This window comes from Paludibacterium yongneupense DSM 18731 (assembly GCF_000422925.1).
GTDB classification, from domain to species: domain Bacteria; phylum Pseudomonadota; class Gammaproteobacteria; order Burkholderiales; family Chromobacteriaceae; genus Paludibacterium; species Paludibacterium yongneupense.
The window spans coordinates 1-57,671 of the sequence record NZ_AUGZ01000009.1 but is presented as its reverse complement, the minus strand read 5'-3'; the positions used below and the strand labels follow the sequence as shown (position 1 = coordinate 57,671).

44 protein-coding genes (1 of these 44 running past the window's edge) are annotated in these 57,671 nt (G+C 63.3%); 27 read left to right on the top strand and 17 right to left on the bottom strand.

Annotated elements, in window-relative coordinates; genetic code table 11:
- A protein-coding gene (locus G520_RS21715) for an MFS transporter (RefSeq protein ID WP_051229090.1) crosses the window boundary here: on the bottom strand, positions 1-650 show its 5' portion. Its footprint begins 559 nt before the window's first position; only the first 650 of its 1,209 coding nucleotides appear in the window; it begins with the start codon at positions 648-650; its stop codon lies beyond the left edge, outside the window.
- A 170-nt stretch (positions 651-820) separates the two neighbouring features.
- The gene (locus G520_RS0105685) at positions 821-2,017 is read right to left on the bottom strand and encodes a branched-chain amino acid ABC transporter substrate-binding protein (protein WP_028534806.1); all 1,197 of its coding nucleotides are present in this window, start codon (positions 2,015-2,017) and stop codon (positions 821-823) included.
- Positions 2,018-2,536: 519 nt separating this feature from the next.
- On the opposite strand from G520_RS0105685, the gene G520_RS0105680 reads away from it, so the two are divergent.
- Positions 2,537-3,424 carry an SAM hydrolase/SAM-dependent halogenase family protein gene (locus G520_RS0105680; RefSeq protein ID WP_028534805.1) on the top strand — a complete coding sequence of 296 codons (888 nt, stop codon included), beginning with the start codon at positions 2,537-2,539 and terminating at the stop codon, positions 3,422-3,424.
- Between the two features lie 354 nt (positions 3,425-3,778).
- On the opposite strand, the gene putA is transcribed toward G520_RS0105680, so the two are convergent.
- On the bottom strand, positions 3,779-7,369 hold the full coding sequence (gene putA / locus G520_RS0105675) for a bifunctional proline dehydrogenase/L-glutamate gamma-semialdehyde dehydrogenase PutA (protein WP_028534804.1): 3,591 nt from the start codon (positions 7,367-7,369) through the stop codon (positions 3,779-3,781).
- Between the two features lie 502 nt (positions 7,370-7,871).
- Between putA and hutC the strand changes: the two genes are divergently transcribed.
- The 12 genes from hutC to G520_RS0105615 all read left to right on the top strand — a co-directional run bounded on the left by hutC (position 7,872) and on the right by G520_RS0105615 (position 20,323).
- The gene (gene hutC / locus G520_RS0105670; protein WP_028534803.1) at positions 7,872-8,582 is read left to right on the top strand and encodes a histidine utilization transcriptional repressor HutC; all 711 of its coding nucleotides are present in this window, start codon (positions 7,872-7,874) and stop codon (positions 8,580-8,582) included.
- 242 nt (positions 8,583-8,824) lie between these two features.
- Entirely contained in the window at positions 8,825-10,513 is a 1,689-nt protein-coding gene (gene hutU / locus G520_RS0105665; protein ID WP_028534802.1) for a urocanate hydratase, read from the top strand.
- Positions 10,514-10,515: 2 nt separating this feature from the next.
- On the top strand, positions 10,516-11,115 hold the full coding sequence (locus tag G520_RS0105660) for a HutD/Ves family protein (protein WP_028534801.1): 600 nt from the start codon (positions 10,516-10,518) through the stop codon (positions 11,113-11,115).
- Positions 11,112-12,323 (top strand): imidazolonepropionase, encoded by a 1,212-nt coding sequence (gene hutI / locus G520_RS0105655; RefSeq protein ID WP_028534800.1) that lies wholly within the window; start codon positions 11,112-11,114, stop codon positions 12,321-12,323. The genes G520_RS0105660 and hutI overlap by 4 nt, the downstream gene beginning before the upstream one ends.
- Before the next feature lie 11 nt (positions 12,324-12,334).
- On the top strand, positions 12,335-13,729 hold the full coding sequence (locus G520_RS0105650) for a formimidoylglutamate deiminase (RefSeq protein WP_246542666.1): 1,395 nt from the start codon (positions 12,335-12,337) through the stop codon (positions 13,727-13,729).
- 26 nt (positions 13,730-13,755) lie between these two features.
- Entirely contained in the window at positions 13,756-14,550 is a 795-nt protein-coding gene (gene hutG / locus G520_RS0105645) for an N-formylglutamate deformylase (RefSeq protein ID WP_028534798.1), read from the top strand.
- A gap of 181 nt (positions 14,551-14,731) precedes the next feature.
- Complete coding sequence (locus G520_RS0105640; protein WP_028534797.1) at positions 14,732-15,742, top strand: LacI family DNA-binding transcriptional regulator; 1,011 nt, start codon at positions 14,732-14,734, stop codon at positions 15,740-15,742.
- 11 nt (positions 15,743-15,753) lie between these two features.
- Positions 15,754-16,761 (top strand): ABC transporter substrate-binding protein, encoded by a 1,008-nt coding sequence (locus G520_RS0105635; RefSeq protein ID WP_028534796.1) that lies wholly within the window; start codon positions 15,754-15,756, stop codon positions 16,759-16,761.
- A 53-nt stretch (positions 16,762-16,814) separates the two neighbouring features.
- Complete coding sequence (locus tag G520_RS0105630; protein WP_028534795.1) at positions 16,815-17,636, top strand: ABC transporter permease; 822 nt, start codon at positions 16,815-16,817, stop codon at positions 17,634-17,636.
- 7 nt (positions 17,637-17,643) lie between these two features.
- A complete protein-coding gene (locus G520_RS21710) occupies positions 17,644-18,444 on the top strand; it encodes an ABC transporter permease (protein WP_051229089.1) in 801 nt (266 codons plus the stop codon).
- On the top strand, positions 18,441-19,505 hold the full coding sequence (locus G520_RS21705; protein WP_051229088.1) for an ABC transporter ATP-binding protein: 1,065 nt from the start codon (positions 18,441-18,443) through the stop codon (positions 19,503-19,505). The genes G520_RS21710 and G520_RS21705 overlap by 4 nt, the downstream gene beginning before the upstream one ends.
- Positions 19,499-20,323 carry a phosphodiesterase gene (locus G520_RS0105615; protein WP_028534794.1) on the top strand — a complete coding sequence of 275 codons (825 nt, stop codon included), beginning with the start codon at positions 19,499-19,501 and terminating at the stop codon, positions 20,321-20,323. The genes G520_RS21705 and G520_RS0105615 overlap by 7 nt, the downstream gene beginning before the upstream one ends.
- Positions 20,324-20,345: 22 nt before the next feature.
- On the opposite strand, the gene G520_RS21700 is transcribed toward G520_RS0105615, so the two are convergent.
- Entirely contained in the window at positions 20,346-22,004 is a 1,659-nt protein-coding gene (locus tag G520_RS21700) for a S53 family peptidase (RefSeq protein WP_051229087.1), read from the bottom strand.
- A 299-nt stretch (positions 22,005-22,303) separates the two neighbouring features.
- On the bottom strand, positions 22,304-22,459 hold the full coding sequence (locus G520_RS24840) for a hypothetical protein (protein ID WP_156876887.1): 156 nt from the start codon (positions 22,457-22,459) through the stop codon (positions 22,304-22,306).
- Between the two features lie 230 nt (positions 22,460-22,689).
- Between G520_RS24840 and G520_RS0105600 the strand changes: the two genes are divergently transcribed.
- Complete coding sequence (locus tag G520_RS0105600; RefSeq protein ID WP_036665478.1) at positions 22,690-24,801, top strand: putative bifunctional diguanylate cyclase/phosphodiesterase; 2,112 nt, start codon at positions 22,690-22,692, stop codon at positions 24,799-24,801.
- Between the two features lie 19 nt (positions 24,802-24,820).
- Here the strand turns inward: G520_RS0105600 and G520_RS23900 are convergent, their stop codons facing one another.
- The 7 genes from G520_RS23900 to G520_RS0105565 form a co-directional block, all read right to left on the bottom strand.
- Positions 24,821-27,217, bottom strand: a complete 2,397-nt coding sequence (locus tag G520_RS23900) for a collagenase (RefSeq protein WP_028534792.1) — start codon at positions 27,215-27,217, stop codon at positions 24,821-24,823.
- Positions 27,218-27,521: 304 nt separating this feature from the next.
- Positions 27,522-29,867: a collagenase gene (locus tag G520_RS23895; protein ID WP_156876886.1), complete on the bottom strand. Its 2,346-nt coding sequence runs from the start codon at positions 29,865-29,867 to the stop codon at positions 27,522-27,524.
- Between the two features lie 197 nt (positions 29,868-30,064).
- Positions 30,065-30,682, bottom strand: coding sequence for a GTP cyclohydrolase II (gene ribA, locus G520_RS0105585; protein WP_036665476.1), 618 nt, complete (start codon positions 30,680-30,682; stop codon positions 30,065-30,067).
- A 78-nt stretch (positions 30,683-30,760) separates the two neighbouring features.
- Positions 30,761-31,483, bottom strand: a complete 723-nt coding sequence (locus tag G520_RS0105580; protein WP_028534789.1) for a GAF domain-containing protein — start codon at positions 31,481-31,483, stop codon at positions 30,761-30,763.
- 93 nt (positions 31,484-31,576) lie between these two features.
- On the bottom strand, positions 31,577-32,455 hold the full coding sequence (gene hslO / locus G520_RS0105575) for an Hsp33 family molecular chaperone HslO (RefSeq protein ID WP_028534788.1): 879 nt from the start codon (positions 32,453-32,455) through the stop codon (positions 31,577-31,579).
- A gap of 4 nt (positions 32,456-32,459) precedes the next feature.
- On the bottom strand, positions 32,460-33,041 hold the full coding sequence (locus tag G520_RS0105570; protein WP_028534787.1) for an Ntn hydrolase family protein: 582 nt from the start codon (positions 33,039-33,041) through the stop codon (positions 32,460-32,462).
- Between the two features lie 106 nt (positions 33,042-33,147).
- On the bottom strand, positions 33,148-34,632 hold the full coding sequence (locus tag G520_RS0105565) for an MFS transporter (RefSeq protein WP_084637493.1): 1,485 nt from the start codon (positions 34,630-34,632) through the stop codon (positions 33,148-33,150).
- 93 nt (positions 34,633-34,725) lie between these two features.
- Here G520_RS0105565 and G520_RS0105560 point away from each other — a divergent pair, with 93 nt between their 5' ends.
- The 4 genes from G520_RS0105560 (at position 34,726) to G520_RS0105545 (ending at position 39,037) form a co-directional block, all read left to right on the top strand.
- A complete protein-coding gene (locus tag G520_RS0105560; protein ID WP_036665474.1) occupies positions 34,726-35,682 on the top strand; it encodes a LysR family transcriptional regulator in 957 nt (318 codons plus the stop codon).
- Between the two features lie 71 nt (positions 35,683-35,753).
- Complete coding sequence (locus tag G520_RS21685; RefSeq protein WP_036665472.1) at positions 35,754-36,569, top strand: class II glutamine amidotransferase; 816 nt, start codon at positions 35,754-35,756, stop codon at positions 36,567-36,569.
- 45 nt (positions 36,570-36,614) lie between these two features.
- The gene (locus G520_RS0105550; protein ID WP_028534938.1) at positions 36,615-38,429 is read left to right on the top strand and encodes a putative nucleotidyltransferase substrate binding domain-containing protein; all 1,815 of its coding nucleotides are present in this window, start codon (positions 36,615-36,617) and stop codon (positions 38,427-38,429) included.
- Positions 38,429-39,037, top strand: coding sequence for a 3'-5' exonuclease (locus G520_RS0105545; RefSeq protein WP_028534784.1), 609 nt, complete (start codon positions 38,429-38,431; stop codon positions 39,035-39,037). The genes G520_RS0105550 and G520_RS0105545 overlap by 1 nt, the downstream gene beginning before the upstream one ends.
- Before the next feature lie 13 nt (positions 39,038-39,050).
- Here the strand turns inward: G520_RS0105545 and G520_RS0105540 are convergent, their stop codons facing one another.
- On the bottom strand, positions 39,051-39,428 hold the full coding sequence (locus tag G520_RS0105540; protein WP_036665471.1) for a hypothetical protein: 378 nt from the start codon (positions 39,426-39,428) through the stop codon (positions 39,051-39,053).
- Positions 39,429-39,804: 376 nt separating this feature from the next.
- Between G520_RS0105540 and G520_RS0105535 the strand changes: the two genes are divergently transcribed.
- Genes G520_RS0105535 through rbsD form a run of 6 tightly spaced genes read left to right on the top strand, consistent with a single transcriptional unit; the run spans position 39,805 to position 45,701 of the window.
- On the top strand, positions 39,805-40,749 hold the full coding sequence (locus G520_RS0105535; protein ID WP_028534782.1) for a sugar ABC transporter substrate-binding protein: 945 nt from the start codon (positions 39,805-39,807) through the stop codon (positions 40,747-40,749).
- Positions 40,750-40,807: 58 nt separating this feature from the next.
- Positions 40,808-42,328, top strand: coding sequence for a sugar ABC transporter ATP-binding protein (locus tag G520_RS0105530; RefSeq protein WP_028534781.1), 1,521 nt, complete (start codon positions 40,808-40,810; stop codon positions 42,326-42,328).
- A 9-nt stretch (positions 42,329-42,337) separates the two neighbouring features.
- A complete protein-coding gene (locus tag G520_RS0105525; protein WP_028534780.1) occupies positions 42,338-43,306 on the top strand; it encodes an ABC transporter permease in 969 nt (322 codons plus the stop codon).
- 30 nt (positions 43,307-43,336) lie between these two features.
- Complete coding sequence (locus G520_RS0105520) at positions 43,337-44,341, top strand: LacI family DNA-binding transcriptional regulator (protein WP_028534779.1); 1,005 nt, start codon at positions 43,337-43,339, stop codon at positions 44,339-44,341.
- Between the two features lie 16 nt (positions 44,342-44,357).
- Positions 44,358-45,293: a ribokinase gene (gene rbsK / locus G520_RS0105515; protein ID WP_051229084.1), complete on the top strand. Its 936-nt coding sequence runs from the start codon at positions 44,358-44,360 to the stop codon at positions 45,291-45,293.
- Between the two features lie 12 nt (positions 45,294-45,305).
- A complete protein-coding gene (gene rbsD, locus G520_RS0105510) occupies positions 45,306-45,701 on the top strand; it encodes a D-ribose pyranase (RefSeq protein ID WP_028534777.1) in 396 nt (131 codons plus the stop codon).
- Between the two features lie 25 nt (positions 45,702-45,726).
- Here rbsD and G520_RS0105505 read toward each other — a convergent pair whose 3' ends face one another.
- Together G520_RS0105505 and radC are read right to left on the bottom strand one after the other, a co-directional pair.
- Positions 45,727-45,978 carry a hypothetical protein gene (locus G520_RS0105505; protein ID WP_028534776.1) on the bottom strand — a complete coding sequence of 84 codons (252 nt, stop codon included), beginning with the start codon at positions 45,976-45,978 and terminating at the stop codon, positions 45,727-45,729.
- Between the two features lie 94 nt (positions 45,979-46,072).
- A complete protein-coding gene (radC, locus tag G520_RS0105500; protein WP_028534775.1) occupies positions 46,073-46,747 on the bottom strand; it encodes a RadC family protein in 675 nt (224 codons plus the stop codon).
- Between the two features lie 144 nt (positions 46,748-46,891).
- Here radC and coaBC point away from each other — a divergent pair, with 144 nt between their 5' ends.
- Together coaBC and dut are read left to right on the top strand one after the other, a co-directional pair.
- The gene (coaBC, locus tag G520_RS0105495) at positions 46,892-48,106 is read left to right on the top strand and encodes a bifunctional phosphopantothenoylcysteine decarboxylase/phosphopantothenate--cysteine ligase CoaBC (protein ID WP_028534774.1); all 1,215 of its coding nucleotides are present in this window, start codon (positions 46,892-46,894) and stop codon (positions 48,104-48,106) included.
- A 37-nt stretch (positions 48,107-48,143) separates the two neighbouring features.
- The gene (gene dut, locus G520_RS0105490) at positions 48,144-48,596 is read left to right on the top strand and encodes a dUTP diphosphatase (RefSeq protein WP_028534773.1); all 453 of its coding nucleotides are present in this window, start codon (positions 48,144-48,146) and stop codon (positions 48,594-48,596) included.
- 75 nt (positions 48,597-48,671) lie between these two features.
- Here the strand turns inward: dut and G520_RS0105485 are convergent, their stop codons facing one another.
- Positions 48,672-53,483 (bottom strand): NAD-glutamate dehydrogenase, encoded by a 4,812-nt coding sequence (locus G520_RS0105485; protein ID WP_028534772.1) that lies wholly within the window; start codon positions 53,481-53,483, stop codon positions 48,672-48,674.
- 572 nt (positions 53,484-54,055) lie between these two features.
- Here G520_RS0105485 and G520_RS0105480 point away from each other — a divergent pair.
- Positions 54,056-54,967: a GlxA family transcriptional regulator gene (locus tag G520_RS0105480; protein ID WP_248620851.1), complete on the top strand. Its 912-nt coding sequence runs from the start codon at positions 54,056-54,058 to the stop codon at positions 54,965-54,967.
- Between the two features lie 9 nt (positions 54,968-54,976).
- On the opposite strand, the gene G520_RS23890 is transcribed toward G520_RS0105480, so the two are convergent.
- A complete protein-coding gene (locus G520_RS23890; RefSeq protein WP_246542667.1) occupies positions 54,977-57,130 on the bottom strand; it encodes an ATP-binding protein in 2,154 nt (717 codons plus the stop codon).
- Positions 57,131-57,671 lie beyond the last annotated feature (541 nt).

Sequence of the window (57,671 nt, the reverse complement as noted above, 5' to 3'; positions counted from 1 at the left end):
CGCCGGAACGGCATTCTAGCGCCGGCAACGATGGCCACCCCGGGCTGGCGCCAGGCCAGCGCCACGGTCGCCAGCGCGAGCACGGCGACCAGCAGCCCCGTCGCGGCCAGGCCGCCATGCTGCTCCAGCAGGACTCCGAGCGGTGCGCCGATGGCAAGCGCCGAATACGTACTGACACCATTCCATGAGATAACCCGCGCGGTCTGCCCGGCGCCGACGCGGCCTATGCCCCACATGATGGCGCCGGTGGCGACCATGCTCTCGCCGACGCCAAGCAACAGCCGGCCCGCGATCAAGGATGACAGCGCCAGCACCGGCGTCGCGACGCTCAGCGCGGCGGCAAAAGTCGCGACGCCACTGCCTGCGCACGCGAACAGGCCATAGAGCACGGTGCGCTTCGGCCCCAGCACGTCGGTCATTCGCCCGGCATGGGGCCGCGACAGCACCGTGGCCACATACTGCACGCTGATCGCCAGCCCCGCGAGCACGGCGTCATAGCCAAGCTGGACATTGACATAGCCAGGCAGGATCGCGAGCGGAATCCCTATCGTCAGGTAGCAAATAAAAGAAAAGAAGACACAGGAAAAAATCTTCCCGGCCGAGCCCTGCCCGGGCTGGGCGGAACGATGGCGAGTTCGGAGCAAAGTCATGGCCACGCAGTGGCGCGGCGCCGTTGCGGCGACGCACCATAGTCAAAAAGGTGTAAGTAAAGGACGAAAGCAGGGCATCGCACCCTGCCAGCAGCAAGTGTGACAGAAAACCGGGAGTCAAAGTTCATTGCAGACGCGCCGCGGCCGCCGGGCGCGTCTGCGGGAATGGATTACTTGGCGCCGCCTATCGTCTCCAGTACGGTCCACTTGCCCTTGACGACCTTGTAGACGGTGATTCCACCGACCTTGAGATCGCCCCGGTCATCGTAGCCGATATGCGGGGCAGTCACGCCGTCCGTGTAATCGATCCTGGCCAACGTCGGCAGATATTTAGCCGGTTCAGCCGAATCGGCCTGCTTCATCGCGGCAATCATCACTCGCGCGGCATCGTAGCCATAGGGAGAATAGGTCGCAACTTCAGTATTGAAGCGTGCCTTGTAGTGCGCGGCGTACTCCTTGCCCTTGGGCATCTTGTCCAGCGGCAAGCCGGCGAGCGAAGCGATCGTGCCGTCGCCTTCCGCTCCCGCCACATGCAGGAAGTCGGGGGTCTTGGTCATTTCACCCGACACCAGCGGCATCGTCAGGCCGAGACGCTTCATCTGCTTGACCATGGGAGCCGACTGGGCGTCCGCGCCGCCATAGTAGACCGCGTCCGGGTGCACCGCCTTGATCGAAGTGAGAATGGCGGCGAAGTCGGTCGCCTTGTCGTTGGTATACTCGCGTTTGACGATCTCGCCGCCGGCGGCCTTGGCCGATTTTTCGAACTCGTCGGCCAGGCCCTGGCCATAGGCGCTACGGTCGTCGACAATGACGATGCGACGGGCACCCAGCTTCTCCACCACGTAACGTCCCATCACGCCGCCTTGCTGGGTGTCGGAGGTCATGGAGCGAAATACGGTCTTGTAACCCTGTGCGGTAAACGCCGGTGCCGTCGCCATCGCGATTTCGGGAATGCCGGCGTTGGCATAGATCGTGGATGCCGGAATGGAGGTACCGGAGTTGAAATGGCCGATGATGCCGCTGACCTTGTCATCGACGAAACGCTGCGCGAGTTGGGTCGCGGTCTTGGGGTCGGCCTGATCGTCCTGCGCATCGAGCACGAAGGTCACGGGCTTGCCGCCGATTTTGGGATGCTCGGCGTTGGCGTCCTCGATGGCCAGCGTCACGCCGTTTTTATATTCGTCGCCGTAATGAGCCTGCGGACCGGTCAGCGGTGCGGCAAAGCCTATTTTGACCGTTCCGCCGGCTTCGGCGATGCTGCCGGAGGCGACGTTTCCCTCCTTGGCCGCATCCTGCTTGCCACAGGCGGAGATGGAAAGTGTGGCGGCGGCGGCCAGCGCGAGAGTCGTCAACTTGTGTGCAAGCATGGCTGCATTTCCTCTTTTATCGGTTTTATCGGCCAGTCTCAGCCGGCCCTCCCTCCCCGTAAGGGGTCAGCGGGCATTATTCGCATGTCTTGACGACGCTGGCAAGCCCGCCCCATCAAAGCCGAAACGGAGGATCAGATACAACGGTCTCGACAAAAATACGTCACAGCTTCACCTGCCGTTCGCCCTGTCCACTATCCGGCTGGCGCGCAAAACGCTGCTCGCGTGAAGCGCAAGGGCAAAGGACACATCATCGTTGCCGCTCGGACGCGAAGGCGCGCCCAAGAAGAATGAAATCGGGCTTACCGCTTAATCGACGCGTTGCTCGGAACGATCTGCTCGGCCGAATCCGGACGCGTCAGGAAAGGCGCTGTCTGCGGGTGGCAGCCCATGGACGTAAAATCAGACGATATGACGCATACGAACAACATATCCTTATGTAATTTCTGTCTTTGGCTTTCCTCTGCATGCCGATAGACTCGAGAAATTTCATGAAAGGAAGCCGCTATGCGAAGATGGATGAAAATACTTCTGGCCGCTACGTTCTTGTTGTCGACTCTGGCTCAGGCACAAGCACCACTGGTACTGATGACCGACTTTGGCCTCAAAGACGGTGCAGTATCCGCCATGCGCGGCGTTGCCTACTCAGTCGATCCGAAACTCACCGTCTCCGATCTGACCCACGAAATCCCGGACTACGATATCTGGGTGGGTGCCTACAGACTTTACCAGACTGCCGATTATTGGCCCAAAGGAACCGTCTTTGTATCAGTGGTTGACCCCGGCGTTGGAACTGATCGTTTGTCAGTGGTACTGAAAACCCGTTCCGGCCGTTATTTCGTCAATCCCAACAATGGCTTGTTGACCTTGATCGCTGAACGCGACGGGGTGGCAGAACTGCGTCAGATCGACGAGAAACGCAATCGTCTACCCGGATCGTCCGAGTCGTATACCTTCCATGGACGCGATGTCTACGCCTATACCGGCGCCCGTTTGGCTTCCGGCAAGATCCGCTTTGACCAGGTTGGTCCGCTGCTGCCGGCCAGTGCCGTAGTCAGGATTTCCTATCAGAAGCCGGAAAAAGTGGGCAATGTCCTCAAGGGCGCGGTGCCGGTACTGGATGTGCAATACGGCAATGTCTGGACCAACATTCCGAAGTCTCTGTTTGATCAACTGGGAATCAAGACTGGTGAACAAGTCAGCATCCGGATTTTCAAATCCGGCAAGCAAGTAGATGAAACCGTCGCGCCCTATGTCAATACCTTTGGCGACGTGCCAGAAGGCCAGCCGCTGGTATATCTGAATAGTTTGCTGAGTGTATCGCTGGCCATCAATATGGGCAGCTATGCTGCTAAGCACAAAATCGAATCCGGTTCTGACTGGTCGGTTGAAGTCAGCCGCCCCTGAGCTTGTGCGAACGATGCGTCTGTCACTGCACGGCACGTGACAGACGTCAGTGAGCTTTTCACAGGCAGAACCCCAAAAGACTCCGTTAACCCAAATCCAGCCCGACCAGGAGGGGGAAGAAACAAAGCGGAATCTTGCGCACGCCAGGCCATTCTGTTCGCGCCATCCGTCAAGGAAGGTATGAACACGTCCCGGCCTTCCGGTTTGAATCCATCATCCCGGCGCATGGCCGACGACGGTATCCGCCATCGGCCATGCTGCACATCCACTGCCTGCAGCAGCGGTATTCATTGAACGATCTGCTCGGCAAAACTCGGGCTTGTTCAGACCTCCCAGGCAGATTTGTCTAGAAATTCACTCCTCCATGCTCATCAGGCTGGCATTCCCGCCCGCTGCCGTGGTGTTGACGCTGAGCGCACGCTCAACCACCAGCCTCAAGAGTTCGACTCCGTCCGGCCCCGCGACGACAAGCGGCGTCAGCGCACCCTCCCGGGCCGCCAGCCGGCGACGAATGTCATCGGCTTGCGATAGCGGCCCCTCGAACAGCAAGGCGTCGATCGGCATCGACTCCAGCTCGCCCGTCGCCAGTTCGACCCGCCCGGGCAGGGCCGTCGCGAGCCGTCCGGCCAGCGCGCCGGGACTCAGTACCGCCACATTGCCGCAGCACAGGGTCGCCGCGACGAGCTCCAGCATGCGCTCATCATCGCCGGCAACGCAGGCAACACGACCGCGCGGGGCGAAGCGCAAGACATTGAACTCCCCGGTCGGACCGACCAGCTCATGGCGTCGCGACAAGGGGCTGGCTGCGTTGAGCGCAGCCAGCCGCGCGGCGGACCAGAATACCCGCGTCGCGGCGCTGTCTTCGAGTGCTACGGCGGCGTCCGCCGGCCGGGAATCGGTCGGCAGGCTCCAGCGACCGCGAGTCAGACGATAGAGATAGAGCGGCCCGCCGGCCTTGGGACCGGTGCCGGACAATCCTTCTCCTCCGAAAGGCTGCACGCCGACCACGGCGCCCACAATATTGCGATTGACGTAGACATTGCCGGCGCGGATCCGCGCCAGGATGCGTTCTATCGTCTCGTCGACGCGGCTATGCACGCCATGGGTCAGGCCGTAGCCGGTGGCATTGATGGCATCGATCACGCCATCGAGATCGGCCGCATCATAGCGCAAGACATGCAGTACGGGACCGAACACTTCGCGCGGCAGCAGTGCCAGATCGTCGATTTCAAACAGGGTGGGAGCCACATAGCTGCCATGCTCGCCCTCCCCGTCCAGAGTCAGGCGGAAGCAGGAACGCGCGTGCGGCGTCAGCGACTCGATATGCGCAAGCAGCGAGACTCGCGCGGCATCGTCGATAACCGGTCCGACGTCGCAACTCAGACGCGCCGGGTTTCCGACCCGCAGTTCGGCCATCGCGCCTTTGAGCATGGCCAGCACCGGCTCTGCGATTTCGCGCTGCAGGAACAGCACCCGCAACGCGGAACAGCGCTGCCCGGCCGAGTCGAAGGCCGAGCTGACGACATCGGCCACCACTTGCTCGGGCAGCGCAGAACTATCGACGATCATCGCATTCTGGCCGCCGGTTTCGGCGATCAGCGGGATATCGCCTCCGCGCGCCGCCAGCGTGCGCTGAATGAAGCGCGCCACTTCGCCGGAACCGGTGAACACGACTCCGTCGACGCGAGGGTCGGCCACCAGCGCCGCACCGACCACTTCCCCCTCGCCGGGCAGCAACTGCAGTACCGCGCGTCCGATTCCGGACTCGTACCATAACTCCACGGCCCGGGCGGCGATCAGACTGGTCTGCTCGGCCGGTTTTGCCAGCACGACGTTTCCGGCAACCAGTGCCGCCGCGATCTGCCCGCAAAAGATGGCCAGCGGAAAATTCCAGGGACTGATGCAAGTCACGACCCCGAGCGGGGCATGGGTTTGCGCCGTCAAGCCGGCACGGGCCTGCGCCGCGTAGTAGCGGCAGAAATCGACCGCCTCGCGCACTTCGCCCAGCGCATTGGGCAGGGTTTTACCCGCCTCGAGCACGGCGAGTGCCATCAGCTCGCCGCGATGCGTTTCCATCAGCGCGGCCATGCGCTCGAGACAGTCTGCGCGCACGTCGATACCGGTCGCCGCCCAGACGGCGCGGGCATCGCTCGCGGCGGCCAGCGCCGATTCGACATCCGCCGCCGACGCCAGCGTCACCCATCCCACCGTATCGCGCCGGTCGGCGGGGTTGCTCACACTCATCGTCGCGCCCCCCTCGGCGGTGCCGGCACCCAACAAGGGGGCCGCACTCCAGCGGCGGGCCTCGGCCGCCAGCAGCTGCGCTTGCAGCGCCGCGAGCTCGGGTTCGCTATTGAGGTCCAGCCCGCGCGAGTTGCGGCGTGCATCGCCATACAAGGCTTCCGGCAAGGCGATGCGCCGATGCGGCTCCCCTCTCAGCCGGGCCGCTTCCTCCAGCGGATCGGCCACCAGATCGGCAATCGCGACGCTCTCGTCGACAATGCGATTGACGAAGGACGAGTTGGCGCCGTTCTCCAGCAAGCGCCGCACCAGATAGGCAAGCAGGGTCTCATGCGAGCCGACCGGTGCATACACCCGGCAAGCGCGTCCGAGCCCCTTGTCGCCCACCACCTGGTCATACAGGGTCTCGCCCATGCCATGCAAGCACTGGAACTCATACTCGCGCTCACCGGCCAGTTCGCGCACCGCCGCCATGCTGTAGGCGTTATGGGTGGCAAACTGCGGATAGATGGCCTGCGGCTCGGCCAGCAGCTTCTTCGCACACGCCAGATAGCTGACATCGGTGTAGACCTTGCGCGTATATACCGGGTAGCCCGACAGTCCTTCGCTCTGGGCACGCTTGACCTCGGCGTCCCAGTAGGCGCCTTTGACCAGCCTGACCATCAAGCGATGCCCGCTGCGGCGCGCGAGGTCGACAAGATAATCGATCACGAACGGGCTGCGCTTCTGATAGGCCTGCACCACGATACCGATGCCATCGAATCCGGCCAGATCCGGGTCCAGCGCGAGCGCCTCGATGACGTCGAGCGCGATATCGAGCCGGTCGCACTCTTCGGCATCCATGGTCACGCCGATCTGATACTCCCGCGCAAGCAACATCAGCCGTTTGACCCGCGGCAACACTTCGCTCGTCACACGCTCGTGCTGCGCACGCGTATAGCGCGGATGTATCGCCGAGAGCTTGACCGAGATACCGGGGCCGCCGTATACGCCGCGCCCGGCCGACGCCTTGCCGATGGCGTGGATCGCGCGTTCGTAATCCGCCATATAACGTTGGGCGTCGGCTTCTGTCATCGCGGCTTCGCCAAGCATGTCGAAACTGAAGCGGTAACCGGCGGCCTCGCGCTCGCGCCCGTTGGCCAGCGCCTGCTCTATGGTTTCGCCCGTGACGAACTGCTTGCCCAGCATACGCATTGCCATATCGACGCCCTTGCGGATCAGGGGCTCGCCACCTCGAGCGATCAGCCGGGTCACGGCGCCGCCGAGACCCTCTTCGCTATGCGACGACACCAGCTTGCCGGTCACCAGCAGCCCCCAGGCCGCGGCGTTGACGAACAAGGACGCACTATTGCCCAGATGCGAGCGCCAATCGCCGCGGCTGATCTTGTCGCGGATGAGCTTGTCCGCCGTGGCCCTGTCGGGAATGCGCAGCAAGGCCTCGGCCAGGCACATCAAAGCCACGCCTTCCTGACTGGACAAGGAGAACTCATGCATCAGCGCATCGACGCCGCCGGAACGCGTGCGGCGCGAGCGCACCGCCGTCACCAGTTTCTGGGCAAGTTCGCGGCTGGACGCGACCTGGGCCGCGCTCATTGCAGCGGCATCGAGCAGCCACGGCAGACATTCTCTTTCGTCGCGCCGGTGCGCGGCGCTTATCGCGGCCCGCAGCGGGGACTCTTCGCGCGCCAATACGTCGAATTGCATGCTGACACCTCTATTCTGATGACATTCGGTCGCCCGGCGATACCGGGCCAATAATTGTATACAATATACTGTGTACATGGGCTGGATAGTCAAGCCCTTTGACAAATACCGCCGCCGCTCGCATCGCCACGCAGGTTTGCCCCATGGCCGGACTCGGGCCAGAGCGGTCACCCTGCCTGGGCGCCGGTACGAGACTGCCGAAGCCGACTACGCCCTGCCCGACCCCCTGCCCGACCCCCTGAGCGCCTCCCCCCGTCGCCGCACGCCACCCGGCTCTCTCCGGGAGAAGCGGCATGGACCCGCTTTCAAATGACTATACAAGTCATACCTGTCCAAGTTGCCAATGATCGGGCTTGCGCCTGGATAGCTTTGTTTTTCATGCGTCAAAAAGTACGCAACGACGTCGACCGGATGCCCGCGCCGCTAATGACTATACAAGTGAAAACCACGCTGAAACGACTCCATGGTATAGTTCGAAAAACCAAAACCGATTCGAGACGCCATGTCCCAAACCCCGAGCAAGCCGGTCCCCGCCTACGTACAGATCAAGGACTATGTCCGCAATCAAATCGAGAGCGGAATCTGGACCAGCGGCAGCCTGATTCCTTCTGAACACGAGTTGGTCAAACAGTTCGGCGTATCGCGCATGACCGTGCATCGCGCCTTGCGTGAACTGACCGTGGATCAGGTTCTCAATCGCGTGCAGGGCGCCGGCACCTTCGTTACATCGCACAAGTATCAGTCGACGCTGATCGCGATCAAAAGCATCTCGGACGAAATTGCCGGCCGTGGCGGCAGGCACCGCTGCGAGATTCTGATACTGGAGACGACCGTCGAGCCGCGCGCGCTGCAAGTGCTGGGACTGCCCGCCGACGACCATGCCTATCACTCGCGCCTCGTGCATTTCGAAAACGATGTCCCGATCCAGCTCGAGGACCGCTTTGTCAATCCTCACCTCTACCCCCACTATCTGGAGCAGGATTTCCACACCATCACGCCAAATGTCTACATGACACGCGAAGCCCCGCTGCAGCGGGCGGAGTACGTGATCACCGCGCGCATGCCGGATGCCACGGCTCGCCACCGCTTGCATATGGACATCGGCGAACCTTGCCTGGTACTGCAACGCAAGACCTGGGCCCACGCCCAGGTCGCTACCGAAGTCACCCTCTGGCATCCGGCCTCGCGCTACCGTTTCGAAGGCAGCATGTAAGCCCGCGGCGGCATCCGCCGCCCGCTTCCCGTTTCCCCGCCTCGCTCCACGCTACCCGCCCTGTCGCCGCGTCCCCGGCACGATGATTCTTGCCTGGACGCCAAACTTGTCTATACAAAAAACCTGCGCTACACTGCGACAATCTTGTATAGACATCAACACCAGCCGCCCACGCGGCGGCGCCGGACAGGCAGCCGCCCCGGCCCGACCGGACATTTCGGTACGCCCTTTAGGAGACCCGCATGAATACGCCGCACAGCCACGACCCGCGCCTGGACGAAAGCCGCGTCATCCGCGCCCCGCGCGGAAGCGAAAAAACCTGCAAAAGCTGGCTGACCGAAGCCGCCTTCCGCATGATCCAGAACAATCTCGATCCGGAAGTCGCCGAGCATCCGCAGGCCCTGGTGGTCTACGGCGGCATCGGCCGTGCTGCCCGCAACTGGGAATGCTTCGACCAGATACTGGCCTCTCTCAGGGACCTGGAAGACGACGAAACCCTGCTGATCCAGTCCGGCAAGCCGGTCGGCGTGTTCAGAACCCACGCCGACGCGCCGCGGGTGCTGATTGCCAACTCCAATCTGGTGCCGCACTGGGCGACGTGGGAGCACTTCCACGAACTGGATAAAAAAGGGCTGATGATGTACGGCCAGATGACGGCCGGCAGCTGGATCTATATCGGCACTCAAGGCATCGTCCAGGGAACCTACGAGACCTTTTTCGCTATCGCCAGACAGCACTTCGGCGGCAATCCCGCCGGCCGCTGGATTCTCACCGGCGGGCTCGGCGGCATGGGCGGGGCGCAGACTCTGGCTGCGACAATGGCCGGCTTCTCGATGATCGCGGTCGAATGCGACGAGAGCCGTATCGACATGCGGTTGAAAACCCGCTACGTCGATCGCAAGGCGCATTCTCTGGACGAAGCGCTCGCGCTGGTCGAAGACGCGAAACGCAGCGGCCGGCCGGTATCGGTCGGGCTGCTGGGCAATGCCGCCGATGTATTCACCGAACTCGTCGCACGCGGCATCACGCCGGATGCGGTCACCGACCAGACTTCGGCCCACGACCCGGTCAACGGATACCTGCCGCAAGGCTGGAGCTTCGAGCACTGGCAGCAGTGCCGCCGCACGGCGCCTGACAGCATTGTCCTGCCGGCCAAGACCTCGATGGCGAATCAGGTCCGGGCCATGCTCACCTTGCAGGAACGCGGCGCCGCCACCCTCGACTACGGCAATAACATCCGCCAGATGGCCTTCGAAATGGGAGTGGAAAACGCCTTCGACTTCCCGGGCTTCGTGCCGGCCTATATCCGCCCGCTGTTCTGCGAGGGCAAGGGCCCATTCCGCTGGGTGGCGCTGTCGGGCGACCCGGAGGATATTTACAAGACCGACCGCAAGGTCAAGGAACTGATCCCGGACGATGCGCATCTGCACAACTGGCTCGATATGGCGCGCGAGCGCATCGCCTTCCAGGGGCTGCCCTCGCGTATCTGCTGGGTCGGGGTGCAAGATCGCCACCGCCTCGGCCTCGCATTCAACGAGATGGTGAAGAGCGGAGAACTGAAAGCGCCGGTCGTGATCGGTCGCGACCACCTGGATACCGGATCGGTAGCCAGCCCCAATCGCGAAACCGAGTCGATGAAAGACGGCTCGGATGCCGTCAGTGACTGGCCGCTGCTCAATGCGATGCTCAATACCGCCGGCGGGGCGACCTGGGTTTCGCTGCACCACGGCGGTGGAGTGGGCATGGGATTCAGCCAGCACGCGGGCGTAGTGATCGTGGCCGATGGCAGCGAGGCGGCGGCGGTGAGGCTGGGGCGTGTCCTGTTCAACGACCCGGCCACCGGGGTGATGCGCCACGCCGATGCCGGCTACGAGCTGGCACAAGACACCGCGCGCCGTGCCGGGCTCAAGCTGCCGATGCTGGGACGCTGAGCATGGCCGGCCCGACGCTGATCCGCGCGCATGAATTGATCGCCGCGCCGTGGAAAAACGGGGGCGGCAGCACGCGCGAGATCGCCTGCTTTCCTGCCGCGGCGGGACTGGACGATTTCATCTGGCGTGCGAGTCTGGCCGAGGTCGCACAGGCAGGGCCGTTCTCGCGCTTCGACGGCGTCGATCGCACCCTGATCCTCCTCGCGGGCGCAGGCATGCGCCTCGAGACAGAGGATGGCGTCAGCCACCGGCTCGCGCACGCACTCGACCGGCTGGACTTTGCCGGCGAGACGGCGATCCATGCGAGTCCGATCCGCGGCGCGACTCACGATTTCAATCTGATGCTGCGCCGCGACGCGGTGCAAGGCGAGGTCGAAATCCGGCATGCTCCCTGCGAGGGCGGGCTGCAGTGCGATGTGGCCCTGCTGTTCTGCGTCGAGGGCGAACTGGAAATCACACTCGACGACGAGGCGGCAGCCTGCACGCTGTCGGCGTCCGACACGCTGCGCATCGACACCGCGCGCGGTCGCTACTGCCGCGTGCGTGGCCAGGGTTGCTTGCTGCGGATAGGGCTGAACCTGACTTCGATGGAGACGGCATGAGCGATGCAGTGTGGTACCACTTGAATCTCTGCGCCCGTGGCGATGTCGATGATACCGTCGCCGACGCGGCCATCGCCGTACGCGATGGGCGGATCGCCTGGCTCGGCGCCTTCGCCGCGCTGCCGCACGAATTCGCCTCCCTGCCCCGCCACGATCTTGGCGGGGCCTGGGTAACCCCTGGGTTGGTCGATTGCCATACCCACTTGGTCTATGGCGGACAGCGCGCCGACGAATTCGCGCAGCGCCTGGCCGGCGCCAGCTATGAAGACATCGCCCGCGCAGGCGGGGGCATTGTCTCTACCGTGCGCGCCACCCGAGCGGCCAGCGAAGAGGACTTGCTGCGCCAGTCGGCGCCGCGGCTGGAGGCTCTGCTGGCCGAAGGCGTAACGGCCGTCGAGATCAAATCCGGGTATGGACTGGACCTGGACGGCGAACGCAAGATGTTGCGCGTTGCACGCCGGCTCGGCGAACGCTATCCGGTCGCCGTCCATACCACTTTCCTCGGCGCCCATGCGCTGCCGCCCGAATTCTTCGGCCGCAGCGACGACTACATCTCCGAAGTCTGCGATCGCATGCTGCCGACGCTCGCGGACGAAGGGCTGATCGACGCGGTGGACGTCTTCTGCGAGAACATCGGCTTCTCGCTCGCGCAGAGCGAACGGGTGTTCGAAGCGGCCAGTCGCCGCGGCCTGCCGCTGAAGATGCATGCGGAGCAGCTGTCCAACGGCGGCGGCGCGCGCCTTGCGGCACGCTGGGGAGCCCTGTCGGCCGACCACCTGGAGTGGCTGGACGAAGAAGGCGTCATGGCAATGCGCGCGGCCGGCACGGTGGCGGTCTTGCTGCCGGGCGCCTACTATTTCATTCGCGAGACCCGCGTGCCGCCGCTGGATTTGCTGCGCCGCCACGGCGTACCCGTCGCCCTGTCCACCGACAGCAATCCCGGCACCTCGCCGACGACATCGTTGCTACTGATGCTGAATATGGCCTGCACCCTGTTCCGGATGACCGTTGGCGAAGCGCTGGCCGGCGTCACACGCCACGCGGCGCAGGCGCTGGGCGAGTCCCGGCGCCATGGCTGCCTCGAGATCGGCCGCGATGCCGACTTCGCGGTCTGGGGCATCGATACGCTGGCCGAGCTCGCCTACTGGAGCGGGCGCCCCTTGTGCCGCCGCGTGGTGCGGCACGGCGAGACCGTTTTCCTGCGTTAAGGCCGGAGGCCATGATGATTCCATCAGCAAACACCCTGTTCGCCGAGCGCGCCCTGCTGCCCGGCGGCTGGCAGCGCAACGTCGCACTGAGTTGGGGGGCGGACGGCCGCCTGACGTCGGTCGAAAGCGCGGTTGCGCCACGCAACGACAGCATGCTGGCCGCCGGTCCGGTGCTGCCAGGCATGTGCAATCTGCATTCGCATGCGTTCCAGCGAGCGATGGCGGGCCTGACCGAATACCTGGGCCACCCGCAGGACAGTTTCTGGAGCTGGCGCGACCTGATGTACCGCTTCGCGGCGCGGCTGACGCCCGAGACGCTCTACGCGGTCGCGCGCCAGCTCTATATCGAGATGCTGAAGGCCGGCTATACCTCGGTATGCGAGTTTCACTACATACACCATGACATCGACGGCCGCCCGTACGCCAACCCCGCCCGGCTGAGCGAACAGCTGATCGCCGCCGCGCACGATGCGGGCATCGGCCTGACGCTGTTGCCGGTGCTGTATCAGAACAGCGGGTTTGGCGGCTTGCCGCCCCTGCCGCAGCAAGCGCGTTTCATCGCCAGCGGCGACTGGATGCTGGACCTGCTCGCACGGCTCGCGCGCGAGCATCCCGTCCACGACGGCTTGCGCTATGGCGCCGCCCCCCACTCGCTGCGTGCGGTAACGCCTCAGGCACTGGATGCCCTGCGCGCCGCACTGCACGCCAGTGATCCACTGGCCCCCATCCACATCCATATCGCCGAGCAGACACGCGAAGTCGACGACGGCATCGTTGCCCTCGGTGCGCGCCCCGTGCGCTGGTTGCTCGATCACCAGCCGGTGGACGAACGCTGGTGTCTGGTGCACGCCACCCACCTCACGCCGGACGAAACCGCCGACCTGGCCGCGAGCGGCGCCGTCGCCGGTCTGTGCCCGAGCACGGAAGCCAACCTCGGCGACGGGGTGTTCGACGCGGCCCGCTATCTGAATGCGGGGGGGCGCTGGGGCATCGGTTCGGACAGTCATGTCAGCGTTTCGCCTCTCGAAGAACTGCGGCTGCTCGAATATGGCCAGCGCTTGCGCGACCAGCGCCGCAACGTACTGGCCTGCGCGGCGGCGCCGGCCGTCGCCGACCGTCTCTACGGCCAGGCCGTTGCCGGCGGCGCTCAGGCAGCCGCGAGGCCGATAGCCGGCCTCGCCCCCGGTCAGCGTGCCGACTTCATCGTGCTCGATGCCGAGCACCCCGATCTCGCGTGGCGGCGCGACGATCAATTGCTGGCAGGTCTGATATTCTGCCAGCATGGCGACAACCCGATTCGCGACGTCTACGCCGGTGGCCGCCGCGTGGTGGCCGAGCGCAGGCATCCGGCCGAAGGCGGCGCCGGCCACGCCTATCGCACGGCATTGAAAACACTGCTGGCATGAGCCGGCATGCAGAAGGAACTCCTGACATGGATGGCTTTACCCTGGTACGCGGCACCCTGCCGCTGCTGATCTCGATGCCTCATGCCGGCACGGAGCTACCGCAGACGCTGGCCGGACGCATGACGCCCGCCGCCGCCCGGCTCGATGATACCGACTGGCATCTGCCGCGCCTGTACGACTTCGCCCTTGCCATGGGGGCATCGCTGCTGGTTCCGCATCATTCGCGCTATGTGATCGACCTCAATCGCCCGCCCGACAACGCCAATCTCTATCCGGGCCAGGACACGACCGGCCTGTGCCCGGTCGACACCTTCAATAAAGAAGCCCTCTACCAGCCCGGCGAGACGCCGCTCGAGGATGAAATCACCGAACGCGTCAACCGCTACTGGCGTCCCTATCATGAAGCCTTGCGCCACGAGATCGCTCGCCTGCAGGCCCGCCACGGGCAGATCCTGCTGTGGGAAGCCCACTCGATCCGCTCGCATGTCCCCCGTTTCTTCGAAGGCCGTCTGCCCGACTTCAACCTCGGCAGCGCCGATGGCGCCTCCTGCCGCCCGGGGCTGGCCGAAAAACTGCTTGAGGTCGCACGCGACAATGCGGCGGGATTCAGCGCCGTGCTCAACGGACGCTTCAAGGGCGGCTATATCACCCGCGCCTATGGCACGCCCGACTCGGGCGTGCAGGCCGTGCAACTGGAACTCGCACAAAGCTGCTATATGCAGGAACAGCTGCCCTATGCCTATTCCGAGGCGCTCGCCACCAGGGTGCAGCCCGTCTTGCGCGCACTGCTGACTACCGCGCTGGCCGCCCTCGGCGGCTGAGCCGCATCGCCGGGCGCGCCACGCCCGGCCCCCTGTTTCACGCTCCCGTCACTTCCTTGTCAATTCGCTGCAATATGCAGCAGGCAGAATGTAAACGTTTCCATCAAACGGCCATTCGCCATGCTCGCCTGCCCACGTTCCGCCCGCACCACCGCGCGTCTTCGACGCGCAGGATGCTGAAATGACCGCCAGCATCAAGGACGTCGCCGCACTGGCGGGGGTCTCGATCGCCACCGTCTCCCGCACGCTCAATACCCCGGACCGGGTCAGCCCCGCTACGCGCGACACCGTGCGACAAGCCGTCGCGACGCTTGGCTTCCGCTTGAGCCGGATAGGTCAACAGTTGCGCGGCGATCGCAGCCGCCTGATCGGCGTCATGCTGCCTTCGATCGCCTCTCCGGTATTCGCCGAATGCGTGGAAGGCATCGAAGCCGCGGCGACCGCCGCCGGCTACCAGATCCTGTTGATGAGCACAGCCTACGATGGCGTGCGCGAGCAGGCGGCGCTGGATACCCTGCTGCGCCAGCGCGTCGACGGCTTGATCCTGACCGTCGCCCATGCGCACGAACATCCGCTGCTGGACGAACTCGAGCGCACCGGCGCCCCTTACGTACTGGTTTATAACCAGTGCCCGCACCGCCCCTGTGTCTCGGTCGACAACCGCGGCGCGGCACGCGATGGCGTGGCCGCTCTGATCACAGCCGGATATCGCCGCATCGTGATGCTGAGCGGAGCGATGGCGGCCTCCGACCGCGCGTGGCAGCGCTACCTCGGCTACGGCGATGCGCTCGCGGCGGCCGGGCTCGTCGCCACGCCGGCCCTCGAAGTGGATTTCAACAGCGTGACGCTGCCTGCCGTCGTCCTCGCCGCCCTGACCGACCCGGAGACCCGCCCGGACGCGCTGTTCTGCGGCAATGACCGCCTCGCCATGCTGGTCATGCGCCAGTTGCAACAGGCCGGACTGGCCCTGCCGCGCGATATCGCGATTCTCGGTTTCGACGGACTCGACGTCGGCACCCTGATGAGCCCGGTGCTCGCCTCGGTTTGCCAACCCAACGCACGCCTGGGAGCAATGGCGATGCAGAGCCTGGACCTCGCCATCCGCGACGACGCCGCGCCCGTTTCCCGAATTTTGCCGCACAGCCTCAGGCTGGGCGGTTCCGCCGCACCCGTTCGCTTCCGTCCCGACTAAGGAGCCCTACCATGTTCAGCTTTTCCATCCGCCCGCTGATCGCCGCCGCCGTACTGGCAGGCAGCGCCACCTTCGCCCAGGCAGCAGGCACCGCCATCTGTTACAACTGTCCGCCCGAATGGGCGGACTGGGCCGGTCAGATCAAGGCCATCCAGCAACACACGGGCATCACGGTCCCCTTCGACAACAAAAACTCCGGCCAGGCCATCGCCCAGTTGATGGCCGAAGAAAAGAGCCCGGTGGCGGACGTGGTCTATCTCGGCATCAGCTCGGCCTTCCAGGCGCGGGAGAAAGGGCTGATCACCCCCTACAAACCCGCGCACTGGGCCTCGATTCCGGCCGGCCTCAAAGATCCCGGGGGCAACTGGTTCAGCATCCATTCCGGAACCATCGGCTTCTTCGTCAACAAGGATGCACTGGAAGGGCGCCCGGTACCGCATAGCTGGCAGGATCTGCTCAAACCGCAGTACCGCGGAATGGTGGGCTACCTCGACCCCAGCAGCGCCTTCGTCGGTTATGCCAGCGCCGTAGCGGTCAATCAGGCGCTCGGGGGCTCGCTCGGGAACTTCAAGCCGGCCCTCGACTATTTCCGCCGCCTCAAGCAGAACCAGCCCATCGTACCGAAGCAGACCGCCTATGCCCGGGTTCTGTCGGGCGAGATCCCGATTCTGATCGACTATGACTTCAATGCTTACCGCGCCAAGTATCAGGACCACGCCAATGTCGAATTCGTGATTCCGCGCGAAGGCACCCTGTCCGTTCCCTATGTCATGGCATTGGTGAAGGGAGCCCCGCACGCCGACAACGGCAAGAAAGTGCTCGACTTCGTGCTTTCCGATCAGGGACAGACGCTGTGGGCCAATGCCTATCTGCGTCCGGTACGCGGGGTCATCCGCCCCGAAGTGGCGGCACGCTTCCTGCCGGCAGCCGATTACGCCCGCGCGCATGTTGTCGACTACGAAACGATGGCCAAGGCGCAACAAGCCTTCGGCCAGAGCTACCTTAACGAAGTGCGCTAAGCACATCCACTTTGCCGCGCGGGATGCCCTCCCGCGCGGTACGGACTCCTGCCATGAATGATTTGACCTTGCCCCGCCACTGGCGAGCGGCCCTGCTTGCACCGGCACTGACCGTTTTCCTGGCATTCTGGCTGTTGCCCATGAGCCGTCTGGCCGCCATCAGCGTCAGTGCCGGCGGCGCCGGCTATCGCGCCCTGATCACCAACCCGCGCTATCTGGAAAGCCTGCTGTCGACGGTCATCCTCTCGGCACTGGTCACCGCCGTCGCCCTCGCGCTGGCGCTGGTGGCAGGCTTGGCGCTGGTGCGCCACGCGTTTCCGGGCCGGCGTACCCTGATTGCCATGCTGACCCTGCCGCTGGCCTTTCCCGGCGTCGTGGTCGGCTTCATGGTGATCATGCTGGCCGGACGCCAAGGGCTGATCGGTGCCATCTCGCGCGAATTGACCGGCCACAACACGGTTTTCGCTTACTCCATGGCCGGCTTGTTTCTCGGCTATCTGTATTTTTCCATCCCGCGCGTGATTCTCACCCTGATGGCCGCCGCCGAGAAACTCGATCCGGCGCTCGAAGAAGCCGCACGCTCTCTCGGAGCCTCGCCATGGCGCATTCAGCGCGATGTGGTTCTGCCCGCCCTGCGCCCGGCGCTGCTGGCGGCCGGTGCCATGTGCTTCGCGACGGCGATGGGGGCTTTCGGCACCGCCTTTACCCTGGCGACCGAGATCGATGTATTACCGATGGCGATCTACAGCGAATTCACGCTCAACGCCAATCTGGTGGTGGCAGCCTCGCTAAGCCTGGTGCTTGGCGCCGTCACCTGGCTCGTACTCGCGCTGGCGGGGCTGGGCGGTGGCGGCAACGTCGCGGCGGCCGCCTGAGGAGGGCATGATGAAATTGCTCAAGACACTACAATTTTCCGTTACGCTCGCGCTGTGCGCATTTCTGATCCTGCCGGTACTCATGTCCATCGCAGCCGGAGTCAGTGACAACTATGCGCAAGGCATCACCCATGGCCTCACCCTGCGCTGGGTGGCGGCGGTCTGGACGCAATACCGGCAGGCGGTCGCGCTATCTGTGCTGGTGGCGATCGCATGCTGTGCGATCACCCTGCTTGTCGGGGTGCCGGCCGGCTATGTGCTCGCGCGCTCGCGTCACCGCGCGGCCCGGCTGGCAGAAGGCTTGCTGATGCTGCCGGTAGCGGTGCCGGGCTTGGCCTCGGCCCTCGGTCTGCTGGTCATCTACGGCAGCTTCGGCGCATTTCGCAACAGTCTGTGGTTCATCGTGACCGGCCATATCGTTTTCACACTGCCATTCATGGTGCGTTCGGTGGCGGCGGTGTGCGCAAGCGTAGACCTGCGCACGCTGGAGGAGGGCGCCGCCAGCCTCGGCGCCGGTCTGTGGCAACGCGGCATCAGCGTGGTGCTGCCGGTGATACGTCCCGGCATCGTAGCCGGCGCACTGACCGTCGTGACGCTCTCGCTGGGCGAATTCAACCTGACCTGGATGCTGCACACTCCGCTGACCCAGACGCTTCCGGTCGGGCTTGCCGACGCCTACGCCTCGATGCGCATCGAGATCGGCAGCGCCTACACCCTGATTTTTTTCTTGATACTGATCCCCTTGCTGATTTTAATGCAGGCCTGCGGCGTCAATACGCCCATGGCCGGCCACAGGAACGCACGATGAAACTCGATTCCGTCCCCATTCGTCTCGAACGCTGTGCCAAGACCTTCCCCGGTGCGGCGCGGCCGGTGCTCAAGCCGCTCGATCTCGATATCGCCGCCGGCGAAACGGTGGTGCTGCTCGGCCCATCCGGCTGCGGCAAGACCACCACCCTGCGCCTGATTGCCGGCCTGGAACGCCCCGACGCGGGCGGCAGGGTCTTTTTCGGCGCCGAAGACGTCAGCGCGCGTCCGATCGAAGAGCGTCAAGTCGGCATGGTATTTCAGAATTACGCGCTGTTCCCGCATATGAATGTGCGTCAGAACGTTGCTTACGGTCTTTCCATTCGCCGCCTGCCGCCGCAACAGATCGCGCGTCGCGTCGACGAGTTGCTCGCACTGACCCGGCTCGATGCGCTGGCCGAACGCCAGATTGCTCAACTCTCCGGCGGCCAGCGCCAGCGCGTGGCGCTGGCGCGCGCCCTGGCACCGCAGCCGCGCGTACTCCTGCTAGACGAGCCTCTGACCGCGCTCGACGCACAGCTGCGCGAATCCCTGCGCACCGAGATGAATACGCTGTTGCGCAACCTGGGGGTCACCACGGTCTATGTCACCCACGATCAGGCCGAGGCAATGGCGCTCGGCGATAAAATCGTGGTCATGAGCGCAGGAGCAATCGAACAGATCGGCACGCCGCGCGATATCTACCACCAACCGGCGAATGCGGTAGTGGCAAGCTTTATCGGCACCATGAACCAGCTGGAAGGCGTCTGGCGCGACGGGGCGCTGCATTGCGCGGGCGGCAGGCTGATCGCCGCGCCAGGCGCCCAACCCCGCTCCCGCCTGTGGTTCCGCCCCGAGGACGTCATCCTCACGCCCTCCGGCGGCGAGCTGCACGGCGTGGTCGAGTCCGCGACATTTCTCGGCGGGCACACCCGGCTCAGCCTGTCCGGTGTCGGCGCCGCCCCCATCCTGGTCGATGCACCGGGCCGCACCCGCTATGCGACTGGCGAGCGCATCGGCTTCTCGCTGGCGGCGGAAGTCTGGCATACCCCCCTGCCCGATACGGAAACCACGACATGCTGATTGCCCAGATTTCAGACCTGCATATCAAACCGCCCGGCCGTCTCGCTTATGGCCGGGTCGATACCGCGACTGCCCTCGCACGCACCGTGGCCGCGCTCAACGCGCTGCGGCCGCGACCAGAGTGGGTCGTGATCAGCGGCGACCTGACCGACTCGGGCTCAGTGGCCGAGTACACGCTGCTCAAAAGCCTGCTCGAACCGCTGGCCATGCCCTATCGGCTCGCGGTCGGCAACCACGACTGTCGCGACGCATTGCGCGCGGTTTTCCCCGACGTCCAGGACTCAGGCGACGGCGACTTTATCCAGTACCGTGAAACACTCGGCGCACTCGAGCTGATCGTACTCGACAGCGCCGCTCCCCCCGCCAGCGGCGGCCATTTGTGCACTGCCCGGCTCGCCTGGCTGGAACGGGCCCTGGCGGCCACGGCCGGTCGGCCGACGCTGATCGCGATGCATCATCCCCCCTTCGACACCGGAATCGCCCATATGGACGCCATCGGCCTCGATCCGGCATCGGCCGCGGCACTGGCCACCCTCGTCGCCGCGCATCCCAACGTCGAGCGCCTACTCTGCGGTCACCTGCACCGCCCTATCCAGGCGCGCTTCGCCGGAACGCTCGCGCAGACCTGCCCCTCCAGTGCCCATCAGGTCGCACTTGACCTGAGCCCGGATGGACCGTCCGCCTTCGTACTGGAACCCGCTTCTTTTCTCATCCACAACTGGCGGCCAGGTCAGGGGCTCGTCAGCCATCAGGTCATGGTTGACGATTTTGCCGGCCCCTACCCTTTTTTCGACCCCTCGGGCCGGCTTATCCCCTGATCGCATGCCGCGGCGGCGGCGATCATGAAGAACCCGTCACGGTCCGCAGATAGGCGGCAAACGGTTCGATCAGGATGCTGCCCCACCCGGTGGTGAAATCCCAGCCCTTGCCGGCCTGATAGGCGCCATTGGAGCCGGAAGTGATATCGCGGTAGACGCGCTTGCCGCTGCTTCCTGCCGCATAGACCCACGGCCCGGGAAAACCGGGCCGCTTGCCTTTCGCCGATTGCAGGCGCGCCCATATGCCGGTGAAAATCGGCGCGGACAGACTGGTGCCGCCGACCTGGGCATCGGCGCCGTTATACATGATCACCGCGCCGCTGGCGGGATCGGCGTCGAACGCGAGGTCGGGTACCCCGCGATTCGTCCTCATCGCCGCAACTCCGGACTGCCAGGCGGGACGCGCCTCCAGCCCGCTCGCCCCACCCCCGCTGCCCTGCCAGACCGTTTCGCCCAAATAATGATGGCCGCCGTCCGTGGTCAACGTAGTGCCGCCGATTGCCATCACATAGGGCGACACCGCCGGATAGCTCTGATGGGTCGCGGTGCTTCCGCTGCACTCGTTCGAGCCGGAGTCGCCAGAGGACACCGAGAACGTCTGCCCCTGTGCCATCGCCACTTCAAAGATCTGGTCCTCGCTCGCCATGGCGCCACTGGCGGCCGCATCGTCCTCGCACTCACCGAGCGAAACATTGATCACCGCAGCCTGATTGTCGGACACCGCCTGGTTGTAGGCCTGCACGAGATCCTGGTCATACAGACTGCTCGCGTTGTAGAACAGCATCTCCAACACCCGTCCACCGCCGGCCCCAACGATGGACTGGCTGTCGAGATCCCATTCCATCGTGCCGCTGCTATCGGTCGAACCGCTTCCGCTCTGCACCACCGACACCGAGACCGGATCGAGTCTGTTCTTGTCCGTGAACAGGTTCAGGTCGCTCAGGGTCTGGCTCAGATCGCCGGCCGAAATGATCCCGACCATCGCCGCGCCGGCGTCCGGCGTCTTGCCTGCGCCGTAGAGCGCGGCGAATTCGAGCGGCGAGTGGCCGACGACTTCCTTGCCCTTGCCCTTGTCCTTGCTTTTGCCCTGTCCCTGTCCCTGTTCCGGCACCGCCAGCCGGAACAACGGACGCGCATGGCTGACGTTTTGCAGACCGAGCACCGCGAGCACCGTCCCCCCCAGAGAGGCTGGCACCATGGCGGCGCCGGCATTGGCATAGTGCTCTTCGCCGTCAAGACTGAAACGGTGCAAGGCAGTATGGAAGGCCGTCTGGACGCTTGCCGCTGATCCGGTGGCGGTGACCAGAACACGGTTGGGGGCAATGCGGACATCGACGAATCCCGCGCGGCGCAAATAGCTGGCCACGGCTTCGGCCTGCGCCGCGGAGGGCGCGAACCGACGCATGAACTGCTCGTGGGTCAGCATGCCCCCACCCTCGCGCTGCACGGAAGCCACGAGAGCATCCAGCTGCGCCTTGTCGTGCAGACGCAGGTTTACCGCAATCCGGATCGGCGCGCCCGGCGGCAATTCCCTCATGCCGAGCATCGAGGCGCGCTCGGGAACACGGAAAGCCGCGGTCTGTGTCGCAACCCACTCCTCGCCCGCATACACGCAGGGCGCCATCAGACACAGGGCCAGTGTCGGTACGCCGACCCGGCCAATTACACTTGAGATCTTCATCAGAGCACACTCCTAATCGGTCAGAGAGGTGCATCGAAGCGCAGCAACAAATATGATATTTGTGTAACGCATGACGCTATATATTCATAGGTCTCAAGATATACAAATGAACTCGCCTTTAGGTCAGCCGGAAAAGCACGCGCACTCCGACTAGCGGGGGTCCTCAAAGCGCGCCGATCGGGTTACGGGAGTCGACGAGGGGTGCGACACCATCCTGGACATGGCCATAGCCTCCGCCCCGGTCGGCCGCACGGCGAGAAACCCCGGCCTCCGCCCGAGGTGGGAGCTCATGCGCGCCTCTACCGGCCCCCGGAAATCCAGTCCGGTGCCATGCGGTGCATGAACTCGCGCAAAATCAGCAAACTGGCGGCAAAGCGGGCATTGCCTGGCACGTCCCCCTTGGCGAGCGCCAGCAGCCAGGCGCTCGAAGATCCGCTCGGTTGCCTCGCACGCACGCCTCCGCTCGCCCTCTTCCTGCGCGGAGATTGACATGAAAATATTCCATTTAGCTGAAAGCTAAATACCACAGAGGGCGCAAAACAAATTGTCATAAAAAAACATTTTTTTACACTTTCCGTCCCATTTATGCTATTTATGCTATTTATATATTTCAAATTCAAACCAATCTGCTCTGCCAGGCCCCCTCCGCTTTCGCGCCGATCAGAGATAAGGATGAGCCTTGTCCATGCTGAGTCCTGAGTCCTCCCCCGTTCTCCATCGCCTGTTGCGCGCAGCCGACACCCTGCTGCTCGGCTTGCTCGACAATACGCAGATCGGGGTTTACGTCATTCAGGACTCGCGCTTTCTCTATGCCAACCAGCGGCTTGCCCAGCAATTCGGTTATGCGCAGCAGGATTTGTGCGCGCTGACGCCCGCCCCCGAGTTGCTCGACGAGGCCGGACTCGATCCCCTGCCGCAGGGGGAGAATGCCCGTTCATCGGGCGCCGTCACCTTTCGTGCCGTGCGCAAGGACGGGAGTGCATTCGACGCCAAGGTCATCCGCATCCGTAGCAGTTTCGAGCAGCGGCCCGCGCTCATCGGCATGCTGCTTGACGTCTCCGAACGCCGCCGGGCCGAACGGGCGGTTGCCGACCAGTTGCACTTCATCGCCCAACTGGTGGAGGCCATTCCCAATGCGATGTATTACAAAGACCGAGCCGGACGCTTCCTCGGCTGTAATGCCGCCTACGAACAACTGATCGGCAAAAACCGCAGTGAACTGATAGGCCACAGCAATCCCGATGCCGGGCACGACGACCAGAGCGCAGCCGTCGACGACCCGGACGCCGCCTTGTGCCAGCATCCGGGCCACAGCTGCAGCGAAGTCGCGCTTGCCCACGCCGATGGCAGTTACCACGATGTGATCGTGTATAAAGCGACATTCAACGAGGCGAATGGGCACGCAGCGGGCATGGTCGGCCTGATCCTCGATATCAGCGAACGCAAGCGGGCGGAAGAAACCATCTGGCGCGAAGCGAACTACGATGCCCTGACCGGTCTGCCCAACTCGCGCATGCTGCGCGATCGCTTGCAGGAGGACATCAAGCGGGCGCAACGCAATGGTCAGCCGCTGGCCGTACTGTTCATCGATCTCGATCACTTCAAGGAAGTCAACGACAGCCTCGGGCACGGCTGCGGCGATATGTTGCTCACGCAGGCCGCACAGCGAATCAGGGAGGCCTTGCGCGCTACCGATACGGTCGCGCGCAAGGGCGGGGATGAGTTCATTGTCATCCTGCCATCCATCCTGTCGCCCAGCATGGTGGAGCAAGTCGCGCAAGACATCCGCCATGCCCTGTCGCTGCCGTTTACCCTCGCCGGCCATCCGGCCCATATTTCCGCCAGTATCGGCATCGCCCTCTATCCCGATGACGGGAGCGACAGCGAAGATCTGCTCAGTTGCGCGGACCAGGCGATGTACGTGGCCAAATCACGGGGGCGCAACGGCGCCTGCAGCTATACCAGCAGCATGCATGAGCAGGCCAGCTCCCGCCATGTAATCGGCAACGACTTGCACCAGGCTCTGTTCGACGGGCAGCTCGATGTGCACTACCAACCCATCATCGAGCTGGCGGGCCGCCGCATGGTCAAAGCCGAAGCCCTGATACGCTGGCAGCACCCCCGGCACGGAAGCATGGAACCGTCCGAGTTCATTCCCATCGCCGAAAATATGGGAATCATAGGCGATATGGGCGACTGGATATTCATGCAGGCGATCGATACCGCCTTCCGCTGTCAGGCCGCCGTGGGCACACCGCCGCCGTCCGGCGCAGGGAACCGCATCCCGATCAGCATCAATGTCTCCCGACAGCAACTCGTCGCCGGCCGCTGCGCCCACTGGCCGACGCTCCTGGGAGAGGCGGGGCTGCCTCGGGGGGCCATCGCCGTCGAAATAACCGAGGGCCTGCTTCTCGATCCGCGTCCAAGCGTGGTCGAAACGCTGCAGGCCTTCCGCGATGCAGGCATCGCGGTCAGCCTCGACGACTTCGGTACCAGCTATTCCGCCTTGTCCGGACTCAGAAAATTTGCGATCGAAGCGGTCAAGATCGATAGATCGTTCGTCAGCGAGCTGGGGCGCGATCCGGATGCGCTAGCGATCGCCTCCGGCGTCATCGCCATGGCGCATCATCTGGGGATAAAAGCCGTCGCCGAAGGCGTCGAAACCGAAGAACAATGCAGGCTGCTGCAGCAGGCCAGGTGCGACTTTGCCCAGGGCTATTTATTCGCCGAACCGATGAGACAAAACGAGTTCCTGCATTACATCCTGCAAGCCCTCCCCCACCCCGGTTCGGGATGATGTCGGGCCGGAGCGGGGTTCAGAGCTGCGCCGCCTGCCAGCAGGCGGCATCGGACATCTCGACCGAGGCGGGGTCGAGTTCAAGCACGCGGTCGTGCCAGCGGCCGGCCTGCATCTCCCGTATCCTCAAGGCCTCGACCTGCCCCTGGCGACCGCTGTCGCGATAATAGAACAGCCAGCCATCGCGATCCAGGCGCGCACGACCGAGCACCGCCTGCGATAGCAGCTGCGAACCAGGCGTCAAGCGGGCAAGCAGGCAGCGGCTGGGACTGCTCAAGCGCGATCCTTCGGCGGGTGCCAGCGGCGACGCGGCGCGAGCGGCATCGTCGCGCCGCAACAGGGGGCCTTCGCACTGCACAGACCAGGCTCCGGCCTGCGCCTCGCCCGGCGCACAGTTCAGCGCCAGAAAATTATTGCTGCGCCGCGCCAATCCCGACGTCCAGCGATCGATGCTCGCCCCCACTTCATCGCGCGCCACGCCGCCCCCGCCCGCCAACGGCAGAACCCCCTGGCAGGCAAAACGGGCGAGGACACTTTCACTGCCGTTATCGCTGCTCCGGCAGCGCATGTGCAAAGCCGCGGGAAAGTGGCGCTCGATGGCAAGCGGATCGCTCTCCTGCCAGGCCTCGGCCGGCAACCAGTCGACACCGAGGCGCATGCCGGCATCGTTCAACTCGCCACCGCGCAAGCGCCCCACCTGCTCGCCGACAAAGCTTTTGAACGGCGCCGCCTGCAAGGTGCCCTGCTCCGTCACCCAACGATCGAAAGCCGCCGCGTCGGTGCGGCGCACCGCGGAGAACACCTGTTGCAAGGCAACGGGCGCACGCTGCTGCAGATGATTGAACCACAAGGCGGCAGACAGGTAATGCTTCCAGCCGTCCGAATAGGCAAAGTCCATCAGATAATCCGGCGCGCGATGGCTGCGCGGCCAACCGTCGGCCAGTCCGCGAACCATATTGGCGCGCACATCGATGCGTTCGCGGGTGGCCCCGGTCAGAAACTCGGCCAGCCCTTCGTCGAACCACGGCATGCGATCCAGCCTGTCGTCGAGCGCGGTACTACCGTAGAGCCCCTCCCTCAAGTAGCGCCCTCCCAGATAGTGGGTGTATTCGTGGCGCACCAATTCTTCCAGCGACAACCAGCTATCCTGCCGGCTACGCTGAAAGGTGAACAATTTACCCAGGCTTTCGATGTAGATACCGCCATTATCCACCGACAATTCATCCAGAATGATCTGGTAATCGCGATACGCCTGACGCGACGGATAGATCACCAACGTCAGTTTCCGATTCGGATCCCGAGCAACCGGCGTCGTGACCCCCGTTACACGGCGGAACTGTGCCTCGACCTGGCGGGTCGCATAGTACAAAGGCTCTACCTCGGCGCGCGACAGGCTGGACTCGAATACCCGATCGCCGCGATCGAAGCGCCAACGCCGGGGAAACAACCGTTGCCGCAGTTCTTCGTCATAGCGGCAGAAGTTATAGCGGCGGCAGTCGAGATTGGCTTTTTTCAGGGTGTAAGCCGCATGCGACCAGTTCGGGGACAAACGCTCATGCGTGTCGAGCAGCGGTGCCACCGCGCGCAATGCCGACTCGCGGGTGCGTTCGAAGCGCAGGAAATAGCCGGTCTGGCGCACGACGAAGCGGAACACTTCCGGGTCTTCGAAGAACCGTTCGCCGACCCCGGTCATCCGGTTCAGTGCCGCGCTCAAACCGTCGAATTCGCCGCGTTTGAGTCGGGCCTCGAAGTCGGGAGCCAGCGGCAGATTGGCGATCGCGCTCAGCAGCGGGTGAACGGCGAAGCGGGCGAGGCTGGTCTGACCCTGGGCCGGAGTGCGCGCATAGCGCTCGAAAAAGGCCTGTGCGACGGGACGGATAGTCTCGTGTTCCCGTACCGAATCGAGCAGCAGCGCCATATCGCGCACCATGAAATAAGCAGCCATGCGCCAGTTATTGCTGTCGCCCGCTTTGAACCGGGCATCGGACTGCCACAACCGCGGATGATCGAGCATCGCGCGGCTGGCATCGATCACGGCGCGATCGAGCTCGGGAGCATAGGCATCGTAGGCACCGCGCCGCCGTTCCTTCGAGACCAGATAGCCCGCCTTCATGAAAGCCGCCATAGACGCTAGCGCTGAGTCATATGTTCCATCCCAGCGCTCGACGCGCTGCCGGGCCTCGCGTGCGACGGCCAGCATGGTCTCGGACGACAGCAGGCGCCCGCTCTGCGCACGTCCCTTGAACAGGTCCTCGAAACACTCCGGCCGCGACACGCGCAGCTCGGCCAGCACCGCACGCGCGTCGCCGGCGGCCGCATACAAGCGGCTCTCGTCGCAGCGCCCGCCGGTATCTCCGTCGGCCGCCGCCTGCCCCTTGACGCCGGCCGTGCGGGGCGCGGCGGGAGATGCCGTCACGACGCCCCCCGGAAGCGGCGATGGCCGACCGAGAACATGAGCATGCGGGTTATCGGCTCGCGGTACGGATGCCTCTGCGGGAGGGGCCGGCGGCGGCGGAAATGACACATCGGGTGCCAGACAAGCGCACACACAACAGGAAAGCACAGCCGCGAGAATACACGTTCGCAGGCGGAGAAACGGAGCAATCATCACAGGACACCCTCTATTATAAACATTTGATGTTTTCACTAAAAAGCAAAACACGGCAAATGTTATTCAAAGGGCATCCCGTTTTCAACGGACTTTTACAGATAAAGAACGATCAGGATATGCCTGTCACCGATTGCAGCCTTTTCCTGTCGCCAGCGGGCGATGGCAACGCCAGCGGCCCTTCGCACTGCACGTTGACGCGTTGGGCGTCGAGATCGTATTCGACCGCAGAACAGTTGAGCGCTTCAAAGTTATTGACCCCTGCAGCGTATAAACGCTGCAGCGCCTGATCCAGCATGAGTTCCATCTGCCGGTGACCGTCGGCCAGGGTCGGTGCCGAAATCCACAACAGGCTGCGGCATGAAAAACGCGGCAGCAGGTTGCCTTCGCGGGTATAGATCGCTCCGCAATCGAGCGGGAGCACACCATGCACCGCGGCGGCAATCCGTCCGATATCGGCTTCCAGCCATTGCGGCTGTTCGACCCAGTCCGTCCCCTTCTGCGTCGAGGTGTCATCGAGTCGCCCTGCGGCATATAACTGGGTCTGCTGTGCGACAAAATCATGGAAGCGCGCGCTACGTGCATTATCGCTGCCCATTGTCGCCACCCAGGCATCGAAAGCCGACACGTCGCCAGCACGGACGGTCGCGAAGAGCGCCAGCAGCGCGCCGGGCTCCTCCCGGTAGAGGTAGTTGAACCACAAGGCCGACTGATTGTAAAAAGCCCAGCCATCGGCATAGGCCGAACGCATGGTCTGCGCCGGCTCGCGAAAACTCGTCGGCCAGGCCGCGGCAATCGGCCCGACATTATGCCCGCGCACCTTCACCCCCTGGCGCGAAGTGCTCCAGGCCAGAAATTCGGCCAGGCCTTCGTCAAACCACGGCATGCGACGTGCATCGCTAAAAAAGGGGGGCTCCCCCCACATCGCTACCTCGAGGTAGCGTCCGTTCAGATAGTGCACGTACTCGTGCCGCACCAGTTCTTCCAGCGACAGAGAGCTATCCTGCGGCACGCGCCGCTGGAATGTATAAAACGTCCCATCCTGCTCGATATATATGCCGCCGTTATCGGCGGAAAGCGTATTGAGCAAGGGCTGGAAAGCCCGGTAATCGTCAGGATCGGCATAGATCACCATATGCAGAGTCGGCGTTCTGTCCGCACTGACCGGGATGGCCGTTCCGGTGATGCGATGATGCTGGGCGCTCACCTGTTTCATGGCGTAATACAGTGGCAGGATGTCCTCCTGCGCCAAGGCCGTATCGAATACCAGCCTTCCGTCGTCGAACCGCCAATGATTGGGAAACAGGGCTGCGCGCAAGCGCGCATCGGCATCGCACAGGCGGTAGCGCTCGCACGGCACATGACCGAAGTTTTTCAGGGCATATACCGCTTCGGCCCAGTCTGCGCTGAGCACGGCTTGCTCCAGCAAGGGCACCATCGCCTGCTCCGCCCAGGCTTCGGTGCGGGCATAGAGCATGAATCGCCCGGTCTCGCGCACCGTATTGCGATACATGAGATCATCGACAAAGGCGGAGCGCCCCCCGGCGAGTATGCCGGTCAGCGCGCTCACCAGCGCGTCCCCCTGTCCGGACGCCACGCGCTCGGCGAAACCGGGACTCAGGTGCAGGTCATACAAGGCGGTCTGCAGCGCGAAAAGGCCGTACCGAGCGACCGTCGTTTTCACTGCCGGCGTGTAGCGCTGAAAAAACGCGGTCAGCTGCGCGAGAGAGACATCGTTCTCGCGCACCGAATCGAACAGGATCATCGTTTCGGAGACAGAGGACGTGATGTCGGTCCAGCGAAACCAGTCCGCGAGCCCGGCAGCGGGGTCAGGCGCGACCGCTTGCCAGAAGGCGGGATTCTTCATGAGCGCGATCGGGACTTGCAGCACCGCCTGTCCCAACCCTTCGTCATAATTCCCAACCTGATCGGGGTGGCCGGATTGGTCGTAATAACCGGCTTTCAGAAAGACGACGAGCGGCCACAGCCCGTTTGGCGACTGCCCATCCCAACTCTGCGCCCGCTGCAGCGCTGCGCTTGCCACCGCCCGCATATTCGAGGCCGAGACCAGCCGCCAGTTGTCTGCGCTGGATGCAAACACCAGCGTATTCAGGCAACGGCCGGACAGCGTGGCGATGTAGTCGGCCAGCGCGGTGCCTTGTAAAGCATACAGGTGGGAGGCGTCGCAACTGGCATAGCCTCCGCCCGCATCGTCGGGCTGCGCGGCCCCCGTACTGCCGCGCGGTCCATACTGCGGCGCCAATGGCGGGACGCCAAACGGATAGGGGGGTCGGCGCGCGACAATAGGTGAATGCACGGTATCCGTGCGCGGCATGAGCGCGGCGGGACGGGCAGCGCTGCCCGACGCGACAAGAGCCACGCCCCCCTCCGGCGCAACGCACGCTCCGACGGCAGGCAGGACAAGGACCAGCAGTAACCGCAAAAACCATCGCATCATGATGTTCACCAAATATGTTCTATCAATCAATGCCAAATGAAATTAATTTGACACATAAAACATAGATGGCATAAAAACACACAACAAGACGAATAGCGTCGGCACCGGCCGTTCGAACAGGTACACACAGGACGAGGGGCTGGGAGGCCGGAACGGGGTCGAGTCGAGCGCCGATCGACGCCCGGCCCGGCGCCCGCTCAGTGGGACAGCAGATGCCCCATCTTGTCGGCCTTGGTGCGCAGGTAATCCACGTTATGCGGGTTTTCACCCACTTCGAGCGGAACCCGCTCGACAACATCGATTCCGATCTCGCGCAGACTGTCGATTTTCTGCGGATTGTTGGTCATCAGCTTGACACGATGGATGTGCAAGGCCGCCAGCATGCCGCGGGCAATACCGAAATCGCGCATATCCGCCGGGAAACCCAATTGTTCGTTGGCCTCGACGGTGTCCGCGCCGGCATCTTGCAGATGGTAGGCGCGAATCTTGTTGATCAAACCGATGCCACGCCCTTCCTGTCGCAGGTAGAGCAAGGCCCCGCGCCCCTCGGCGGCGATGGCGGCCAGCGCAGCTTCCAGCTGGAAGCCGCAGTCGCACTTCAAGGAAAACAAGGCATCGCCGGTCAGACATTCGGAATGCAGGCGCACCAGAACGGCGTCGTCGGGCTTGAACTCGCCCAACGTCAACGCCACATGCTCTTTGCCCTCGCCATCCTGGAACCCATGCAAAGTAAAGGTTGCCCACTGCGTGGGCAACAAGCAGGACGCGATATGGTCGATGCCGTCGCCGGCGGTGGAACTCACAGCGTTATTCATGACTTCTCCATACGCAACTTGACGCACGGCGCGTCGAACCGGCTCCCGCCGGTCGCACCGCCGCGTTCAGGCAAGCGCTCAATCCAGGGATGGCTCACTCGCATCGGCCACGGGCAGCGCGAGCAATGGCTGCACCAGCACCGCAGCCAGCGCCGCGAGCCAGGCCAGACGGTCCGGACTGAAAAAACCCGGCTCGGCGGACTCGGCATCGAGAATGCCGATAACGCGCCCGTCACCGTCCAGCACGGGCAGGCACACCTCACTTCTGACCGCGGGATCGCACTGATAGTAGCCGCCGCCCGTGGCCTGCCACTGTGCGACATCCTCGATCACCCCCCCCCAGCCGGTCAGACCGACGCGGCTGTTATTGCTGATTTCGGCAAAGGCTTCGGTCAGGGGGAACTCAGCCCGGCTCGGCAGGCCGAGATAGGCCATTTTTACCAGGCGCGCGCCTCTACCCTCGCCCACGCGACGGTATACGCCGAGCCAGTCGGCGCCAACGCGCAAATTGGTCGATTCGAGCAGCGCGGCCAGATTGCGCAAGGCCGTCGTCGCTTCTGCACTGACGCCACCGAACAAGGGGGCCAGATCATACGGTTCGGCGGCCAACTCATCGACCAGGGAGCAGGCGCCGTCTTCGCCCAGCAGCGGAACAGGGAAGCGATACAAGTCAGAATGCGCCGGCGGTTTATCGGCGTCGAGCACCGCTCCCAGCGTCATGGCGGCGATTTGCACTTCGATCGTTTCCAGATCGAGCGCCTGTTCTTTCAAATAAGCGGCGAGTTCGCTCGTAGCGATCATTCAGACACTCCAGAGTGCGGCAGGACGGCGGCAACACCGCCGCCGCGAATCGTCAGGGGGAACGGCCGCGCATCAATCGCGACCGCAATGCTATCAATGGCGTGCTTCGCGCACGGCAGCGAGCACATCGAACTGAAAGAGCTCGTTGGCATCGTCTTCGTCGAACACATAACGCTGGTTGCAGAAATCGCAGGCAATCTCCACGCTCCCCTGTTCGAGCAAAACCTCGCCGACCTCCTGCCCGCCCAGCATCTTCAGCATGTCGCCGACCCGCTCGCGGCTGCAGGTGCAGGCGAAACCAACCGCTTCGGCGTCGAAGACCTGTACCGTTTCTTCGGCAAACAGGCGCCCCAGTAGCGTCAAGGCCGGCAATTCGAGCAACTCGGCACCGGTCAGCGTCGAGGCCAGCGTCGACATCCTGTTCCAGCCATCCGGGTCGCCGTGACCGTCGGGCAGGCGCTGCAGCAACATGCCGGCAACGTTATGATCCGTGCCGGCCAGGATCAGGCGGGTGTCCAGTTGCTCGGAACGGCGCATGTAATTTTCCAGCATGGCACCGACGCTATCGCCTTCAAGATCGACGATGCCTTGCCACGTTTGCGCCTTGTCCAGCTTGGGTTCGAGCGTCATGACAAAACGGCCGCCCTCGCCAAGCAAACCCGCCGGCGGCAGGTCGGGCAGATCGCCCTCCCATTTGGCGGTCGCCCGTACGGTGCGATCGTGATTGCACTCGACCACGGCCAGGCGCAAAGCGCCTGTTCCATGCAATTGCAGAATAAGCGTGCCGTCGAACTTGAGATTGGCGGCCAGCAGCACAGCCGCCGCCATCATCTCGCCGAGCACCGTCTTCAGCGGCCGCGGGTATTCCCGGCGCGCCAGCACCTGCTGCCACGCGCCTTCCAGATTCACCAGCGCCCCGCGAACCGGTGCGCCGTCGAACAGGAAACGTTGCAGCGTATCGTGTTGCGACATATTTCTACCCTTGCTTTGCCACTACCTTGACGTCGTATGCCGTCATCGGCAGCGATGAATTGACATCGAATTCACAACCGGCCCGCACCCCCGCTTCGGCGATGGCACGCGCATCCAGATCCTGCTCATAGGCGACGTGCATGGCGCCCATGGCGAACTTGCGACCGGAGCCTATCGCCCAGAAACGCGAGAACTCATAGACTTCACGCATGGGATAGACACCGAAGATACCGTGGGCATTGGCCAGCAAGACCATCATCTGGCTCGATTCGTAAGGATCGTCTTCCTCCTCTTCCGGCCGCAAGAAAAAATGGTCCTTGAGCCGGGGATGCAAGCGGCGAAAGGTATCGAAAATCCCTTCACGACTGGAAAAATCTTTTTTCTTGATGGCCTTGAGCGCGCTCTGCAATACCAGATCGTGTGCGGCGGAGCCGGAGATGGCCAGATAATTATCGCCGTGGCTGAAGATCTTGTTGTGAAAGCAATCGTAGGAGGCCAGCAGCTTCTGGTCGTCGCCGAACGTCGTCTGACTGTCGCCGGCGATCGTGATCTGATCGCCTTTCTTCACTACCACGATTGTTGTCATGACACTGCCTTAGCAAATCCAAATTTTCAACATGGGGTTTATTTGCTGAAATGCAAGCCGCCGCACGGACGCGGGCAGGCTCGCGGGCCGCAGCGGCAGACGATTCCTAGCGCAAGGAGCGCTGGCACAGGACCACGACACCTCCGACCAGGCAGCCCATGGCGAGCAGCGTGAAAACCTGGTGCGCGGCCAGCAGCGCGGCCTGCCGGTCGACGAGGAGAGACAGGCGCGCCAGCGCATCCGGCCCCGCCGCCTGCACGGCGGCATAATCGGGCGCGTCGCCGAGCCCGAGTCGCGACACCAGCCGTGTCCGTCCCTGCGCCGCGATGTCCTGCCAGTACACATTGGCAATGCCGGCGCCGACCGCATTGGCCATCAGCCGCAGAATATTCTTCATCGCATAAGCGTGGGCGAAGTCCGGCGCGTCGAACTCGCGGAAGGTCAACCCGGCGACCTGGATCACCACCAGAACGGGGAACACGCTCTTGAGCGCGAAAATGGGAAGCAGCCTCTGCCACGGCGTCGTGCCGGTTACCGTCGCCCCCAGCCACAGCAGACAGCCAGCCATCAGGACAAAGCCGACCGCCATCACGTGGCGGCGATCGCCGAGACGCGATGCCGCACGAAAATAGAAAGGCAGCAACAGCAGGGTGCCGACCCCGGCCGTGCTTTGCACCCAACCGGCAACATCGAGATCGAACGCTTCGCCACTGAGCAGATACATCGGCGCCACCATGGCCAGTGCGCCGTTGATCAAATAATAGAACGTATAAAACATCAGCCCGGTCAAATAGCGCCGACTCGCCACGCGCCGCCAGTCGAACCAGGGATCGGCGTGCCGTAGCAGATGGCGCCAGACGCATGTGCACAACAGAAGGACGAGCGCCACGCGGCCGGCGAAAGCGGCGTCAGGGCGCTGATAACGCAAGTCCTGCAAGATGTGAAGCGCAAGCAGCGTCGCCAGACAGAACGATAAGGCGGCGACGGCGTCGAGATGCCCGAGCGGCCGCGCGCGATGCCGACCGTGCGGCAAGACACGCCAGCCCGCCAGCCACACCAGCGCCGCGAACGCCGCCTGCATCAGAAACACCGCATGCCAGTCGCTATCCTGCAGCAGGCGTGCAGCCAGCCACGGCGCCGGCGCGGAGGAGGCAAAAATGCCGTACATGAAACCGCGCAAGGCCAGGCCGCGCGACTTGGGCGGAACCATGGATTGCAGAAACACGCGCGAACAGGTCATCAGCGGGCCGCCCCCCAGGCCCTGCAGCAGCCGCGCCGCAATCAATGCGGACAAAGAATGGCTGCAGGCGGCAAGCAGCGACCCGACGATGAAAAGGGCCAGAAACGACAGCAGCAGAGCCCGATAACGAAATCGGCGCGCGAGCCGTTCGAGCAAAAGGATCGCCGCGGCGCCAGCCCCCGCATACACGCTGAGGACCCACAGAAAAGCATCGGGGCTGGCACCGATGCCGCCGCGAATCGATGCTTCGCTGAAGTTGACGCTCAGAGTGGCCAGAAAATCGACGCCCGTCATCGCTCCGGCGACGAGTCCGAGCACGGTATAGTGAGAAGGGGAATCGAATCGGGGCATGCACGTATTCGCTCAAAGATCACAGGATAGAGCGCCCGACACGAAGTAATAAGCCGCTATTATGGCTAATATTGTTGCAATAATGGAACAGCAATGAATCTCGACGACCTGCGAATTTTTCTCGCCGTTGCCGCGGATGCCAGCTTTACCCAGGCCGCGCAGCGTCTGTCACTGCCGAAATCCACCGTAAGCCGAGCGGTCACGCGGCTAGAGAACGACCTCGGCAACCGCCTGTTCGAGCGCAGCACGCGCTCGCTGCGCCTGACCGAGCCGGGCACCCAACTGTTCGAACAGACCGGCGCACTGGTAGGACGGCTGGATGAGTTGATCAGGCAGGCCCAGGCCGGAAGCGAACACCCGCAGGGCATTCTGCGCATCGCCGCCCCCTACGAATTCGGCGTGATGCGGCTGGGCGACATCCTGACCGAGGTCATGCGCGAGCACCCCGGGCTGGAGGCCGAGATCGATCTGACGTCGGACCCCATCGATCCGCGGATCGAGGATTACGACATCGTGTTTCGTGCCCAGGCCGCCCCCTTGCCTGACTCGGACCAGGTCGCCCGCCGCGTGTACACGATCTCGCGCGGCCTGTACGCGGCGCCGGAGCTCGTCGCCCATCTCGGCAAGCCCAATACGCCAGCCGACCTGGCCGGCTGGCCGGCCATCGTCAGTCCGGACGAGCCCGGCTGGAGTTTGCGCGGTCCGGATGGAACGCTGCACGAGGTCAGGCCTTTCGGCCGACTGCGCGCCCATAATGTCGGCATGCGGCTGAAAGGCGTCTGCGCCGGCATCGGCGCCGGTCTGCTAGCCGCAAATTACAGCCTGCCGGAGGTCCGCGCAGGACACATCGTTCGCCTGCTGCCCGACTTTCAACCGCCGCCGACACGCGTCTACGCATTGATGCCCGGCCGCCGCCTGATGCCGGCCAAGGTCAGGGTCTTTCTGGAAACGCTGGAGCGCGCCTCTCTGTGGCGGGATGCCGAAAATCCGCAACGGACAGACAATATGCAATTCGTGCTGGCTTCAAGCTCGCATTCCGTGGAAAAATAAAACCATACTATATAAGGAAAGTTCGCTCACGACGGACCTCCTCTCGCCAACCGTCAACAGGATCGCAACCGATGTGCCAGCTATTGGGCATGAACTGCAATACGCCCACCGATATTTCCTTCTCTTTCGAGGGCTTTCATCGCCGCGGCGGCCTGACCGACCATCATGCCGATGGCTGGGGGATCGCCTTTTTCGAAGGCAAGGGCTGTCGGCTGTTTATCGACGACAGGCCTTCCTGCGACTCGCCGGTCGCGGAAATGGTGCGTCGGTACCCGCTGAAATCGGAAAACGTCATTGCGCATATCCGCAAGGCGACCCAGGGCGTTGTCAGCCTGGCCAACACTCACCCCTTCATCCGCGAGATGTGGGGCCGTTACTGGATCTTCGCGCACAACGGCAATCTGCACGACTTCGACCCGGCGCCCGCTGCCTATTTTCATCCGGTCGGCAGTACCGATTCCGAACGCGCCTTCTGCCTGCTGCTTGAGCGCCTGCGCCAGCGCTGGTCCGAGCAACCGTCGCAAGAAGAGGTGTTCGATGCCATTGCGGAGGTCGTCGACGAAGTGACCGGACACGGCATCTTCAACTTCATTCTCTCCAATGGCGAAGCCCTGTTCGCCCATTGCTCGACCCATCTGCACTATCTGGTGCGGCAGGCGCCGTTCCAGAGCGCCCACCTGATCGACGAGGATATCACGGTGGATTTTTCCACCCTGACCACGCCACAGGACCGCATTGCCGTGATTGCCACTCAGCCACTGACCGATAACGAACACTGGACACGTCTGCTTCCGGGCGAATTGCTCATGTTCTCCCAAGGCCGCGTCGCACTGCGCCGCCAGGGAACACATCCGCCGGTCGAAGCCAGCGTGCCCTGCCCGGGTTAGCCGTTCTGCCGCACGGCGGCCGGTCGCAGCATCAGGAGCCGGACCATGACGCGATTCGATTTTTCCCAGCCGCCGTTCGACTGTCTGACGCCCGGCGAGCGGCAGCAGCTGGAAGCCGCCGCCGACATCGTTTTCTTTGCGGAAGACGCGGAAGTCATGGCCCCCGGGCAGCCGGTCGACACGCTGTACATCGTCATCAAGGGCATCGTGCGCGAAATGAATGGCGATGAACTGATCGCCGTATTCCGGGAACGCGACACCTTCGACTCGCGCGCCCTGATCGCAGGCGAGACGCGGCACCGTTTCTTCGTGCACGAACAGACGCTGGCATTCGCCCTGCCGCGCGCCGCCGTACTGGCACTGACGGAACAGAACACGCGCTTCGGCGCGTTTTTTTATGCCGGCGTGGCGAGCAAGCTCGACGCCATGAGCCAGCAAAGCGGCAACCGCGAGACGCAGACCCTGCTGACGGCCAGGGTCGGCGATCTGAGCCTGCGCGCCGCGCTGCGACTCGATGCGCACGCCACGGTACTGGACGCCGCCTGCGCGATGAAGCGGCACAAGGTCAAATCGCTGCTGGTCAGCCGGGGCGGCGAAACCGGCATCTTCACGGTCAGCGACTTTCGCGACATCATCATCAACGGCACCGATACCGCGATGCCGCTGGCCGGACTCGCGCACTGGCCGGTGATCGCCTGCCGCCGCGACGACTACCTGTTCGATGCCCTGCTGACCATGACCCGCCACAATATTCAGCGTCTGGCGGTCGTGGATGACGACGGTGCGGCCGTAGACATCCTGGAACAAGTCGACCTGTTGGCCTATTTTTCCAATCATTCGCACCTGATCGCACAACGGCTGGAAAGAGCGGAAAACCTCGATGAACTGGAAGCCGCCGCCGCCCAGATCACGCGCCTGGTGCAGATACTGGCCGGCAGCGGATTGGCGGTGTCCCCTCTCGGCCGCCTGCTGCAGGCGCTCAATGCGCGGCTGTTCGAGCGCACCTGGCGCCTGCTGGCGCCGCCCGCGCTCTACGGCGCCAGCTGCTTGCTGGTCATGGGATCGGAAGGACGCGGCGAACAACTGCTGAAGACCGATCAGGACAATGCGCTGATTCTGCGCGATGGCAACGGCATCGATGCCAGTGCGGTGGTGACGGCCACGAGCGCGTTTTCCGACGCGCTGACCCGTTTCGGCTATCCGCCCTGCCCCGGCGGCGTCATGCTGTACCGCCCCGAATGGCGGCTGGAGGTCGGCGCCTGGCGCGAACGCATCCGGCGTTGGGTTTACGCGCCGGATGGCGAGGCCATGATGCAGCTGGCCATTTTCGTCGATGCCCAGCCGGTGGCCGGCGACGCAAGCCTGCTCGCCGAGTGCCGCCGCTATCTTGAGACCTGCATGCGCGACGACAGCGCCTGGTTCTCGCGCTTCGCGCGCGCCGTCGAACAATTCGACACCCCTCTGGGACTGTTCGCCCAGTTGCTGACACGCGAGCAGGATGGCCGCGCCACGATCGATCTGAAAAAAGGCGGCATCTTCGCCATCGTGCACGGTGCGCGTGCGCTGGCGCTGGAAACGGGACTGGCCGAAAGCAATACCTTCGACCGACTGCAAGGGCTCGTGCGGCAAGGCGTGCTGGAAGCGGAGCTGGGTGCCGACCTGGCCGAAGCGCTCGCCTTCATGCTGAAGCTGCGCCTGACGCAAGGCCTGGCCGCCATCGAGCGGGGCAAGCCCAGCGGCAATCTGATCGTGGCCAGCGAGTTGAGCTCGCTTGAGCGCGACCTGCTCAAGGAGGCGCTAGCCGTGGTAAAACGGTTCAGGGCGCTACTACGCCACCACTTTCACCTGGCAAGCTTCTGATGTTCGCCGCCCTGCTCCGCGCCCGCCGACGCGCTCGCCTGTGCGACACGCGCTTCCTGCCGCTGTTCGACGAAGACGATGGCGATCTGGTCAGTCTGGATTGCGAAACCAGCAGCCTGAATCCACGCACGGCAGAGTTGCTGTCGATAGGCGCCGTCAAGATCCGTGGCAACCGCATACTCGCGCATGACTCGCTGGCGCTGCTGGTCAAACCGCAACACGCCCCCGAGGGCAGCAATATCGCCATCCACGGTCTGCGCCCGCGCGACCTTGCCACTGGAGTGGCGCCGGAAGAAGCGATGACGCGGCTGGCGGCTTTCATCGGCGCGCGTCCGCTGGTCGGCTATTACCTGGAATTCGATATCGCGGTACTCAACCACTACCTGCGCCCGCTGGCCGGCATCGCGCTGCCCAACCGGCAGATCGAGCTGTCCGCGCGCTACTACGACTACCGGATCAGACAATACCCGGACAGCAGCATCGACCTGAGCCTGAGCACCCTGCAGACCGAACTCGGCGTCCCGGCGCTGCCGCGCCACGATGCGCTCAATGACGCGCTTTCTGCGGCCATGCTCTATCTGGCGCTGCGGCAGCGGGGTTTCGGCTAGGTAAGGCCGGTCTTCAGTAACGCGTCATGTTCTCCAGCGGAGCCTGCGTGCGCGATCCCGCGCACAGCGACATGATCAGCAAGGCAACGCGCTCGTGGACGAAGACGGTGTGAGTATTGCCGCAGAAATGCAGAAAGCGCCGAACCTCATCGCCCACTTTCTGCGATCCGGAAACGTCGATCAGAATATCGATCCCGCTGCCGTGCTCGACCAGATCGAGAAAATGATCGACCACCGGCACCTTGGCCTCGCGCGCCATCTCGATGCCGGGGCTGCCTTCATCGAAATCCGCCACCCCAACCACGTCGACAAAGGGAGCATCGAGCAAGCGCCGCAGCAAGGGAGCGCCGCTTCCTCCAGCGCAGATCAGGCCCACCGTATAGCGATCCATGTCCATCCTCCTTGTGTTTTTATTCAATAAGGATAGACCCTGCCATCCCGGGTCGACAGTCCCCGTGCATGCAAATTGAGAAGAATCAAGCGCGGCCAGCACGCTAAATCCCCCCCTGCGCGCACGGCATCGGCCAGTGCCGCGCCAAGGCCCGCCCCGCCAGCAAAGACGCGATTTTCGCACCGCACCAATGTGGAGCCGAGCCGTGATGCTGCACTGGCACACACGCAACAAATCGGTGCATGGCGGCAAACGGCGCACGACATTCTTGACATCGACATAAGCGCGGACAAGACTTACGCAAACGATTGCGCAATCGTTTTCTACGGCAAACACCATAAGCGCACCAACCCTCGTTATGATGGAGATGACTCACATGCAAACTCGTCGTCACACTCTGAAACTCCTCGCCTTGATGGTCGTCATGACCGGTATTCCCGGGAGCTACGCTGCGGCAGCGGAACAGCCCAAAGTGGCGCTGATCATGAAATCGCTGGCCAACGAATTCTTCCGCACCATGGAAGACGGCGCCAAAGCCCACCAGAAACAACATGCAGGGCAGTACACGCTGATCACCAACGGCATCAAGGATGAAACCGATACCGCCAACCAGATCCGCATCGTCGAGCAGATGGTGGTCGAGCATGTAAACGCCATCGTCATTGCGCCGGCGGATTCGAAAGCGCTGATCCCCGCCATCAAGAAAGCGATCGACAGTGGCATCCTGGTCGTGAATATCGATAACCGCTTTGATGTCGCCACGTTGAAAAGCAAAGGCCTGAACGTTCCCTTCGTCGGCCCGGACAACCGCAAGGGCGCCCGTCTGGTCGGCGATTATCTGGCCCGCAAACTGAAGGCTGGCGACAAGGTCGGCATTCTGGAAGGCGTATCGACCACGCTTAACGCACAGCAGCGCACGGCAGGCTTCCAGGATGCGATGAAGGCGGCCAAGGCCAATGTGATTGGCGTTCAATCCGGCCAATGGGAAATCGACAAGGGCAATACCGTCGCCTCCGCCATGCTGCGCGAACACCCGGACCTGAAGGCCCTGCTCTGTGGTAACGACAATATGGCCCTCGGCGCGGTCGCTGCCGTCAAGACCGCCGGCCTGGCCGGCAAGGTCAAGATCGTAGGCTACGACGATATCGATGCCATCAAGCCGATGCTGGCCGATGGCCGCGTCCTGGCGACCGCCAATCAGTACGCCACCAAGCAGGCCGTGTTCGGTATTGAAACCGCACTGAAGGCCATCGCTGCCAAGACCCCGCAGAAATCGCTGCCGGCTGTCATCGAAACCGACGTTTCGCTGGTCACCCGCTAAGGTCGCCGGCCGCCGCCTCCCCGCGGCGGCCGGGCTTCTACACGCAAGGAGAAGCGCGATGAGCCCGACGCCCTACCTGCGTCTTGCCGGCATAGGCAAGCGCTACGCCACACCTGTCTTGAGCGACATCGATCTGACGCTGAACCGGGGCGAAGTTCTGGCTTTGACCGGCGAAAACGGCGCCGGAAAAAGCACGCTGTCCAAAATTGTCGCTGGACTGATAGAGCCCAGCAGCGGGGAAATGTGGCTGGAAGATGCCCCCTACCGCCCCGAGTCGCGACACGCGGCCGAAAAACTCGGCATTCGCATGGTGATGCAGGAACTCAGCCTGCTTCCCACGCTGAGCGTGGCGGAAAACCTCTATCTCGGTCATCTGCCGCAACGCGCCGGCTTTCTGCGCACGACCGAACTCAATGCGATGGCGGCCGAGCATATGGCAGCCATCGGCCTCGATCGCATCGATCCGCGCCAGCCGGTCGGCGAACTCGGCATCGGGCACCAGCAGATGGTGGAAATCGCCCGCAGTCTGATCGGCAACTGCCAACTGCTGATCCTGGACGAGCCGACCGCCATGCTGACGCCGCACGAGATCGACCGCTTGTTCGAACAGATAGCCCAACTCAAAGCCAAGAAAGTCAGCCTGGTCTATATTTCGCACCGCCTGGGGGAGGTGGAAGCCATAGCCGATCGAGTCTGCGTCCTGCGCGACGGGCATCACGTCGAGACCCGGCCGATGGCAGGAAGCAGCCAGGACGACATCGTGCGCTTGATGGTCGGCCGTGACGTGCTCGCGAGCACGATCCGCCCGACCCTGCCGCCGGCGGCGCCGCTGCTGCGCGTCGATGCGCTGTCGCGCGCGCCGGTCGTGCAAGAGGTCAGCTTCGAGGTCCGTCCGGGTGAAATTTTCGGCATCGCCGGCCTGGTCGGCTCAGGACGCACCGAACTGCTGCGTCTGATCTTCGGTGCAGATCGCGCCGATAGCGGTGCGATCTATCTGCACGGCGAAGCCTCGCCCACACCGATTCCATCGCCGCAAGAAGCCGTCCACCGTGGCATAGGGATGATCACGGAAGACCGCAAGTCGCAAAGTCTGCTGCTGGACAAATCCATCGTCGTCAACACCACGCTGGCCACGCTCAACCGCGTCACGCGGCGTGGCTGGCTCAAACCTCTGCGCGAACGCGCATTGACACGCGAACTGGCCGACACGCTCGACATCCGCTGTCACACGCTGGAACAAGCCGTCGGCGAGCTGTCCGGCGGCAATCAGCAAAAAGTCGTTCTCGCGCGTTGGCTACTGCGGGACTGCGATGTCTTGCTGCTGGACGAACCGACGCGCGGCGTCGATATCGGCGCCCGCGCCGATATCTATCAGCAGATGGAAAAAATGGCGGCCGACGGCAAAGCCCTGGTCGTCGTCTCCAGCGACTTGCGCGAGTTGATGGAGATCTGCGACCGCATCGGCGTCATGAGCGCAGGACGCCTGGTCAAGACTTTTCCCCGCGGCGAATGGGAACAACAGACACTCCTGGAAGCGGCATTCAGCGGCTACAGCAAACAGGCGCCCCAGCAGAGCTAAAGGATAATCATGACAACCTCGACCACCCCCTCCCGCTTCGGCGGCATCGCCGGCACTTATATGGGACTCGCCGGCGCGCTGGTATTGATGCTCGCCCTGTTCGGCAGCCTCAGCCACTATTTTCTGACGGTGAATACCTTCGTCACCATCGCCAACGACATTCCGGCCCTGACGGTGATGGCAGTGGGGATGACCTTTGTCCTTATCATTGCCGGGATCGACTTGTCGGTCGGTTCGGTCATGGCACTGAGCAGCGGTCTGTGCTCGCTGGCGATTCTGCAATGGCACTGGGGGCTGCCCGCCGCCCTGCTGCTCGGCCTGGCCACCGGCACCGCCTGCGGCCTCGCCACCGGCATCGTATCGGTAAAATGGCAGTTGCCCTCCTTCATCGTCTCGCTCGGCATGCTGGAGGTGGCTCGCGGCGGTGCCTATCTGGTCACGGACTCGCGCACCCAGTATATCGGCGACATGATCGACTGGTTGAATTCGTCCCTGATCGGCGGAATCTCTCCGGCCTTCATCATCGCCTTCCTGATTATCGTGATCGGGCACGTGACCTTGACTCGCAGCGTCTTCGGCCGCTACATGATAGGCATAGGCACCAATGAGGAGGCCATGCGCCTGGCCGGGGTCGATCCGCGCCCGATCAAGATCGCGGTGTACGCCCTGCTCGGTCTGCTGTCCAGCATCGCCGGCATGTTTCAGACCGCCCGCCTGGAAGCGGCCGATCCCAACACCGGCATCGGCATCGAACTACAGGTGATCGCCGCGGTGGTCATCGGCGGCACCAGCCTGATGGGCGGGCGCGGTTCGGTCATCAGCACCTTCTTCGGGGTTCTGATCATTTCGGTGCTGGAAGCCGGCATGGCGCAGATAGGCGCATCGGAACCGACCAAACGCATCATCACCGGCCTGGTCATCATCGCCGCCGTCATGCTGGACAAATACCGCGACACTCGCAAACAGCGCAGACACTGACGCAAAGCCCTACAAGGAAAAGCAGCGGCCATGGCCACAATGAAGCAGGTTGCCCAACGGGCAGGCGTCTCGGTCAGCAGCGTTTCGCACGTACTTAACGGCACGCGGTTTGTCAGCCTCGATGCAAAACAGCGCATCGAGGAAGCAATGCGCGAGCTCAGCTATGTACCCAGCGCGGTCGCTCGCAGCTTGAAGCACCATGTCACCCATACCTTGGGCATGATGATTCCCAACAACTCCAACCCCTATTTCGCCGAAGTCATCCGCTGCATCGAGGGTCGCTGCTTCGCCGCCGGCTATAACGTCGTGTTATGCAACTCGGACGACGATCCGCGCAAGCAGAGCGTCTATTTACGGGTATTGATGGAAAAACGGGTGGACGGGCTGATCGTAATGTCGTCAGGCGACAGTGACGACCTGCCCGATCTGATCCGCGGGGCCGGCATTCCCCTGGTCCTGGTCGACCGCTCCACCGCGTCGACCGAGTGCGACATCGTCTCGGTCGACCACGAGGCCGGCGGCTACCTCGCCGCCCGCCACCTGCTCGAACTCGGCCATCGCCGCATCGCCTGCATCGCCGGGCCGGAGGCACTGCCATCGACGCGCCTGCGCGAAGAAGGCTGGCGACGTGCGATGCGGGAGGCAGGGCTGGCGCCAGAGCCCGAGCAACTGGAACGCGGCAATTTTTCAAGCGCGAGCGGGCTGCAGGCCATGGAAAACCTGCTGGCACGGGTAAACCCGCCATCCGCCGTATTCGCATGCAACGATCTGATGGCCATCGGTGCGCTGTGCTCGGCGCACCGGCGGGGACTGACTATTCCCGACGATCTGTCCATCATCGGGTTCGACGACATCGAATTATCAGCCTTCATGTGCCCACCGCTGACGACGGTGGCACAGCCCAAACAACAGATCGGCGCACTGGCGGTCGAATTATTGTTCGAACGCTTGCACCATTTACGCAGCGAACCCTGCTCCAGGCTGCTGCAAGCGACCCTGGTAGAACGCGGCTCCTGCGCCCCCTATCGTGAATGAAACAGGTAATCAGCTCATGACTGACGATCGCTCTCAAGATCGCCCGCGCCGCATCGTGGTGGTGGGCAGCCTCAATATGGATCTCGTCCTCAGCGCCGCGCGCTGCCCTGAAGCCGGCGAAACGCTGACCGGGCACGGCTTTGCCGTCCACCCTGGCGGCAAGGGCGCCAATCAGGCAATCGCTTGCGCCCGTCTGGGCGCGCCGGTCGCCATGGTCGGCCGCCTCGGACAGGACGGTTTCGCCGCCACCCTGCGTCAGGGACTGCTCGACGCCGGCATCGACGCCGACGCGGTCGGAACCGATCCCTCGCTGGCCAGCGGCACCGCCATGATCATCGTGGAAGACAGCGGCCAGAACAGGATCCTGCTCGCCCCAGGCGCCAATGCGGCCTTGAGCGTCGCTGCCATCGATGCCGAAGCGGAACGCATCGCGCAAGCGGCCCTGCTCGTCCTGCAGCTGGAAGTCCCCTTCGCCTGTGTCGAACGCGCGATCGCCATCGCCGCCGACGCCGGCGTTCCCATCCTGTTCAACCCGGCTCCCGCCGCGGCGCTCGATGCCGGGCTGATCGCGAAAATCGACTATCTGGTCGTCAACGAAACCGAAGCCGCGCTCATCGCAGGGCACGCTGTCATCGACCGCGCCAGCGCGACCATCGCCGCCGGAATACTGCTGTCGATGGGGGCGCGGCATGTGCTGCTGACGCTGGGCGCGGAGGGGGCTCTCGTCGCAGACGGCGCAGGGGTGCGCCACTACCCGGCCTTCCCGACCACCGTCGTCGATACCACGGCTGCCGGCGACACCTTCATCGGGGGCCTGGCGGCGGCGCTGATTGAAGGCGCCACACTTGATCGCGCGGTTCGCCTCGGCATGGCCGCCTCGGCCATCTGCGTATCCCGTCCCGGAGCGCAACCGTCGATTCCATTCCGGGCTGAAGTGGTTCTTGCAGACTAAGGAAAGTCCATCATGAAAAAAACGCAACTGTTGAATAGCGCGCTGTCCGAATTGATCGCAACAATGGGACATGGCGACATGCTGGTCATCGGCGACGCCGGACTGCCGGTCCCGCCGGGCACCCTTCGCATCGACCTGGCGGTCTCGCGCGGCGTGCCGTCCTTCGCCAGCGTGCTGGATGCCGTACTCAGCGAGCTGCAGGTGGAGACGGCGTTGCTTGCCGGTGAACTGAGCGAAGTCAACGCCGGCCTGTTCGCCGAAATGGCGGACAAAGTGGCCCCCGCCCGGGTTGAAACCGTGACGCACGAAGCGTTCAAGGCGCTTAGCGCCAAGGCCCGCGCCGTGGTCCGTACCGGCGAGTTCACTCCCTACTGCAATATCATTCTGCGCGCCGGAGTGGTGTTCTGAGCCGCTGGCGGGACACGCTGCACCGTCAATGCAGCCCCGCACGCGACAAAAATCGCAGGTAACCCACGCCCTCCAGCCAGAAACCGCCATCGGCCAGGGGCGTGGCCTCCTCCAGTTCGGCCACGGTCAGAATCAACTCGCCGCCGTCCAGACGCGCGTCGATGGCAACATCGTCATCGTCGGCATATTCTTCCGATACCAGAGGGTGATCGGGCTTGATGAACTGGTTATTGACCTGAATATACTCGGACTCATTCAGCAAACGCAGGATGTTCATGATGACCTCCATGTGATGCATTCGAGACTGGGTCAACCCGGCCGGGACAACTCCCGCCGGAAACAACGACGGCCATGCCGCCAGTACACCTCGTTCATAACAGGCCACGCTCGGCAAACGACACCGCCAGCCCCTCCGTCACCACAAAATGGTCAAGCATGCGGATATCCACCAGTTCCAGCGCCGAGCTCAAGCGCCCGGTCAGGCGAATATCCGCTTCCGACGGTTCGGCAAAGCCGGAGGGATGGTTATGCGCGACGATCACCGCACTGGCGTTATGCGACAACGCCTGCCGGACGACCTCGCGCGGATAGACCCTCGTTTCGGTCAAGGTTCCGCTGGATACCTCCCTGATCGCCAGTACCTGATTGCGTACCGACAGAAAAATCACCACAAACACTTCGATCTCGCGTGCTCCGATGATGAGCCGCAGGTAATCGCGAACCGCCTGCGGATGATCGAGCACATCGCCCCGCCGCAATTCTTCGCACAGCACCCGCCGGGCCAGCTCGCGCACCGCCATCAGCTGCGCGTATTTGGCCCGTCCGATGCCCAGACGCCCGGTTACGGCATCTTCGCCGGCGACCAGCAGGGCCGTCAGCGACCCGAAATCGGCGATCAGGCCGCGGCCAAGGTCGATCGCGCTCTCCCCGCGCACCCCGGTGCGCAGGACGACAGCCAACAACTCGGCATCGCTCAGGGACTGGACGCCTTGCTGCAATAATTTCTCGCGCGGCCGCTCATGCAGCGGCCAGTGCCGGATCGTCATGGCAGCCCTTTCTTTGGCTATAGCACACTCTTTTCTATCATTCGCGCAATTCCGTTGCACCCGAGCGCGGTCACCCCGGATGTCGTTTCGCCTGCAGCGGAAAATCCGTTACACTTTGCGGTTTATCGATCCTGTGGATTTGCCATGACAAGCAGACGGATAGTGCTCGGGGTTTGCGGCGGGATCGCCGCTTACAAATCGGCGGAATTGACACGCTTGCTGATCAAGGCCGGCCATCAGGTCGACGTGGTCATGACCGCATCCGCAACCCGCTTCGTCACGCCGATGACGTTTCAGGCCTTGTCCGGGCACGCCGTCTATACCGACGTCTGGGACGAACGCCCGACCAATGCGATGGCGCATATCGACCTGTCGCGCCGGGCCGATGCCCTCCTGCTGGCGCCGGCGACCGCCAATACGCTGTCCAAGATTGCCAATGGCATCTGCGACGACCTGATCTCGACGCTGGCTGCCGCCCGAACCTGCCCCTTGATCGTTGCACCAGCGATGAACCGCCAGATGTGGGACAATCCGCCCAACCAGCGCAATCTGGCGCAGTTGCGCGCAGACGGCGTCACCGTGTTCGGCCCGGCCAGCGGCGACCAGGCCTGCGGCGAAGTCGGCCCGGGCCGCATGCTTGAGGCCGCCGAGATCGCCGAGCTGCTTGAAGGCGTGTTCACGCCCAAGCGGCTGCTCGGCCAGCGCGTACTGCTGACCGCCGGACCGACCTTCGAAGCGATCGATGCCGTGCGCGGCATCACCAATTCGAGCTCGGGCAAGATGGGCTACGCCCTGGCTCGCGCCTGTCGCGACGCCGGTGCCGAAGTGGTGCTGATCTCGGGGGCTACCGGCCTGCCCTCTCCTGTCGGCATCCGCCGCATCGACGTCGTGAGCGCGGCCGACATGCGGGCCGCCGTCCTGGCCGAAGTGGGTGCCAGCCAGATTTTCATCGCCGTGGCCGCCGTCTCCGACTATCGGGTGAAAAATCGCAGCGAGCATAAACTCAAGAAGGGAGCGAGCGTCCCGGTCATCGAACTGGAAGAGAACACGGACATACTGGCCGAGGTGGCCAGCCTGCCCTGCCCCCCGCTCTGCGTCGGCTTTGCCGCCGAGAGCGAAAACCTGCTCGAATACGCCGAAAGCAAGCGCCGCCGCAAACGCTTGCCGCTGCTTGTCGCCAACCTGGTGCAGACCGCCATGGGTGCCGACAGCAACGAAGTGACACTACTGGACGACGCCGGCGCCACCGCGCTGCCGTCGATGAGCAAGCGCGACGTGGCACACGCCATCGTCGAGCGAATCGCCGCGCTTCAGGAAACCGTGCGCAGGAAGGACTCACCTTCTGCCGTACGGCCTTGAGGACGCAGGCACGATACCGTCCACGGAAAGGGACCCCATGAAACCCGTTATCGACGTCAAGATCCTCGATGCGCGCTTGCAGGACAAACTGCCGGCCTATGCCACCGCAGGCTCCGCCGGGCTCGACCTGCGCGCCGCCATTGAAAACGATATTCTCATCGCGCCGGGCGAAACGCATCTGGTTCCGACGGGCCTGGCCATCCATATCGCCGACCCCGGTCTGGCCGCCATCATTCTGCCGCGCTCCGGCCTCGGGCATAAGCACGGCATCGTGCTGGGCAACCTGGTCGGCCTGATCGATTCCGATTATCAGGGGCAAGTCTTCGTTTCGGTGTGGAACCGTTCGGGCGAGGCTTTCCGTCTGGCGCCGCTGGAACGCATCGCCCAGCTGGTGGTGGTGCCGGTCGTGCAAGTCGGCTTCAATATCGTCGACGAATTTCCGGAATCGCAGCGCGGCGAAGGCGGCTTCGGCAGCACTGGCCGTCACTGACACTGCCGGCAGGCCAGGCCGCCCCGGCGCAGGAAAAAAAGGCGCAGCGCGAGCTGCGCCTTTTTCGCGTCCCTCTCAACCGAGCAGGTGGTTGTTCAGTTCTCGCATCCCGGCCGACAGCATGGCCAGATCGAGGGTCTCGAACGACTGCAATTCAGCGAGCAATTGCTGACACTGCACCACCTCGCGTTGCCGCGCTTGCAACCAGACATCGGCGAACGCCGGCGCCGGCCCGCCATCGGCCAGAGCCTGTGCCGCTACACGCCGGTGCAGTTGATACAAGTCGTCGCGCAGGGCCGAACGCGCGAGAGCCTGCCAGCGATTGTCGCGCGGCAGGCGCGTGATCGCATCGCGCAACCAGTCCAGCTGCAGCATCTGCCCAAGCCGCAGATAATTGCCCGCCACCGTCTCATGCTCGCCGCCACCGGCATCGGCGATCTCGATTATATCGACCAGCGACACCGCATACTCCAGCCGCGCCAGTACCGCGCTCAGCCCGGGCGGAACCGCCGGCAGGCCCAACCGTCCCTCCAGCTCGCCGACGGCAGGATAGGCGGCGCTGTCTATCAGTTGCGGCAGGCCCTGCAGCAGAGCCTGTACCTTGGACGCATACTGTTCTATCCATCCGGATACCGGCTTCAACGGGCGCTTGTTGCGCAACACCCAACGGGTCACCCTCTCGATCAGGGTTCGCACCTGCGTCAGCATGCTCATCTGCAGCTCGGCAGGCACCTTGGCATCGAGCGCTTCGATGCCATGCCACAAGCGCTCGGCATCGAATACCCGGCTGGCGACCCACCAGGCACGCGCGATGTCGGCGACGCCAAACGGCGACTCCTCCTGCAGGCGGAAGACAAAGCTGGTGCCCATCCGATTCACGATCTGGTTGGCCAACTGGTTGGCGATGATTTCGCGCTTGAGGTAGTGCCGTCCCATCTCGCCGCCGAAGCGTTGCTGCAGGGGCCGCGGAAAATAGCGGACCAGCACCGGCAGAAAATCATCGTCGTCGGGCAGATCGCTCTCCAGCAGGGCCCGGTCCAGCGAGATCTTGCTATAGGCCAGCAACACCCCCATCTCCGGCGAGGTCAATCCCTGGCGCGCAAGCCGACGCTCGTTGATCTGCGTCTCGCTCGGCAAGAATTCGAGCTCGCGGTTGAGCTCGCCATTTTTTTCCAGATGGTGGATCAGCCGCGCGTGGGTAGATAATAGCGCCGGCGCTTCCATCCGCTTCAGTGCCAGGATTTCGGTTTGCAGATAGTTATTGCTCAGCACCAGTTCGCCGACTTCTTCCGTCATCTCGGCCAGCAACTCGTTGCGCTGCTTGAGCGTCATGTCGCCGGCCTGAATGACGGCACCGAGCAGAATCTTGATATTCACTTCATGGTCGGAGCAATCGACACCGGCTGAATTATCGATGGCGTCCGAGCAGATCAGCCCGCCTTTGAGCGCGAATTCGATCCGTCCGCGCTGGGTGCACCCCAGATTGCCGCCTTCGACCAGCACCCGCACCTTGAGCTCGCCGCCATTGACGCGGACACCGTCGTTGGCGCGGTCCAGCGCGTCGGCATGGCTTTCCTGCGCCGATTTGACATAGGTCCCGATCCCGCCGTTGTAAAGCAGATCAGCCTCGGCCTGCAGGATCTCATGAATCAACTCGTTCGGCGTCATGCTCTCGCGCGCGGTCTTGAGCCAGTCCCGCACCGGCTGCGACAAGGCGATCGACTTGGCAGAGCGCTCGAACACGCCGCCCCCTTCGCTGATCAATTCGGCGCGGTAATCGCTCCAGCTTGAACGCGGCAGCGCAAACAGGCGCGTACGCTCGGCGAACGCGGCAGCCGCATCGGGCGACGGATCGAGGAAGATATGCTGATGGTTGAACGCCGCGAGCAGCCGGATATGGGGCGATAACAACATCCCGTTGCCGAACACGTCTCCGGCCATGTCCCCGATTCCGATCACACTGAAATCCCGGCTTTGCGTGTCCAGCCCAAGATGGCGGAAATGGCGCTTGCCCGATTCCCAGGCGCCGCGTGCCGTAATGCCCATTTTTTTGTGGTCATAGCCGGCGGAGCCGCCAGAGGCAAACGCATCGCCCAGCCAGAAACCATGTTCAATCGCCACGCTGTTGGCGATATCGGAGAAGGTTGCCGTCCCCTTGTCCGCCGCCACCACCAGATAGGGGTCGTCGCCGTCGAGACGGCGGACGTCCCGCGGCGCCGCGATCGTGCCGCCGATCAGGTTGTCGGTCAGATCGAGCAAGGCGGAAACGAAAATCTTGTAGCAGGCCACCCCTTCCGCCAGCCAGGCTTCGCGGTCGGACGGCGGCGGCAATTGCTTGCAGACGAACCCGCCTTTCGACCCCATGGGGACGATCACCGAATTCTTCACCATCTGCGCTTTGACCAGCCCCAGGACTTCGGTGCGGAAATCCTCCATGCGATCCGACCAGCGCAGTCCGCCGCGCGCAACGCGTGAACCGCGTAAATGCACGCCCTCGACGCGCGGACTGTAGACCCAGATTTCGAACAGCGGCCGTGGCTGCGGCAAAAACCCGATGGCGGCGGATTCGAACTTGAAGGTGACGAAGGCTTTCTCCATCCCGTCCGCATCGCATTGCCAGTAGTTGGTGCGGCGCGTCGCCATGATCACCGTCAGGAAACCGTTGAGGATCCGATCTTCGTCCAGGTTGGCGACATCGTCGAGCCGCGACCGGATTTCGGCGAGCAGCTCCTGTGCACGCGGCTCATCCGCCTCCAGCGGGTCCAGCCGCGCGCAGAACAGTTTCACCAGACGGCGGGTGATCTCCGGATAGTTGGCCACGCACTGTTCGATATACGCCTGGCTGAACGTCAGCCCCGCCTGGCGCAGGTATTTGGCCAGAGCGCGCACCAGCGTGATTTCCCGCCAGCCGAGGCCGGCAAGCAAGGCCAGCCGGTTGAAGCCGTCGCTCTCGCTGCGCCGCGTCAGGACATGTGCAAGCAGTTCCTGGAATCCGGCTTGCACGTTTTCGTCGGCCAGTTGCTCGAAGGCGCTGCCCAGGTCCAGCCCGAAGTCGCTGATCCACACGGCCCCGCCGTCCGCACGCGCGATGCAGTAGGGGTGCTCATCGCGTACGCGCACCCCCATGTTCTCGAGAATAGGCAGGCTCGCCGACAGCCCGAGCGCTTCGCCGAGGCTGAACAGTTTCAGGTTGAAATCGTGCGCATTGCGGTGGAAGGGTCGATACAGCTTGATCGCAAGCGGATGATCGGAGGTGACGGTTTCGATGTGCTGGACGTCGAGCACCGCGTTTCGTACCGCGAACTCTTCGCGGTAGGACAACGGAAAAGCGTCCTTATAGCGGTTGAACAGGCGGTTGCCCTGTTCCTCGCCGTGGCCTTCGACCAGTTGCTGGTGCATCTCCTCGCTCCATCCGCGCACCAGGCGCGCTATCTCGGCTTCGATATCCCCCGTCTTGAAATCGGGAAGTTGCGACGCCTGGGTGCGAATGATGTAATGCACGCGCGCCAGTATGCCATCTCCTATCTGGACGCTGAATTCGGTGGAAACGCCATTGAAGGCGTTGAGCAGAACCCGCTCGATTTTCAGCCGTATCTCGGTGCTGAAACTGTCGCGTGGAACGTAGACCAGGCAGCTGACATAGCGATGGTAACGATCGGTGCGCACGAACAAGCGCACGCGCGGCCGTTCCTGCAGGTTGACGATGCCCTCGGCCGTGGCGGCCAGCGCCTCGGGCTGAATCTCGAACAACTCGTCGCGCGGGTAGGTTTCGAGCACGAAACCCAGTGTCTTGGCCTTGTAGCTGTTATCGACAAAATCGCAGGCATCGAGCACGGCGCGGATTTTACGCCGCAGCACCGGAATATCCTTGGGCGAGGCCTGATACGCGCGCGCCGTGTACAGACCGAGGAAGCGCCGCTCACCGATGACCTGCCCGGCAGCGTCGAAGCGCTTGATGCCGACGAAATCGACGTAGGCCGAGCGGTGGATGATGGAGCGCGTCTGCGACTTGTTCAAGATGATCAGTTGCGGCAAGTGTGCCAACTCGCGCAAGTGCTGCGGCAACTGTTCGAAGCTGCTCGAGTATTCCTTCGCGCCCTGGTCGCGCAGAATGCCGAGCCCGCTCCCCTTGCAGATACGCAGACTGTCTCGCCCGTCGCGCTTGACCAGATCGTAGTCGCAATACCCCATGAACAGAAAATGGTTGTCCGCCATCCAGTCGAGAAAAGCCGCGGCTTCGACCGCATCTTCCTGTCGCTCGCCCCCCAGTGCCGCCGTCTGTGCCGCGAGTCCGGCCAGCACCTCGCGCATCGCCGGCTCATCGCTTACGACGAGGCGGATATCGGCGATGACCCGGTTGAGATCGGTCTCCAGCTGCTGCAAGGTGTCGCTGTCGCTGACGCGGTCAATCTGAAGGTGGATCAGGGACTCAAGCGGACGGCTGCGGTCGGAAGTCCGGCTAACGCCCACAATTCGACCGTCGAGGTCGCGCTCGACTTCGAGCACCGGATGAACCAGCAGATGCAGATTCAGGGCATGGCGCGACAGCAGCATCGCCAGCGAATCGATCAGGAAGGGCATATCGTCGGTGACGACTTCGATCACGGTATGGGTGCTCTGCCAGCCATCGCGCTCGAATTCCGGATTGTAGATCCGCGCCTTGTGCGTGTGTGCTTCGCGCCGCTGCGCAAACTCGTAATGTGCGATTGCGGCGCCGAACAGATCGAGCGAGGAAAACCGGCGCAAATCGCCATGCTCGGCTTCTTCGTAGTAATTCGGGAAAAACGACGCCAAGTGAACGGCTTGTTCGGGAGAAAGTTTAGTCTGGGCAACGGCCTGGATATCGGCAATCAGACTGGCGAGTTCGGTCTTGTTTGTCAGCGGCATGGTACCTTCTCAAGTTGTTCGCACAGAGATGCTGCCTCTCATTGTAGTGAGCCTACGTGTTTTCCGGCAGTCTAAGTGCTGCTGCAAGGCAACAAAAAACGCCCTGCCCGTGACTTCCATCGCTCGATGTCATGAGTATTGCTCATGAATCCAGACCGTCATGACATACATCCTGCCAGCCTGAATTGGCTACCGGATTTAGATCGCTGATTTGATAGAAATTTATGCAAATGGCACATCACCCCTCTTCCTCTCCCAGAATACGGGCAGCATCTTGCTGCGACGCAACATCCGCCGCAGAGAAACTGTTGCACCAAATAAACACGATGCTGCGCCCCGCCTGGCGATGCCGCCGCAGGGCTCAGAATCGCTCACGGCATCACGCCGCTAATTCCTCTCGATGGAGAGAAAATAATCGTACAATAGCAGGCAGCCAGGCGCGGACAAGACCATTGCCGCACCGGCTATCCTGTTCAGAACGATAGACCTTGGAAACCATGGGCCTTCCGACGCAAGTAGCCAAACCACAGCGTTATGGCATTCTGCTGCTCCCGCACGCCGCAATGACTGATATGGCCATCATCAGCGAGGTACTGGTGCGCGCCAACCAGCTTGCCGAGAAAAAGCTCTACGAGTTTGTCACCCTGTCGCCGGCGGGCAGCCCGATGCCTCTGGCGAACGGCCTGAAGCAGGCCGTCGATCTGCCGCTGTCCTACAGCCCCAAACTGGATGCGCTGTTCGTGCTGTCGGGAGACATCGCAAGCGAGGTCGATGTCGACGAACTGCGCCGCGGCATCGCGGCGCTGAACGCAGATCGCCTGCCCTTGGCGGGAATCGGGTATGGCAGCTACTGGCTCGCGCGCGCAGGTTTTCTCAACGGTGCGCGTGCGACCCTGCACTGGCAGGAAATCAACGCCTTCACCGACGCCTTTCCCGAAGTCGTGGTATCCGGCAATCTGTACGAGATCGATGGCAACCGTATCAGTTGCGCAGGGGGCGCCGCCCTGTTCGACCTCATGCTGACGCTGGTCGGCGAACAGCACGGTCATGAATTCGCATCGCAGCTTTCGGAAATTTTCGCACTGGAACGGGTGCGCCCCGGCAGCGAACGGCAGCGTATCCCGCTTGCAACGCGTATCGGAGGGAGTCAACCCAAGCTCACCGATGCCGTCAGCCTGATGGAAGCCAATATCGAAGAGCCCCTGTCAACCGACGACATCGCCTACTACGTCGGGGTGTCGCGCCGACAACTGGAACGGCTGTTCAAGCAGTATCTGAGCACTGTTCCTTCGAAATACTATCTGTCGCTACGCTTGGCGCGCGCGCGCCAGCTGCTGCAACAGACCTCGAAGTCCATCGTCCAGATCGGGCTGGCCTGCGGTTTTTCCAGCGGGCCTCACTTTTCCAGCACCTACCGCAGCCATTTCGGCATCACCCCGCGAGAAGAACGCGCGCAACGCACGCGCATCATGCCCGGTAACTGACCGTTCGCTTCAACCCGCTGCCGGCAGGACAATGCGGAAGGCCGCCCCGCTACCGGCGATATTTTCGGCGGAGATAGAGCCGCGATACTGCTCGACGATAGTCTGGCAGATGGATAATCCGAGCCCCATGCCCTGGGACTTGGTCGAAAAGAAGGGATGAAACAGCACGTCGCGCACCTGCGGGCTGATACCGCGCCCGCTGTCGCGAATTTCGAGCACGGCGCGTCCGCCGTCCAGGCGGCTCAGTATCTCTATGCTTCGCCGGCCGACCGGTTCATCCCGCAAAGCATCGATGGCATTGCCGAGCAGATTCAGTATCACCTGCTCCATCTGTATGCTGTCGGCCAGAACGGCGACCGGTCGCGGTGACAGTTTTTGTTTCACCTCCACTCCACCCTCGCGTAGATCATGTTCGGCCAGGAATAAACTGTTGTCGATGACCTGGTTCAAATCGATCAGGCGGGTCTCGCTCTGACGCTTGCTGACAAAAACCCGCAGCCGCTTGATGATTTCGGCCGCCCTCCCAGCCTGGGCCACTGCCGCGCCCAAGGCGCGCAGGATCTCGGGATCGGCTTCCGACTCCTGCAGCAACGACAGCGACGCCTGACAATAACTGGTGATTGCGCTCAGGGGCTGGTTGAGTTCATGTGCAATACCGGAAGCCATTTCCCCCATGGTGTGCAGGCGGGCGACGTGCGATAGCTTCTCCAGATGCTCCTTGACGCGTTTCTCGCTGGCTTCCAGCGCTTGCCGAGCCCGCATGCGCACTGGACCCAGGTCGCGAAACGCGCATACGGCTCCGCTCAATTCGCCGTTAAGGGCGAATAGCGGCGCAACCGCTCCTTCGACCAGCCGCGCATTGCCGGCCGCCGTGGTCAGAATCGTGTGTTCAGGCAGCTCGACCAGGGCGCCGGTGCGCAGGCAGATGCTGACCGGATCTTCTATCAGGCTATCTGCCAGTTCATTGCTCAGCAGCAGCACGCTACGGTAGTGACGTCCAACCAGTTCCAGTTCTGAACGCTCCAGTAGTTGCTGCGCCATCGGATTGACGAGTTCGACCGACTCGTCGATGCTCAGGCTGACCACGCCGTCGTAGATGGCGTTGAGGGTAACCGCCGCGCGCTCGCGTTGAAGATACAGGGACTCGTCGGCCATATAGCGCGCCTCTTCGAGTGCGCGCCGCTGCAGAAAAATCTTCCAGCCCAGCAGACAGGACAGGGCCAGGAGCGCCTCCAGCGCGGCGAGGGGCAGTAACTGGAAATCGCCGATCTGCAGCTCGCGTTCGACACGCAATTCGAAAGGCTGGGACTGGCTGGGCAGGGTCTTCTGCCAGGTCAGACGTCCCAGCGATAGCCAGTCGCCGTGCGCATTGTCATTCGTGCTCAGAAGCGCGGTGTGCCCGTTTCGGCTGGCCAGCGAAATATCAAGCGGCAGTCGCTCCAGATGAAGTTCCCTCAGCATGAGGTCGAAATGAACGACCACAGCGACGATGCCCTGAAACGCAGGCGACTCGGCGGCAACGACTTTGTCGTTGAGGTATAACGCACGCATGAGTAAAAACACACGCCCCCCCTCGAATAGTTCGAAAGGCAGCGAGGCGGTCATCTTGCCGCTGCTGACCGCGCGTTTTACGTCGTCGGCGAAATAGGGGTCGTGCAAGACATCGTAGCCATACACCATTGCAGCCTTGGGAAGATCCGGTTCGATCACGGATACCGCGAGATAGACCGATCGCGCAGGAGGCTCCAGCGATTGCTTCCGCTCGGGCACATCGTTATTGCGTAGAAAAAATCCTGCTCCGGCCCGATGCCGGATCAGATCATGGTAGCGGCCTCGATTGCCCGGGGTGACTTTTTCGAAGTATTCGATGGTGTACAGCTGGGGATAGTGTTCGACCATTCGCCGGGCAAAGCGCCGCATCATTTCTTGCCGTCCGGGCTGGGCATTGTCGCTCTGCGCGACCAGTGCGCTGAGCACGGCTTCGTTCTGGTCCAGTTTGCGAGACAGTTGCGAATACACCCCGAGCACGTCGCGGTTGAAGTCGGCATGGATGGCCGTCAGCGCAGCATTCCACCAGATCAGGGCACCGCCGACGGAAAGCAGCAGCCAGATGACGATGATGGCGCCGGTAGGCGGGGTATATACGCGATGCGGTGTCTTCACTAGAAACAGCCAAGGATGGAGGGCACCATATTAGCCCTGTCGTGCGGGAAAAGGCAAAGCCCCGATATGGCAGGGACCGCGTGCATTTGCTGGCGGGCATGCAGCGGTCTTGTCCGTGGAGGTTCAGGGGCCGGGGGCGGTTGCGGCGTCTCGTTCGTGGGTGCTCTGGGTCCGTGGACGGGGGTGGCGTCTCGTTCGTGGACGTTCAGGGTCTGTGGACGGGGGTGGCGTCTCGTTCGTGGACGTTCAGGGTCTGTGGACGGTGGTGGCGTCTCGTTCGTGGAGGTTCAGGGTCTGTGGACGGGGGTGGCGTCTCGTTCGTGGCGGTTCAGGGGCCGGGGGTGGTTGCGGCGTCTCGTTCGCGGGCGTTCAGGGGCCGGGGGCGGTGGTGGCGTCTCGTTCGTGGGAGGCGGTTGTCCGTGGCCCGACGACGAGCCGGCCTCCCGTCCTCCTTCGGGTGTTCAGGCGTCGGCCGGGAGGCCGGCTCGCCGTCCGTTTACATCCGGCGGACGCCGGCATGACCCCGTGACGCCGGGGGCGG

Bases quoted from the DNA above. Each gene is read 5' to 3' on its own strand.
- G520_RS0105685 (WP_028534806.1), bottom strand. From the start codon at position 2,017: ATGCTTGCACACAAGTTGACGACTCTCGCGCTGGCCGCCGCCGCCACA.
- G520_RS0105680 (WP_028534805.1), top strand. From the start codon at position 2,537: ATGAAAATACTTCTGGCCGCTACGTTCTTGTTGTCGACTCTGGCTCAG.
- putA (WP_028534804.1), bottom strand. From the start codon at position 7,369: ATGCAATTCGACGTATTGGCGCGCGAAGAGTCCCCGCTGCGGGCCGCG.
- hutC (WP_028534803.1), top strand. From the start codon at position 7,872: ATGTCCCAAACCCCGAGCAAGCCGGTCCCCGCCTACGTACAGATCAAG.
- hutU (WP_028534802.1), top strand. From the start codon at position 8,825: ATGAATACGCCGCACAGCCACGACCCGCGCCTGGACGAAAGCCGCGTC.
- G520_RS0105660 (WP_028534801.1), top strand. From the start codon at position 10,516: ATGGCCGGCCCGACGCTGATCCGCGCGCATGAATTGATCGCCGCGCCG.
- hutI (WP_028534800.1), top strand. From the start codon at position 11,112: ATGAGCGATGCAGTGTGGTACCACTTGAATCTCTGCGCCCGTGGCGAT.
- G520_RS0105650 (WP_246542666.1), top strand. From the start codon at position 12,335: ATGATGATTCCATCAGCAAACACCCTGTTCGCCGAGCGCGCCCTGCTG.
- hutG (WP_028534798.1), top strand. From the start codon at position 13,756: ATGGATGGCTTTACCCTGGTACGCGGCACCCTGCCGCTGCTGATCTCG.
- G520_RS0105640 (WP_028534797.1), top strand. From the start codon at position 14,732: ATGACCGCCAGCATCAAGGACGTCGCCGCACTGGCGGGGGTCTCGATC.
- G520_RS0105635 (WP_028534796.1), top strand. From the start codon at position 15,754: ATGTTCAGCTTTTCCATCCGCCCGCTGATCGCCGCCGCCGTACTGGCA.
- G520_RS0105630 (WP_028534795.1), top strand. From the start codon at position 16,815: ATGAATGATTTGACCTTGCCCCGCCACTGGCGAGCGGCCCTGCTTGCA.
- G520_RS21710 (WP_051229089.1), top strand. From the start codon at position 17,644: ATGATGAAATTGCTCAAGACACTACAATTTTCCGTTACGCTCGCGCTG.
- G520_RS21705 (WP_051229088.1), top strand. From the start codon at position 18,441: ATGAAACTCGATTCCGTCCCCATTCGTCTCGAACGCTGTGCCAAGACC.
- G520_RS0105615 (WP_028534794.1), top strand. From the start codon at position 19,499: ATGCTGATTGCCCAGATTTCAGACCTGCATATCAAACCGCCCGGCCGT.
- G520_RS21700 (WP_051229087.1), bottom strand. From the start codon at position 22,004: ATGAAGATCTCAAGTGTAATTGGCCGGGTCGGCGTACCGACACTGGCC.
- G520_RS0105600 (WP_036665478.1), top strand. From the start codon at position 22,690: ATGCTGAGTCCTGAGTCCTCCCCCGTTCTCCATCGCCTGTTGCGCGCA.
- G520_RS23895 (WP_156876886.1), bottom strand. From the start codon at position 29,867: ATGATGCGATGGTTTTTGCGGTTACTGCTGGTCCTTGTCCTGCCTGCC.
- ribA (WP_036665476.1), bottom strand. From the start codon at position 30,682: ATGAATAACGCTGTGAGTTCCACCGCCGGCGACGGCATCGACCATATC.
- G520_RS0105580 (WP_028534789.1), bottom strand. From the start codon at position 31,483: ATGATCGCTACGAGCGAACTCGCCGCTTATTTGAAAGAACAGGCGCTC.
- hslO (WP_028534788.1), bottom strand. From the start codon at position 32,455: ATGTCGCAACACGATACGCTGCAACGTTTCCTGTTCGACGGCGCACCG.
- G520_RS0105570 (WP_028534787.1), bottom strand. From the start codon at position 33,041: ATGACAACAATCGTGGTAGTGAAGAAAGGCGATCAGATCACGATCGCC.
- G520_RS0105565 (WP_084637493.1), bottom strand. From the start codon at position 34,632: ATGCCCCGATTCGATTCCCCTTCTCACTATACCGTGCTCGGACTCGTC.
- G520_RS0105560 (WP_036665474.1), top strand. From the start codon at position 34,726: ATGAATCTCGACGACCTGCGAATTTTTCTCGCCGTTGCCGCGGATGCC.
- G520_RS21685 (WP_036665472.1), top strand. From the start codon at position 35,754: ATGTGCCAGCTATTGGGCATGAACTGCAATACGCCCACCGATATTTCC.
- G520_RS0105550 (WP_028534938.1), top strand. From the start codon at position 36,615: ATGACGCGATTCGATTTTTCCCAGCCGCCGTTCGACTGTCTGACGCCC.
- G520_RS0105545 (WP_028534784.1), top strand. From the start codon at position 38,429: ATGTTCGCCGCCCTGCTCCGCGCCCGCCGACGCGCTCGCCTGTGCGAC.
- G520_RS0105540 (WP_036665471.1), bottom strand. From the start codon at position 39,428: ATGGATCGCTATACGGTGGGCCTGATCTGCGCTGGAGGAAGCGGCGCT.
- G520_RS0105535 (WP_028534782.1), top strand. From the start codon at position 39,805: ATGCAAACTCGTCGTCACACTCTGAAACTCCTCGCCTTGATGGTCGTC.
- G520_RS0105530 (WP_028534781.1), top strand. From the start codon at position 40,808: ATGAGCCCGACGCCCTACCTGCGTCTTGCCGGCATAGGCAAGCGCTAC.
- G520_RS0105525 (WP_028534780.1), top strand. From the start codon at position 42,338: ATGACAACCTCGACCACCCCCTCCCGCTTCGGCGGCATCGCCGGCACT.
- G520_RS0105520 (WP_028534779.1), top strand. From the start codon at position 43,337: ATGGCCACAATGAAGCAGGTTGCCCAACGGGCAGGCGTCTCGGTCAGC.
- rbsK (WP_051229084.1), top strand. From the start codon at position 44,358: ATGACTGACGATCGCTCTCAAGATCGCCCGCGCCGCATCGTGGTGGTG.
- rbsD (WP_028534777.1), top strand. From the start codon at position 45,306: ATGAAAAAAACGCAACTGTTGAATAGCGCGCTGTCCGAATTGATCGCA.
- G520_RS0105505 (WP_028534776.1), bottom strand. From the start codon at position 45,978: ATGAACATCCTGCGTTTGCTGAATGAGTCCGAGTATATTCAGGTCAAT.
- radC (WP_028534775.1), bottom strand. From the start codon at position 46,747: ATGACGATCCGGCACTGGCCGCTGCATGAGCGGCCGCGCGAGAAATTA.
- coaBC (WP_028534774.1), top strand. From the start codon at position 46,892: ATGACAAGCAGACGGATAGTGCTCGGGGTTTGCGGCGGGATCGCCGCT.
- dut (WP_028534773.1), top strand. From the start codon at position 48,144: ATGAAACCCGTTATCGACGTCAAGATCCTCGATGCGCGCTTGCAGGAC.
- G520_RS0105485 (WP_028534772.1), bottom strand. From the start codon at position 53,483: ATGCCGCTGACAAACAAGACCGAACTCGCCAGTCTGATTGCCGATATC.
- G520_RS0105480 (WP_248620851.1), top strand. From the start codon at position 54,056: ATGGCCATCATCAGCGAGGTACTGGTGCGCGCCAACCAGCTTGCCGAG.